General features: G+C 66.2%; 46 protein-coding genes (1 of these 46 running past the window's edge). 23 read left to right on the top strand and 23 right to left on the bottom strand.

The genetic code is table 11. From position 1 onward, the window contains the following. Positions 1 to 742 precede the first annotated feature (742 nt). The 7 genes from rpmH to ACX1NL_RS12110 all read left to right on the top strand — a co-directional run bounded on the left by rpmH (position 743) and on the right by ACX1NL_RS12110 (position 5208). The gene (gene rpmH, locus ACX1NL_RS12140; protein ID WP_034996682.1) at positions 743 to 880 is read left to right on the top strand and encodes a 50S ribosomal protein L34; all 138 of its coding nucleotides are present in this window, start codon (positions 743 to 745) and stop codon (positions 878 to 880) included. A 14-nt stretch (positions 881 to 894) separates the two neighbouring features. Then, positions 895 to 1251: a ribonuclease P protein component gene (rnpA, locus tag ACX1NL_RS12135; RefSeq protein ID WP_301614117.1), complete on the top strand. Its 357-nt coding sequence runs from the start codon at positions 895 to 897 to the stop codon at positions 1249 to 1251. After that, positions 1251 to 1538, top strand: a complete 288-nt coding sequence (gene yidD / locus ACX1NL_RS12130) for a membrane protein insertion efficiency factor YidD (RefSeq protein ID WP_239356576.1) — start codon at positions 1251 to 1253, stop codon at positions 1536 to 1538. The genes rnpA and yidD overlap by 1 nt, the downstream gene beginning before the upstream one ends. A gap of 9 nt (positions 1539 to 1547) precedes the next feature. Beyond that, complete coding sequence (gene yidC, locus ACX1NL_RS12125) at positions 1548 to 2513, top strand: membrane protein insertase YidC (RefSeq protein WP_239307366.1); 966 nt, start codon at positions 1548 to 1550, stop codon at positions 2511 to 2513. A gap of 82 nt (positions 2514 to 2595) precedes the next feature. Continuing rightward, positions 2596 to 3228 (top strand): 16S rRNA (guanine(527)-N(7))-methyltransferase RsmG, encoded by a 633-nt coding sequence (gene rsmG / locus ACX1NL_RS12120; protein WP_269508791.1) that lies wholly within the window; start codon positions 2596 to 2598, stop codon positions 3226 to 3228. Continuing rightward, on the top strand, positions 3229 to 4164 hold the full coding sequence (locus ACX1NL_RS12115; RefSeq protein ID WP_269952735.1) for a ParA family protein: 936 nt from the start codon (positions 3229 to 3231) through the stop codon (positions 4162 to 4164). It begins immediately after the preceding gene. 3 nt (positions 4165 to 4167) lie between these two features. After that, on the top strand, positions 4168 to 5208 hold the full coding sequence (locus tag ACX1NL_RS12110; protein ID WP_239307369.1) for a ParB/RepB/Spo0J family partition protein: 1041 nt from the start codon (positions 4168 to 4170) through the stop codon (positions 5206 to 5208). Here the strand turns inward: ACX1NL_RS12110 and ACX1NL_RS12105 are convergent, their stop codons facing one another. The 7 genes from ACX1NL_RS12105 to ACX1NL_RS12075 form a co-directional block, all read right to left on the bottom strand. After that, positions 5209 to 6387, bottom strand: a complete 1179-nt coding sequence (locus tag ACX1NL_RS12105) for an N-acetylmuramoyl-L-alanine amidase (protein ID WP_392398661.1) — start codon at positions 6385 to 6387, stop codon at positions 5209 to 5211. It lies immediately after the preceding gene. A 43-nt stretch (positions 6388 to 6430) separates the two neighbouring features. Then, positions 6431 to 6754 carry a thioredoxin gene (gene trxA / locus ACX1NL_RS12100; RefSeq protein WP_239356571.1) on the bottom strand — a complete coding sequence of 108 codons (324 nt, stop codon included), beginning with the start codon at positions 6752 to 6754 and terminating at the stop codon, positions 6431 to 6433. A 9-nt stretch (positions 6755 to 6763) separates the two neighbouring features. Further along, positions 6764 to 7765, bottom strand: a complete 1002-nt coding sequence (gene trxB, locus ACX1NL_RS12095) for a thioredoxin-disulfide reductase (RefSeq protein ID WP_392398662.1) — start codon at positions 7763 to 7765, stop codon at positions 6764 to 6766. An 11-nt stretch (positions 7766 to 7776) separates the two neighbouring features. Further along, entirely contained in the window at positions 7777 to 8340 is a 564-nt protein-coding gene (locus ACX1NL_RS12090) for an RNA polymerase sigma factor (protein WP_181889395.1), read from the bottom strand. A 72-nt stretch (positions 8341 to 8412) separates the two neighbouring features. Further along, entirely contained in the window at positions 8413 to 11721 is a 3309-nt protein-coding gene (murJ, locus tag ACX1NL_RS12085; RefSeq protein WP_458898278.1) for a murein biosynthesis integral membrane protein MurJ, read from the bottom strand. Continuing rightward, positions 11718 to 14138, bottom strand: a complete 2421-nt coding sequence (locus ACX1NL_RS12080) for a DUF6049 family protein (RefSeq protein WP_458898277.1) — start codon at positions 14136 to 14138, stop codon at positions 11718 to 11720. The genes murJ and ACX1NL_RS12080 overlap by 4 nt, the downstream gene beginning before the upstream one ends. Continuing rightward, entirely contained in the window at positions 14135 to 14866 is a 732-nt protein-coding gene (locus ACX1NL_RS12075; protein ID WP_392398666.1) for an NUDIX hydrolase, read from the bottom strand. Before ACX1NL_RS12075 ends, ACX1NL_RS12080 begins: the two co-directional genes overlap by 4 nt. Before the next feature lie 132 nt (positions 14867 to 14998). Between ACX1NL_RS12075 and ACX1NL_RS12070 the strand changes: the two genes are divergently transcribed. From ACX1NL_RS12070 to ACX1NL_RS12050, 5 genes are all read left to right on the top strand, one after another. Further along, on the top strand, positions 14999 to 16420 hold the full coding sequence (locus tag ACX1NL_RS12070; RefSeq protein WP_392399147.1) for a CCA tRNA nucleotidyltransferase: 1422 nt from the start codon (positions 14999 to 15001) through the stop codon (positions 16418 to 16420). Further along, on the top strand, positions 16413 to 17018 hold the full coding sequence (locus ACX1NL_RS12065) for a YqgE/AlgH family protein (RefSeq protein ID WP_392398667.1): 606 nt from the start codon (positions 16413 to 16415) through the stop codon (positions 17016 to 17018). The genes ACX1NL_RS12070 and ACX1NL_RS12065 overlap by 8 nt, the downstream gene beginning before the upstream one ends. Beyond that, positions 17018 to 17728, top strand: a complete 711-nt coding sequence (locus ACX1NL_RS12060) for an AzlC family ABC transporter permease (RefSeq protein ID WP_458898276.1) — start codon at positions 17018 to 17020, stop codon at positions 17726 to 17728. The genes ACX1NL_RS12065 and ACX1NL_RS12060 overlap by 1 nt, the downstream gene beginning before the upstream one ends. After that, the gene (locus tag ACX1NL_RS12055) at positions 17725 to 18072 is read left to right on the top strand and encodes a branched-chain amino acid transporter permease (RefSeq protein ID WP_458898275.1); all 348 of its coding nucleotides are present in this window, start codon (positions 17725 to 17727) and stop codon (positions 18070 to 18072) included. Before ACX1NL_RS12060 ends, ACX1NL_RS12055 begins: the two co-directional genes overlap by 4 nt. A gap of 168 nt (positions 18073 to 18240) precedes the next feature. Further along, entirely contained in the window at positions 18241 to 18669 is a 429-nt protein-coding gene (locus ACX1NL_RS12050) for a hypothetical protein (protein ID WP_269952743.1), read from the top strand. Positions 18670 to 18675: 6 nt separating this feature from the next. Here the strand turns inward: ACX1NL_RS12050 and ACX1NL_RS12045 are convergent, their stop codons facing one another. The 12 genes from ACX1NL_RS12045 to ACX1NL_RS11990 all read right to left on the bottom strand — a co-directional run bounded on the left by ACX1NL_RS12045 (position 18676) and on the right by ACX1NL_RS11990 (position 29355). Continuing rightward, positions 18676 to 19833 carry an HNH endonuclease signature motif containing protein gene (locus ACX1NL_RS12045; protein WP_458898274.1) on the bottom strand — a complete coding sequence of 386 codons (1158 nt, stop codon included), beginning with the start codon at positions 19831 to 19833 and terminating at the stop codon, positions 18676 to 18678. A gap of 553 nt (positions 19834 to 20386) precedes the next feature. After that, positions 20387 to 20689, bottom strand: a complete 303-nt coding sequence (locus ACX1NL_RS12040; RefSeq protein WP_458898273.1) for a hypothetical protein — start codon at positions 20687 to 20689, stop codon at positions 20387 to 20389. 9 nt (positions 20690 to 20698) lie between these two features. Further along, positions 20699 to 21640, bottom strand: coding sequence for a bile acid:sodium symporter family protein (locus tag ACX1NL_RS12035; protein WP_458898272.1), 942 nt, complete (start codon positions 21638 to 21640; stop codon positions 20699 to 20701). Then, positions 21641 to 22006 (bottom strand): Rieske (2Fe-2S) protein, encoded by a 366-nt coding sequence (locus ACX1NL_RS12030; protein WP_194559906.1) that lies wholly within the window; start codon positions 22004 to 22006, stop codon positions 21641 to 21643. Continuing rightward, the gene (gene trpA, locus ACX1NL_RS12025; RefSeq protein ID WP_458898271.1) at positions 22003 to 22818 is read right to left on the bottom strand and encodes a tryptophan synthase subunit alpha; all 816 of its coding nucleotides are present in this window, start codon (positions 22816 to 22818) and stop codon (positions 22003 to 22005) included. Before trpA ends, ACX1NL_RS12030 begins: the two co-directional genes overlap by 4 nt. Further along, positions 22819 to 24015: a tryptophan synthase subunit beta gene (gene trpB, locus ACX1NL_RS12020; RefSeq protein WP_458898270.1), complete on the bottom strand. Its 1197-nt coding sequence runs from the start codon at positions 24013 to 24015 to the stop codon at positions 22819 to 22821. It abuts the gene before it with no gap. A gap of 11 nt (positions 24016 to 24026) precedes the next feature. Then, positions 24027 to 25457, bottom strand: coding sequence for a bifunctional indole-3-glycerol-phosphate synthase TrpC/phosphoribosylanthranilate isomerase TrpF (trpCF, locus tag ACX1NL_RS12015; RefSeq protein WP_458898269.1), 1431 nt, complete (start codon positions 25455 to 25457; stop codon positions 24027 to 24029). Beyond that, a complete protein-coding gene (trpD, locus tag ACX1NL_RS12010; RefSeq protein ID WP_458898268.1) occupies positions 25381 to 26400 on the bottom strand; it encodes an anthranilate phosphoribosyltransferase in 1020 nt (339 codons plus the stop codon). Before trpD ends, trpCF begins: the two co-directional genes overlap by 77 nt. Further along, complete coding sequence (locus tag ACX1NL_RS12005) at positions 26393 to 27004, bottom strand: glutamine amidotransferase-related protein (RefSeq protein WP_458898267.1); 612 nt, start codon at positions 27002 to 27004, stop codon at positions 26393 to 26395. The genes trpD and ACX1NL_RS12005 overlap by 8 nt, the downstream gene beginning before the upstream one ends. Beyond that, positions 27001 to 28503 carry an anthranilate synthase component 1 gene (locus ACX1NL_RS12000; protein WP_458898266.1) on the bottom strand — a complete coding sequence of 501 codons (1503 nt, stop codon included), beginning with the start codon at positions 28501 to 28503 and terminating at the stop codon, positions 27001 to 27003. Before ACX1NL_RS12000 ends, ACX1NL_RS12005 begins: the two co-directional genes overlap by 4 nt. A gap of 186 nt (positions 28504 to 28689) precedes the next feature. Further along, positions 28690 to 28899 (bottom strand): winged helix-turn-helix domain-containing protein, encoded by a 210-nt coding sequence (locus ACX1NL_RS11995; RefSeq protein WP_239307386.1) that lies wholly within the window; start codon positions 28897 to 28899, stop codon positions 28690 to 28692. A gap of 6 nt (positions 28900 to 28905) precedes the next feature. Beyond that, positions 28906 to 29355 (bottom strand): SdpI family protein, encoded by a 450-nt coding sequence (locus ACX1NL_RS11990; RefSeq protein ID WP_239307387.1) that lies wholly within the window; start codon positions 29353 to 29355, stop codon positions 28906 to 28908. A gap of 87 nt (positions 29356 to 29442) precedes the next feature. Between ACX1NL_RS11990 and ACX1NL_RS11985 the strand changes: the two genes are divergently transcribed. Both ACX1NL_RS11985 and ACX1NL_RS11980 read left to right on the top strand, forming a co-directional pair. Continuing rightward, positions 29443 to 30675, top strand: a complete 1233-nt coding sequence (locus tag ACX1NL_RS11985) for a dicarboxylate/amino acid:cation symporter (protein WP_458898265.1) — start codon at positions 29443 to 29445, stop codon at positions 30673 to 30675. Positions 30676 to 30959: 284 nt separating this feature from the next. After that, positions 30960 to 31667: a hypothetical protein gene (locus ACX1NL_RS11980; RefSeq protein WP_269952756.1), complete on the top strand. Its 708-nt coding sequence runs from the start codon at positions 30960 to 30962 to the stop codon at positions 31665 to 31667. A 64-nt stretch (positions 31668 to 31731) separates the two neighbouring features. Here ACX1NL_RS11980 and ACX1NL_RS11975 read toward each other — a convergent pair whose 3' ends face one another. The 4 genes from ACX1NL_RS11975 to ACX1NL_RS11960 all read right to left on the bottom strand — a co-directional run bounded on the left by ACX1NL_RS11975 (position 31732) and on the right by ACX1NL_RS11960 (position 33851). Beyond that, positions 31732 to 32136, bottom strand: a complete 405-nt coding sequence (locus ACX1NL_RS11975) for a hypothetical protein (RefSeq protein ID WP_181889377.1) — start codon at positions 32134 to 32136, stop codon at positions 31732 to 31734. A 173-nt stretch (positions 32137 to 32309) separates the two neighbouring features. Beyond that, the gene (locus ACX1NL_RS11970) at positions 32310 to 32726 is read right to left on the bottom strand and encodes a hypothetical protein (RefSeq protein ID WP_311389730.1); all 417 of its coding nucleotides are present in this window, start codon (positions 32724 to 32726) and stop codon (positions 32310 to 32312) included. A gap of 144 nt (positions 32727 to 32870) precedes the next feature. Then, positions 32871 to 33227 (bottom strand): hypothetical protein, encoded by a 357-nt coding sequence (locus tag ACX1NL_RS11965; RefSeq protein WP_311389729.1) that lies wholly within the window; start codon positions 33225 to 33227, stop codon positions 32871 to 32873. A 156-nt stretch (positions 33228 to 33383) separates the two neighbouring features. After that, entirely contained in the window at positions 33384 to 33851 is a 468-nt protein-coding gene (locus tag ACX1NL_RS11960; RefSeq protein WP_311389728.1) for a hypothetical protein, read from the bottom strand. A 103-nt stretch (positions 33852 to 33954) separates the two neighbouring features. Here ACX1NL_RS11960 and ACX1NL_RS11955 point away from each other — a divergent pair, with 103 nt between their 5' ends. The 9 genes from ACX1NL_RS11955 to ACX1NL_RS11915 all read left to right on the top strand — a co-directional run. Further along, complete coding sequence (locus ACX1NL_RS11955) at positions 33955 to 35394, top strand: DUF5129 domain-containing protein (protein WP_458898264.1); 1440 nt, start codon at positions 33955 to 33957, stop codon at positions 35392 to 35394. Between the two features lie 291 nt (positions 35395 to 35685). Next, positions 35686 to 36864, top strand: a complete 1179-nt coding sequence (locus ACX1NL_RS11950; RefSeq protein ID WP_458898263.1) for an IS1249 family transposase — start codon at positions 35686 to 35688, stop codon at positions 36862 to 36864. Between the two features lie 272 nt (positions 36865 to 37136). Then, positions 37137 to 38603, top strand: coding sequence for a DUF3375 domain-containing protein (locus ACX1NL_RS11945; protein ID WP_239307243.1), 1467 nt, complete (start codon positions 37137 to 37139; stop codon positions 38601 to 38603). Beyond that, positions 38600 to 39199: a DUF4194 domain-containing protein gene (locus ACX1NL_RS11940; RefSeq protein WP_070843844.1), complete on the top strand. Its 600-nt coding sequence runs from the start codon at positions 38600 to 38602 to the stop codon at positions 39197 to 39199. Before ACX1NL_RS11945 ends, ACX1NL_RS11940 begins: the two co-directional genes overlap by 4 nt. Next, positions 39196 to 42483, top strand: a complete 3288-nt coding sequence (locus tag ACX1NL_RS11935; RefSeq protein WP_458898262.1) for an ATP-binding protein — start codon at positions 39196 to 39198, stop codon at positions 42481 to 42483. The genes ACX1NL_RS11940 and ACX1NL_RS11935 overlap by 4 nt, the downstream gene beginning before the upstream one ends. After that, a complete protein-coding gene (locus ACX1NL_RS11930; protein ID WP_458898261.1) occupies positions 42470 to 43600 on the top strand; it encodes a DUF3322 domain-containing protein in 1131 nt (376 codons plus the stop codon). Before ACX1NL_RS11935 ends, ACX1NL_RS11930 begins: the two co-directional genes overlap by 14 nt. Before the next feature lie 15 nt (positions 43601 to 43615). Then, complete coding sequence (locus ACX1NL_RS11925) at positions 43616 to 44749, top strand: ImmA/IrrE family metallo-endopeptidase (RefSeq protein WP_239356541.1); 1134 nt, start codon at positions 43616 to 43618, stop codon at positions 44747 to 44749. Between the two features lie 3 nt (positions 44750 to 44752). Beyond that, entirely contained in the window at positions 44753 to 45238 is a 486-nt protein-coding gene (locus ACX1NL_RS11920; protein WP_239356540.1) for a DUF4411 family protein, read from the top strand. A gap of 160 nt (positions 45239 to 45398) precedes the next feature. Continuing rightward, a protein-coding gene (locus tag ACX1NL_RS11915; protein WP_239356539.1) for a DUF2075 domain-containing protein crosses the window boundary here: on the top strand, positions 45399 to 45672 show its start. The gene runs 1574 nt beyond the window's last position; the window shows 274 of its 1848 coding nt (coding positions 1-274); its start codon is at positions 45399 to 45401; the stop codon falls past the right edge of the window.

Below are 45672 nucleotides of genomic sequence, written 5' to 3'. Positions count from 1 at the left end.
CGTCGTCTCCAGTCTGTTCCTGTCTACATGTGCAATCCACAACTTCGCTCGCCCGCTCGGCGCGCTGCCACCTGCTGTTCCACAGTGTTATCCACAGGTGTGGATACTTTAGCAGCGAGGGTTGTCCACAAGGTCCGCGCGGCCTGTGGATAACTGAGTGTGAAGATTTGCACCGCCTTGACCTGCGCAGACAACGCGTTTTGGGCGAAAGTCTCAACCGGTACTTCACAGTTATCCACAGCCCTGTGCATCCCCGGGCTGTGCGATTGTGGTGATTGCTTTATTGTTACCCGCTCCGACCTTGGGCTGTCGAAACTTCGCCAGGGCCGGTTTCTGTGGATAACTCGGCGCGTCGAACGGCTGTCCACATACTGTCAGCTCTCTCGCAGGGTGCGGGGAGGATTTCCCGCCCCACCTGCGAAAAAACACACCGTTGTAATTACGGGGGTACCCGATCGCCCCAGGAAAAAGTGTGCGTGTTGATTTGGCCGGGGCGCACAAATTCGCGTAGTCTTAAGCCCGTCTTTACGTCGGGTGCACCGGCGTACATCTGAGAGCACCGCCCCCGCCGGGCACCGGGCCGCTTGACCAAGGCGAGCTGGCGAAGGCGCTGCACGCGAACTGCGCTCCAGTTTCGGAGCCGAACCGCAATCTCAACGCAACGTTTCACATTTGGAACGGCCACTTCCCCGGGAGGCTTTGACGAGCCGTCGGCTGTTCATGACCGCACAAGGAGTCCACCGTGTCTAAGCGGACTTTCCAGCCGAACAACCGTCGCCGCGCACGCAAGCACGGCTTCCGTGCCCGCATGCAGACCCGCGCCGGCCGCGCCATCGTTTCCGCGCGCCGCAAGAAGGGCCGCGCAAAGCTGACGGCATAGCTTAAAACCCGCGCGTGTTACCCCGCCCGCACAAACTTTCTTCCTCCGCAGACTTCAAAGCTGCGATGAGGAAGGGTGTGCGCGCGGGGTCTCGCACGTTAATGGTGCATCTGCACCAGCGGAAAGACCCCGTCATCCAGGGCGGGCCGCGCTTCGGGCTGGTGGTGTCCAAGCAGGTGGGCAACGCCGTGACGCGCCATGCCGTGTCGAGGAAGTTGCGGCATGTGGTGGTGGAGCGGGAGCTCGTCGATAAGCTTGAGCGCTCCTTCGACGTGGTGATCCGCGCCCTGCCACCCGCCGCCGCCGCAACGAGCGACGAGCTCGCGCGCGACCTAGAAAAAGCCCTGGACAAAGCGCAGAAGAAGCGCTAATGGCCTACTTCAACTTCGCCGGTGGCGAAATCCCCGCCGCGAAGGGGCCCGCGGCGAAACTGCTGGTGGCGCTGATTCGCGGTTACCAAAAGTACATCTCACCCCTTAAGATGGGCGGGACGTGCCGTTTTATGCCAGTATGCAGTGCGTATGCGCTCGAAGCCGTGTCACGCCACGGAGCGGTGCGCGGCGGCGCAATGGCCGCGGCCAGGCTGTGCAAATGCGGGCCCTGGCACCCCGGCGGCTACGACCCAGTGCCGGGCAGCATTGAAATGAGTGAGGAGTAACACCGAAACGTGCTGAATTTCATCTATTGGCCGATTTCCTGGGTGCTGAGGTTCTGGCACGAGGTTCTCGGCTTTGTCATCCCCAAGGATTCGGGCATCTCCTGGATCTTGGCCATCGTCCTGCTCACCTGCACGGTGCGCCTGCTGCTGCTCAAGCCGATGGTCAACCAGATGCGCTCCACGCGCAAAATGCAGGAGATGCAGCCGCGGATGCAGGAAATCCGCGAGAAGTACAAGGGCGACCAGCAGAAGATCGCCGAAGAGACGCAGAAGCTTTACCGCGAAAACGGCACCAACCCGCTGTCGTCTTGCATCGTGCCGATCGTGCAGCTGCCCATCTTCATCGGCCTGTTGCACGTGCTGCGCTCCTTCAACCGCACCAGTGAGCTGGGTATGTCCGTGGAGGAGAACCGCTCCACCGCGAACTACGCCTTCCCGGCGGAAGACGTGCAGTCCTTCCTGGACGCGGACTTTTTCGGCGTGCCGCTGTCCGCATACATGTCCATGCCGCAGGAGGCCTTCGCGGCGTTCGGTAACGCGGATCTGACCCGCGCGCAGATCATCGCCGTGTGCCTGCCGCTGGTTCTGCTGTGTGCGGCGTTCACGCACCTCAATGCCCGCATTATGGTCAAGCGCCAGGAGGCCCGCAAGGCCGCCGGCAAGGGCCCGAAGCCGCAGGGCGAGATGGCCGAGATGATGCAGTCCCAGATGGGTCTGATGAACAAGATGATGATGTGGTTCTTCCCCGTCATGATCCTTGCCACCGGCGTGATCTGGCACATCGGCCTGCTGTTCTACATGCTCACCAACAACCTGTGGACGTTCTTCCAGACCATGTGGCTGAACAACAAGATGGACAAAGAAGAGGCCGCCGAGGAGGCGCGCAAGGTGGAGCTCAAGCGCACCACCGCCCCCGCCCCGGGCGCGCGCACCAAGGACCGCCGCACCAAGAAGCAGCGGAAGCAAGGTAAGTAACTTTCTGCTTATCGACGAACAAGTCCCGGCCCGTTTTCGGCCGGGACTTTTTCATGTCGGCGGGCCGACTACAGTGTTGTGCATGTCGGATACCTCCCCTGCAGCCGCAGCCCAAGTTTTCGGAGAACGCCTCGGATTGGCCGAGGCCTACCACCGCTCTTTGGCCACCACGGCCGCCGAGCGCGGCTTCATCGGGCCCAAAGAGGTGGACCGCCTGTGGGAGCGCCACATCCTCAACTGCGCCGTGATCGCGGAGGCGTTCGAGCCCGGTCTGAAGGTGGCGGACATCGGCTCCGGCGCGGGCCTTCCCGGCATCCCGCTGGCGATCGCGCGGCCGGACCTGTCCATCACGTTGATTGAGCCGCTGCTGAAGCGCTCCACCTACCTGGGCGAGGTCGTTTCCGAACTGGGCCTAGACAACGTGACCGTGGTGCGCGGGCGTGCCGAGGAGCAGCCCAAGGCGGCTTTCGATGCCGTCACCTCCCGCGCCGTCGCCCCGCTGGGTAAGCTCGCCGGGTGGTCCATTCCGCTGCTGCAGGGCGGCGGGCACATGATTGCGATGAAGGGCGAATCCGTGGCCGAGGAACTCGAGCGCGACGCCAAGGCCATTGCGAAGGCCGGCGGCGTTGAGGCGGAGATCTTCACCGTGGGCGAGTCCGTGCTGGACCAGCCCACCACGTTGATCCGTATCCAGCGCAGAAAGAAGGGGGCGTAGATGGAAAACTACGACGAGACTCCTGTGATGGAGGCGGCGATGCGCGCGGCGCGGGTGACGTCGAGAAGCGAAGCGCTGCCGAAGCCGGACCAGCCGCGCGTGATCACCGTGGCCAACCAGAAGGGCGGCGTGGGCAAGACCACCACCAGCGTGAATCTGGCGGCCGGGCTGAGCAAGCAGGGCCTGAAAGTGTTGGTGATCGACCTGGACCCGCAGGGCAACGCGTCGACCGCGCTGGGTGCGGAGCACACCTCCGGCACCACGTCGAGCTACGAGCTGCTCATCGGCGAGGCCGAGGCCTCCGACGCCGTGCAGCCGCACCCGGACAACCCGAACCTGTTCTGCATCCCCGCCACCATCGACCTGGCCGGCGCGGAGATCGAGCTGGTGTCCATGGTGCGGCGCGAGTACCGCCTGCACGACCAGATCCGCCGCGGCTTTTTGGACGAGCACGGCTTCGACTACGTGTTCATCGACTGCCCGCCGTCGCTCGGGCTTTTGACCATCAACGCGATGACCGCGGTGGACGAGGTGCTCATCCCCATCCAGTGCGAGTACTACGCGCTCGAGGGCGTGGGCCAGCTGCTGGGCAACATCGGCATGATCCGCGAGCACCTGAACAACAACCTGCACATCTCCGCGATCGTGCTGACCATGTACGACGCCCGCACCCGCCTGGCCGCCGACGTTGCGGACGAGGTGCGCGGCCAGTTCGGCCAAGTGGTGCTGAACAACGTCATCCCCCGTTCCGTGAAGGTCTCCGAGGCGCCCGGCTACGGCCAGACCGTCATCGACTACGACCCCGGATCCCGCGGCGCCCTGGCCTACTTTGACGCGGCGAAGGAGCTGGCCACCCGCGGCGACTACCAGCCGCACCCCACCACCGGCCCGATCGGCGTGAGCCCCGAGGTCTACAACCAGCTCGAGGAGGAGTAATCAATGGCAGAACGCAAGGGCGGCCTCGGCCGCGGACTGGCGGCGCTCATCCCGTCGGCGCCGTCGGACATCGACAAAAACGGCAAGACCCCGGGCATCGGCGGCGGCGCCTCCGACGTGATTTTTGGCAAGCAAGCACCCAAGCCTGACGACGCACCAAAGGGTGCCCCCAAGAAAGTCCAGGGTGCCCCGACAGTGTCCGCCAAGCGCGACAAGGTGATCCAGCCCGTGCCGGTCGGCGCGCGCTACCAGGAGATCCCGGTCGGGCAGATCATCCCCAACCCGAAGCAGCCGCGCCAGGTCTTCGACGAGGACGAGCTGGCCGAGCTGGTCCACTCCATCCGCGAGTTCGGCCTGCTGCAGCCCATCGTCGTGCGCGACACGCCCGAGGGCTTCGAGCTCATCATGGGCGAGCGCCGCTGGCGCGCGTCCTCCAAGGCCGGCCTGAAGCACATCCCGGCGATCGTGCGCGAGACGTCCGACGAGGACATGCTGCGCGACGCGCTTTTGGAGAACATTCACCGCGTCCAGCTCAACCCGCTCGAGGAGGCCGCCGCCTACCAGCAGCTCCTCGACGAGTTCGGCGTGACCCAGGAGCAGCTCGCCGACCGCCTGGGCCGCTCGCGCCCCGTGATCACCAACGCGATCCGCCTGCTCAACCTGCCCGTGGGCGTGCAGCGCCGCGTCGCCGCCGGGGTGCTTTCCGCGGGCCACGCCCGTGCGCTGTTGGGCATCAAGCTTGGCGACGGCACCGCCGACGCCCAGGCCCAGCTTGCCGACCGCATTGTCGCCGAGGGCCTTTCCGTCCGCGCGACGGAAGAGGCCGTGTCTTTGATCAATTCGAACGGCAAGGTGCCGGATAAGCCGAAGCGCCAGCCCGCCCCGCAGCCGGAGTACCTCACCCGCGCCGCCGATTCGCTCGCGGACATCTGGGACACCAAGGTGTCGGTGACCATGGGCAAGCGCAAGGGCAAGATCGTGGTCGAGTTCGGCGACAAGGACGACTTCGAGCGCATCATGGGGCTCATCCAGGGCACCGACTAGCTAGGCGTGCTTTTCCTCCCGCAGCAGCTCCTTGAAGGAGTAGGTGCCGGTGGGCCGGTTGTCGTGGTCGAGCAGGTAGAGGCGCTTGACGGCCACCACGACCGCTTCGGCGATGGCGTCGCGCTCGTTGGGGTCGGTGAGCACGGCTAGGTCCCCCGGGTTGGTCAGGTAGCCGGCCACCAGCTCCACCGACGGCATCCGGGTCATGCGCAGCATCTCCCAGGTGCGGGCGTGGTTGCGGCAGTTCTGCAGCTGGGTGCGGGCGGCGACCTCGCGCTGGATGTAGCCGGATAGCGTCTCCCCGGTCAGCGAGGAGCTGCCCTTCTCGGAGCCGAAGTAGAAGGTGGCCACGCCGTTGGCCTTCTCGTTCTGGTAGGAGTCCAGGCGCAGGGAAATGAGCAGGTCCGCCTTGAAGCCGTTGGCCAAGTCGGCGCGCTGCTTGTTGGAGGGGTTGTCGCCGCGGGGTCGCGACAGGATGGTTTCCATGCCGGCGGCGACCATGCGGCCCTCGATGCGCTGGGCCAAATCCCAGAGGATCTCTTCTTCCGTGATGGGGCCGTACGGGCCGTCGACGACCAGGCCGCGGTCGGCGCCGCCGAGGTCCGGGTCGATGACCACGCGCTTGCCGGTCAGGTTCGGGCCGGCCTGGCGCACGGTCTCACGCTCGCGGATGGCCTGCGCGGACCCGCCGGTGATGCGGCGGCCCAGAAGCGACAGGGCGTGGAGGGTGTCGGGGCCGCACACGCCGTCGTCCTCCAGCCCGGAGTTGAGCTGGTAGTTCATCAGCGACTCGTAGGTGCGCGGCCCGAAGCGGCCGTCCACCCGGTGCGGGTAAAAGCCCAGCTCGTGCAGCTGGGACTGCAGCTGCCCGACGTCGTCGCCGACCATTTCCTGGCCGGGCTGGTAGCTCAGCACGCGCGCGCCGAGGGTGTAGGACGCCTCGCGCAGCTCGCGCAGCGTCGCCGCGTCGATGGTCCCGGTGGGCACGATGCCGCGGGATTGTTGGAAGGCTTTGACGGCTTCGCACAGGATGTCGTCGTAAAGCATCTCGCTCTCGGAGAAGCGCCGGGTGGAGTCGATGTCGCCCTCGTAGCCGTCTATCAGGCCCAGGCGGGCTAAGGACATCCGGACCTCGGCGACCCGTGTGCTGGAGTCGCCAACGCGCAAAATGTCTTGCATGCGGGCCTTTCTAGTTGGATGGACAGGGTCAGTCTACGCGCCGCTAGAGCTGCGCCTGAATCTTGGAAACGATCTCGGATTTCGGGCGCACGCCCACGAACTCGTCGACCTTCTTGCCGTCTTTGAACAGCATGACGGCGGGGATGGACATGACCTGGAACATGGCGCCGAGCGCGCGCTCGTTGTCCACGTTGACCTTGGCTACCTTGACTTGGCCGTCCATTTCCTGGGCGATCTCGTCGAGCAGCGGGGAGAGCTTGCGGCACGGCCCGCACCACTCAGCCCAGAAGTCCACGAGCACCGGGGTGTCCGCCTCGATGACCTCGTTTTTGAAGGTTGCTTGGGTCACATCAACTGGTGCGTTCATGCGGACAGTCTACAGCGCCGCCAGGTAGTGCTGTGCGTCCAGCGCGGCGCGGCAGCCGGCGCCAGCGGCGGTGATGGCTTGGCGGTAGGTCTTGTCCACCAGGTCGCCGCATGCGAACACGCCTTGAACGCTCGTGCTTGTCGACGGCTCCGCCACCTCAACGTAGCCCCCCTCGTCAACGGCGACCTGGCCGTCCAGGAACGCGGAGCGCGGGTCGTGGCCGATGGCGACGAACAGCGCGGTGGCGTCCAGCACGCTCTCCTCGCCGGTGACAACGTTGCGGATGTTCAGCCCGCCGACCTTGCCGTCCGCCTCCACCACGGAGTCCACCACGGTGTCGGTGAGGAACTCGATCTTGTCGTTCTCGCGGGCGCGCTCGAGCATGATCTTGGAGGCGCGGAAGTTCTCCGAGCGGTGGATCAGGGTGACCTTGGAGCCGAACTTGGTCAGGAAGGTGGCCTCCTCCATGGCGGAGTCGCCGCCGCCGACGACGGCGATGTGCTGGTCCTTGAAGAAGAAGCCGTCGCAGGTGGCGCAGGTGGACACGCCGCGGCCGGTCAGCTCCGTTTCCCCCGGGATGCCCAGGTGGCGCGGGGCGGCGCCGGTGGCGAGGATGACGGCGCGGGCTTGGAAGACCTCGCCGTCGACCACGACCTTCTTGATGTCGCCGGAGAAGTCCACGGAGTCCACCAGCTCCTGGCGCAGATCCGCGCCGAACTTCTCCGCCTGGGCGCGCATGTTGGCCATGAGGTCCGGGCCCATGATGCCGTCTTCGAAGCCGGGGAAGTTCTCCACCTCGGTGGTGTTCATCAGCTCGCCGCCGTACTCGTAGCCCTCGAACACGAGCGGCTTCAGCTCCGCGCGTGCGGCGTAAAGGGCGGCGGTGTAGCCGGAGGGGCCGGAGCCGACGATGATCAGGTCGTGCACCTCGTCGGTGCTGGTGGTGGCGGCTTTGGGCGCCGGTGCCGCATCGGTTTGCGGGGTAACAAAGTTGAAGCCGGGGGAAGTCATGGTTGCAGATCTTAGCGCGCCGGCGCCGCCTCCCCTATCGCCGCGGCGACGGCCTCGCGCGCCCGGTAGCGGCGCGACTTCACGGTGCCCGGCTGCACCCCGAGTTCGGCCGCGGCGTCGCCGACGCTCATGCCCGCGACATCGATGAGCCACAGTGCTTTGCGCTGCGCCTGCGGCAGCACCGCCAGGGCCTGGCGCATGGCCATGGTGCGCTCCATGTTCTCCATGGGGTTGTAGGCGAGGTACTTGTTCGCGTCGATGTCCACGTGGTCGTTGTCGTCCAGGCTGTACTGGGCGCCGGCGCGGCCGTCCTTGCGCTGGTGGTCTATCGCCGCGTTGATGGTCATGCGGTGCAGCCACGTGGACAGCTTCGCCTCCCCGCGGTAGGTGTGCAGGCTGCGCGCCGCCTTGAACAGGGCGTCCTGGACGATGTCCTGCGCGTCCTGCTCGTTGCGCGCGAAGTTGCGGGCGGCGAAGTACATGCGCTTGCGGTGCCGCCGCACGATGAGCGTGAAGGCCTGCCGGTCCCCTCCCAGGTAGTTCGCCACCAGCTGCCGGTCGTTGATGTAGTCCATTGTCCCCCCAAATTTCAGTTGCCCCCACTATGCCCCGGCCCTAGTCCCCCTGACTAGGGCCGGGTGCGCATTTCAGTGGACAACCACGCGACCCACCAGCGAGACGTTCTTCACATCCGTCTCGCCGTCCACCTTCAGCACCACGCGCAACAGCGGTTCGTTGGTTTCCACGTCGGCGCTGATCTGGCCGTTCCGCAGCTTGCCCTCCGCGATCACGGGCGGGTGCGCGGTCTCCTGCTCTGCCGGCACGCCGTAGAGGGTGTAGTTGGCGGAACCGGAGGCGTCGATAAGCACTTGCTCGAGCGTGAACGCGGAGCCGTCCTCGGGGGCGAACTGCATGGAGCTGTCGTCCAGGACCTCCATGTCGAGCGGGCCGATGACCACCGGCATGCGCGCGTCGCGCGTCGTGGTGGTCGGCGCGGCGGACGGGCGGTCCACCACGTCCTCGCCGGAGACGAAGTCCACCAGGTAGGTGGTCAGCACGCCCACCAGCACCGCCGCGATCACCGCGGCGAAGGTGAGCAGGCCAATCGTCGCCGGGCCCATGGTGCGTCCGCCGAAGCCGCCGCGCAGCTCGTCAGGGTCCTCCACGTGCTCGGCCACCGGCTCGACCGGCTCGTAGATCTCCACCACCGGGATCTCGTCCGTCGGCGCGTCCTCGTTGGGCACCGGCAGGTTCGCCGCCTCGTAGAGCGCGCGCTCGATGTCGCGGAAGGCGGCCTGGTCCACCGCGTCCGCGTCCACGAGCGCGCGGGTGCGGGCGGTGACGTCGTCCAGGTCGTCGGAGCTGACGTTGCTGGTCAGAAGCGTCAGCGCGGAGGCGAAGGACTCCGCGTCCGTGGCCGGGCTGGCGTCCGGAAGCACCACCGGGAACGCCAGGCGGACGTGCCCCTCGTGGTCGATGCGCAGCTGCTGGCGGTTGTCCAGGCCCAGCGGCACGTCCGCCTCGTGCGCCGCCGCCATCGCGCCGGCCAAAGGCGCCAGCGCGTTTGCCACGGCCTCGGTGTGCAGCGTCTGGCCGGATTCCGCCACGGCCTTGACCGAGGAGCCCTCCACCCAGTCCGCCACCACCAGGGCGCCGGAGCGGTAGGACAGGATCTCAATGCTCTCGGCCACCGCGGGCAGGTGCAGCTTGGCCATCTTGCGGGTGCGCCGCGCCACGCCGGCGGCCTTCAGCGCCGCCTCGCGCGGGGTGGCCGGGGCCATCGGGGCGGCGCCGGTGGTGTCCACGAACGTCAGCGCCACATCTCTGCCGGTGGCCACCTCGCGCGCCTGCCAGAAGCGCGCGCCGGTGGAGGCGCCGTGGTCGCGGATCAGGCGGAAGCGCCCGTCGGACACGCCCGCACCCGGCACCAGGCGCGGCCCACGGACCACACCGGCGGACATCGGCGGCGGCACCGGGGAGGCGTTGAAGGTGTCGGAGGCGAGGAACTGGTTGGACACGTCGCGCGGGTCCGCCTCGCCCACCTCGAGCGCGCGGTCCTCGTCCGGGCGGATGATGCGGCTCATGCCCGGGATGCGCTGCAGCGCGCGGCCCAGGTTCTGCACCTCGGGCAGCTTGGAGCGCGACAGCACCAGGCCGGTGACCACCAAAAACAGCACGCCGAGCATGACGACCTCGATGAGGTTGCCCAGGCTGGGGGCGCCGATTAGGCGTCCGAGGGCCTCGGGCAGGTGCAGGCCGGCGACGTCGCGAAGCAGCCAGCGCACACCGAAGATCACCGCAACGCCGACAAGCGCCGCTGCCACCGCCCAGATGGAGGTGCGCAGCACGTCGCCGGCGCGCAGGGTGCCCAGCTTGCGGCGCAGAAGCAGCGCGCCGATGAGCGCGCCGGCGACGAAGCCGAAGCCGTTGGCCGCGCCGAGCAGCACCACCACGTGGCTGGGGTCTTGCGCGATGTACGGCGCGAGGGCGGACAGCAGGATCTTCGTGCCGGTGATGCCGGCGATGATGAACGTGGGCGTCCACGCTTCCTCGCGGGCGTAGAACACGCGCAGGTGCAGCATCACCAGCGCGTACGGGATCAGGGTGAACGAGGACGCGGAGATGGTCATGCCGAGCAGGTGCGCGGCCTCGGGGCTGAACGAGCCGTAGGCGAACAGGGCGTGGGCGATGTCGGGGCCCAGCGCCGTCATGAAGATGATGATGGGGATCAGCGCGATGAACGTCAGCTTTGTGCCCATGGTCAGGTCCGCCACCACGGCGGCGTCGTCGCCGTCTGCGGCGTTGCGGGACATGCGCGGCATGATCGCGGTGAGCAGCGTGACGCCGATGATGCCGTACGGCATCTGCAGCAGCATCCAGTGCTGCTGGTAGATGAATTGCGCCGCCGCGTCCGCGTTGAACGCGATGCGGGAGGTAATGACGTAGCCGAACTGGCTGATCGCCACGTAGGTGATGATCGCCAGCGCCATGCCGCCGAACTGCTTCAGGCGCTCGTCGATGCCCCACAGCGGCCGCAGGTCAATGCCCAGCTTGCGCAGCGCGGGCAGCATGATCAGGCACTGCACCACCACACCCGCCGTGGTGCCAAGGCCCAGCAGCAGCACGTGCGGATTGCTTATCGACGTCGGCGCGGCCGGGTTCAGCTGCCCCGGCAGCGCCATATACGCCACGAGCACGGCGATGGAGACGATGTTGTTCGCCACCGGGGCCCAGGCGCCGGGCCGGAAGTGCTCCTTCGTGTTCAGGATGGCCATGAACAGGGAGAACATGCCGTAGAAGAAGATCTGCGGCAGCACCAAATACGCGAACGAGGTGGTTTGGACGAGGTTGCCCTGCGAGTCTTCGTCCATCATCATCCTGGTCAACAGCGGCGCGGCCGCCACGGCGACGACGGTGACCACCGTCATCAACGTCAGGGTGAGCGTGAACAGGCGGCGGATGAAGGCCGCGCCGTTGTCGGCGTCTTCCTTCTCCGCGCGCACCAGCACCGGCACCACTAGGGCGGTGAGCACGGAGCCCAGCACGATCTCCGTGATCAGGTTAGGCAGGGTGTTGGCGGTGTTGAAGGACGCCGCCACCACTTCGCCGAGCGCCGCGCCGATGAGCACGGTGCGGATAAACCCGGTGATGCGCGAGATCAGGGTGGCGACGGCCATGGAGCCGGTGGCGCGCACGACCTTCTCCCCGCCCTCGGCGGCGGGTTCTTCCTCGGCTGCCTGGGGCTCGGCTACAGCGACTGCCGCCGTGCCTGCGGCTACCGTGTCGGCGGTCTGCGGCGGCGCGATGGTCTCGCCCTTGGGGCTGGTGGTCAGCAGCGACTTATCCGGCGCGCCGTCCTCGAGCTCCTCGCGCGCCGGTTTGGTTTCGCGCGGCGCCGGCACCGGCGCTGGCGGCGCTGGCGTGACAATGCGCCGGCGCAGTCCCTGTTCCGTCACTTGGTTCTCCGATTCTTACGTCTGCTGGCTTCTGGTTCTGTGTCGCTGTCTTTCGGCGGGCTGCCCCGCGCGCCGCGCAGCGCGATCACCACCAGCAGCCCGGCCAGCACCAGCGCCGCGACGGCCAACCAGCGGCCCACCGTGAACCGCGTGGTGCGCACGGCGATGTCCACCGGCTGCGAGATCGGCTGCCCGTTCGAGCTGGCCAGGTACAGGTTCAGATCCGTGCTGCGGGACGTCTCCGGCAGGTCCGCGGTCATCTGCACCGTGACCGATCCGCGCGCCGGGATGCGCAGCACCCCGGGCACGTGCAGGCGGGCGTCCGCGGGCCCGGAGAAGTTGATGGAGGTCTCCACCGGCAGCGGCAGCCCGTTGCGGGCAACGATGAGCAGCGGGCTGGAGTTGGAGGTGCGCGTGTAGACGTTGCCCGGCGGGATCAGGTCCACCGCCGAGCGCAGGTCCCCCAGCGCCGCGCGGGAGGCGCCGAGGCGTTCGCTGGTGGCCTCCACCGCGTCGCTGTAGCGCGACATGGAGCGGCGCTGGCCCACCGAGAGCGCCTGCAGCAGGTCCCGGCGCAGCGGCAGGGTGAACCCGTACCGCGTCAGCGCAATGCCGGGATCCGGCACCATCAGCCCGGTCAGGTCGTTGATGAACCCGGCCTGCTGGGTCACCTGCAGCACCTCCGCGTCGGTGAACGCGGTGGGGTCCGTGTGCTCCCCTGGCTGGCCAGCGGGCGCAACATCAGCTGGCGCGTCCAGGTAGGTGCCGAACGCCATCGGGTGCGCGCCGGCGCCGGTGACCAGCTCCGCCACGGTGCCCAGCACGGCGGCGGCGGTGTCCGCGTCCCAGTTCGCGGGCGGGGCGACCAGGATCGGCTCCGGTTGCTCCTCGGACTCCCCCGCCACCCAGGCGGATTGGGCGGCCAGGCGCACCGCGGCGGCGGCGTTGGTGTCGCGGGCGGCCTTGGAGTCCACGGCGTAGTTGTAGCGCAGGTTCTCCTCTGAAAAGCCGGTGGTTTCGGGGTCCACGCCGGTGGCGGCCAGCACGGTGGCCAGGGAGGACTGGTAGCCCACCGTCATCACGCCCGGCGCGATCCAGCCGTAGTCCCTGCCTGGCGCGGCGGCCAGCACCCGCACGGGTTGCTCCGGCGCGGGCGCGGCCGTCCCGGAGAGGTCCGCCATGTCCGCGCGCTCCAGGGCACTTTCAGCCCCGTCGTGCTCTTCCTGCACGCCTGCCGCCTCCGCGCGCTCCCACGCGGCCTGCATGCCTTCGTCCATGACGGTGGAGCGCAAGTGGTCCGCCCAGCCCAACGCCGGCGCGGTGCCGTCCTCGACGTAGCCCGTGCCTGTGACCACGGTGTTTAGCGTGCCGGCGGTGCCCAGCACGCGCTGCAGCACAAACGGTCCGCGTTCCACGGCCTCGCGCATGAGCCACTTGTCGCCGGTGCGCGCCACGGCGTTCAAGTCCGCGTTCGCCCATGGCAGGGACACCACGCAGCCTGTGGCGGCGATGTGGCGCACCTTGTCCAGCCACACCTTCGCGTCGTCCGCGCCGGCGCCGGGTTCGCCGTCGGGGTCGTCCTCGCCTCCCCAGGAGTCGCGCAGGCGTTTCGGCTCCTCCACCACGGCGGGGCGTTCGTCGTCGACGGTGTAGCCGTGCTGCATGCGGTCCACGGTGTCCACCAGCGCGGGGTCCAGCGCTACACAGGTGGCGTAGCCGACCTCGGGCGTCTGCGCGGCCTCGATGTACTGGTCCACCAGCTTGCTCAGCCGCCCCTCGGGCGCGAGTTGGCCGGCCAGCGAGTCGTTCGCCAGCACCAACGGCTGCGTCTCGGGCGCCTCGCCGGTCTCGCCGGGCAGGATGTCCACGGGTGCGGTCACCGGGTACAGCGCGGTCAGCTCCGCGGCCCGGATGTTGTCGCGCACGCCTCTGACACCCATATGGAAGCGGTCGGTGTCGAGGGGGGCACCGGAGGCGTCGAGAAGCTGCAGCATGATGGGGTACGTGCCCACATCCGGCAGGTCGAGGCCCAGGTCCATCTCGATCTCCAGCGAGTCGCCGGGGGCCAATTGCCTATCGACGTCACGCGCGTCCCCCACCACCTGATACTCCTGCGGGCCAGCGATGGTGGCGTAGCGCTGCTCCATGACAGATGCCACCGCCGAGGCGCGGCGCGGGACCACGCTGAGGCCCTCGAGCGTCTCGTCGGAGTGGTTGGTCACGCGAAGTTTCACGTGAAACGGATCGTGCGCGGAGATGGCGCGCGGGGCCTCAACGACCTCCACGCTCGCCTGCTCGCCCTCGGACGGGCGCACGGTCAGGTTCGCCCACTGCTCCGTCACCTCCGGGTTGTCCGGCGCCAGCGGCACGGCGGGGGCGGCGAGCACGACGGCAGCCAGCGCGGCGTACCGGTTCATCGCGGAGTTGCCCTTCCGGCCTTCTTTTCCTTCCTGGCCAGATCCGGCATCCGGTCGTAGGCGATGCGGGCGAGCTTGCGCTCATCGGCGTAGGCGAGGTGCTCCATTAGGTCGCTCATGGGCACCCACGCCACCTCGGTCACCTCCGGGTCCTCGTCGTTGAACACGCCGTCGACGTAGCGCAGCAGGTTGTGGTGCACCGTCTTGTGGATGCGCACGCCGTCGGAGACGAACCAGTAGTCGATCGTGCCCAGGGTGTCGAAGGCTTCGCCGGTGATCCCGGTTTCCTCCCACACCTCGCGCTCGGCGGTGACCCACTGGTGCTCGCCGTTTTCCACGTGGCCTTTCGGCATGGACCACAGCAGCCGCCCGCGGCGGTCCAGGCGGCCGATGAGCGCGACGTAGATGCGGCTCATGTCCACCTTGCCGTCCTTGCTCACGGCCTCCGCCATGCCGGAGACCACCAGGCCGCCGGCCGAGGTCTCGTCGCGCGTCTCTATCGACGAGTCGTGCTGCTGGTACTGCGACCTGCGACGATTGTGCTGCTTGCGCCCGCCGCGGGAGTTCTTCCCGCGGCGGTTATTCCGCTTCCGCTTCGGCTTGTCTCCCTGCTGCTGTTGCTGCTCGGCGGGTTTGCCCCCGCGCCGGCGCCGCGGCCGGCGCTTACCGCCGCCGGAGCCCCCCTTGCCGTTGGAGGGCCCCGGAACCGGGCGCTGGTTGTCACTCATTCGTGTCATGCTATCGGTCTTTCGGCCGGTTGTGGTACTTCCCGCGCGGGGGTGGCGGGTATCGTGTCCCGGGTGACGCAGAAGCTCTTCGATATGCCAGACCCGACCGACCCCTTGGCCGCCCCTGCGCTGATGGCGCGGGCGCAGGATGTCGTCGCCAAGCATGCTGCTCTGCTTGAGCCCCTCGCGCAACTGTTTTCCGGCCGCGGCGAGACCTTATATATGGTCGGCGGCTCGGTGCGCGACGCGATGCTCGGCCGCGGGGTGCACGACCTCGACTTCACCACCTCCGCGCGCCCCGAGGTGATCCAGGAGATCCTGGACGAGTGGGGCGAAAAAGTGTGGGACACCGGCATCGAGTTCGGCACCGTCTCCGCCATCCGCCACGGCGAAACCGTCGAAATCACCACGTTCCGCTCCGACCTCTACGACGGCGTGACGCGCAACCCCGAGGTCACCTTCGGCGACACACTCGAGGGCGACCTCGTGCGCCGCGACTTCGCCTGCAACGCCATGGCCATTGAGCTTTCGCTTAACGACGAGCTCCGCCTCTCCCCCACCTTCCACGACCCCGTCGACGGGTTGAGCGACCTTGTGGAGCAGGTCTTAGACACCCCGCAGGAACCCGAGGTGTCGTTCCGCGACGATCCCTTGCGCATGCTTCGCGCCGCCCGTTTCGTCTCCCAGCTGGGCTTTACCGTGGCGGACCGGGTATTCGACGCGATGTGCGACATGGCCGGCGAGATCGGGCGGATTACCGCCGAGCGCGTGCAGGCTGAGCTGGACAAACTCATGCTCGGCGCCCGTCCCTGGGAGGGCATCGACCTGCTGGTGTCCACCGGCGTGGCTTCGTATATTTTGCCTGAGATTCCCGCGCTGCAGCTGGAGACCGACGAGCACATGCAGCACAAGGATGTCTACCGCCATTCCCTGACCGTGCTGCGCCAGGCCACCGAACTCGAGGACGAGGGCCCGGACCTGAAGCTGCGCTGGGCGGCGCTGATGCACGACATCGGCAAACCCGCCACCCGCGCGCCCAAGGAGGGCGGCGGCGTGACCTTCCACCACCACGAGGTGGTCGGCGCGAAGATGACCCGCAAGCGCCTGAAGGCCCTGAAGTACCCGAAGCACGTCATTTCGGACGTGGGCCAGCTGGTGTTCCTGCACATGCGCTTCCACGGCTTCGGCGAGGGCCAGTGGACAGACTCCGCCGTGCGCCGCTACGTCACCGACGCCGGCGAACTGCTGCCCAAGCTGCACAAACTCGTCCGCGCCGACTCCACCACCCGCAACGCCAAGAAAGCCGCGCGCCTGCAGCGCACCTACGACCACCTGGAGGAGCGCATCGCCGACATCGCCGCCAAGGAGGACCTCGCGCGCGTGCGCCCGGACCTGGACGGCAACGAGATCATGCAGATCCTCGGGCTCAAACCCGGCCCGGAGGTGGGCAAGGCGTGGAAGTATCTCAAGGAGCTGCGCCTCGAGCGCGGCGAGCTGGACCACGACGAAGCCGTCGCCGAGCTGAAAGCCTGGTGGGAGAGGGAAAATGCCTGAGTATTTCTACGCAGACCGCCTGTTCAACGCGCTCGAACGCGTGGAGCCTGAGCCGGGCATGCTGCTCGTTTCCGCCCCCGGCATGTTCTCCCCCGAGTTCGCCCGCACCGTGGTGCTGGTGCTCGAGCACGACGCGGACCACACCCTCGGCGTGGTGCTCAACCGCCGCAGCGAAGTTGCCGTCGCCAACGTGATGGACGCGGGCTGGGCCGAGCTGGCCGCCAAGCCGCAGGCCGTGCACATCGGCGGGCCGGTCAGCCCCGAGTCCGCGGTGGGCCTGGGCGTGACCGCGGCCGGCGCGCCCGAGAACCCCTACCTCAACCGCCTGGCCAACCGCCTCGTGCTCGTGGACCTGAACGCCTCTCCCGCCGAGGTGAGCGAGCTTCTCGACGGCATCCGCATCTTCGCCGGCTACGCCGAGTGGGCGCCGGGCCAGCTCGACGACGAGATCCTTCGCGGCGACTGGTTTGTCACCCCCGCCCTGCCCAGCGACGTCGTCGCTCCCGCGGGTGCGGATCTGTGGGGTGACGTGATGCGTCGGCAAGCAATGCCTTTGCCCCTGTTCGCTACCTTCCCCGCGAACGTCGAGGACAACTAGTGGCCGTTTCACGTGAAACATCGACGGAGATTCGGCTGGGGCTTCGCGACACCTGGCTGGTCGCCCTCGGGTTGGTGCCGCTCGGGCTGGCGTTCGGCCTGCTCATGACTCAATCCGGCTTCGCGTGGTGGTGGACCCCGATCTTCTCCACCGTGATCTACGCGGGGTCCATGGAGTTTCTGGCCATCGACATGGTCCTCACCGGCGTCGGCCCCGTGACCAGCGCGATCCCCGGCTTCATGGTGAACTTCCGCCACCTGTTCTACGGGCTGACGTACCCGCGTTCGGAGATCCGCCGCGGTGTGCCATCCGCGTACGCCACCTACGCGCTCACCGACGAGGTCTACGCCATCACCTCCACCCTGCGCGACCGCCCCTCGGGCACTCGCTTGATGACGATCACCGTGGTCTGCCAGATCGCGTGGGTGGCCTCCGGCATCGTCGGTGCTTTGGCCGGCGCGGTGATCCCCGCGGGCGTGGAGGGCTTCGACTTCGCCTTGACCGCGCTGTTCGCCGTGCTGGCGTTCGAGGCGTTCCAGGCCAGCCGCGACCTGTCCGCGCCCCTGATCGCCGGCGGCCTCGCTTTGGCGGCGGCCGTCGTGCTGCCCGGCCAGGTGATCCTCGTGGCGCTCGTGTCCTACTTCCTCGTCCTCGTGCTGCGCTTCTGGGCCCCGCGCGTCGACGACCGGCTTACCTGGCAGCTGCCATGAGTAACTACGGACTTCCCGACGGCGTCACCCTCGGCATGGTGGCCGCGGTGCTTATCCCCGTCGGCATCGTCACCGTGCTGCTGCGCGCACTCCCCTTCTCCATGCTGCGTGTGCTCAAAGGCAGCCCGTTCATCGACTTCCTCGCCGTGCTCATGCCCGTCGGCGTGATGACAGTGCTGGTCGCCTACACCCTCGTCGGCTACGCCGGCTCCCCCACCAACCTCGCCTCCGCGCTCATCGCCCTCGCGGCCACCCTGCTTCTGCACTGGTGGAAGCGCCGCGCCGACCTGTCGATCTTCGCCGGCACCGCGCTGTACATGCTGTTGGTCAACGTCGTTTTCTAGCCCCTGCTAGGGAGGGGAGTTTTTGCGTCTCGGGGCCTTGTATATCGTCACTGGACGCCTCTGCGTTACACCGCCAGACGAGCTTGAATACCTGCGGAAACGTGTGTTTTACTTGCGCCACCCCGATCCCGGGTGATTTAACGTCAGATTCGCACAAAGGAGTTTCCAATGAAGCGCATCACCGCAGCTGCCCTCGCCGCAACCACCGCATTGTCCCTGGCGGCCGTCCCGGCACAGGCTGAGGAAGGTAACCAGAAGGACCTTTCCGAAATCGTGAGCCCGAATCGCCCCTCCGACGTCACCGATAAGCACCTCGCTGGCGCCAAGGTGAAGGCCGAGGCCCGTGAGCGTCTGAACCCTGGTACTGGCTACTCCGGCCCGTACAAGAGCTCCTCCGAGAAGAACCTGGTGCCGAAGAGCGCCACCTCCTCCCTGAAGAACGACGTCGCACGTGGCTACAAGCTCGGCACCACCTACGACATCCTCGTGGGCACCGGCATCGCCGCAGGCGTCCTCGCACTGGTCGGCGCCGCCGCGGCCGCAGCGGGCAAGATCCCGGGTGTCCCGGGTGTGCCGGCCGTTGAGCAGTTCTTCTAAGCCTCACTAGTCGTTGAAGGACCAGTTGCACTCCTCCATGGTCCGCATGGTGTCGTTGCGCTTCGGCAGGGAGTAGTTCGTGGACACGAAGCGCGTCCCGTCGCGGTAGACGAAGTGGATGTCTGAGTGTTCCTTCAGCGTCTGCAGATACCCCTCCGTAACCAGGGAGTGGCAGGCGGAGCACAGCGGCAGGAGGTTCTCCAGGTCGGTCAAGCCCCCGGTGGCCCAGTCCTCGATGTGGTGGATCTCGATGAAGCGTGTGTGCGTGCACCCCGGTGCCGCGCACTGCCCACCCCACATCGCCAGTAGCGCGTTGACCTGACCGTTTGTGGCCAGGCGCTGTTTGCGTCCGGTGTTGATGACGAGGCCGTTGGAGTTGACCGTCGATAGGCGTATGTCCGCATTTGCCAGCAAGCTTGCAATGGCTTTCGACGGCGCGCCCACGTTGTTGGGCATATACCCGCGCCCGTCCGGTGTTGCCAGAATGTTCACGTGCGCACCCGGCGTGGTCAGGGTGTTGCGCGGCGTCGTGCGTGCCATGTGGACGATGCCCATGAGCGCCCGCAGCAGCATGCGCCCGATGGGCAGCCCGTAGCCGGAGACCGTCTTCCGCGCGGGTCGGTTCTCCTCCACCTCCTCGGCGCGCTCGAGGGCAATGTTGATTTCCCCTTCTACCTCGGGGTCCAGGTCCTCGAGCACCTCGTCGAGGTTGCAGTACGCGATTTCGCCGATCTTCAACGCTGCGACGAACGCGGCGCCGTCCGCTGCATTCATATTGCCGTGGAACGCGATGTCGCCGTTGTCGCGCTTGTGCAGGCTCAGGTAGTACTGCGGACTGTCCTCGCCCTCCCCGTCCTGCGGCTTCTTCCCCGCCAGTGCGCATTCGAGCTCGTGGTAACCCATCCCGAGGGCGAGATCTACCAGCTCACGCTCGTTTTCCGGAGTCATGTACTTCAGCAGCAGCCGCACCACTGAGTAGCTCAGCGCAGCAGCAGTGAAGTGTTTGTGCAGGTAACGGAAGGGCCGCAGGCGGTGCGCGACGCTGACGTACTCGTGGGCGGTTGAGGAGGACACGCCCAGGCGGCGCATGAGGAAGTGCGCGGTGGTCGATGAGCCACATTCGATAGCAAGTGCGAGTTCATCAAACGTTTGAATTGCGGACAATAGCTCCGCTTTGCTCTGCGTCATTGCGCGGTGAGAGTCTTCAATTTGCTGGCTTAATGCGATGGCGAGTGGGTTGGATTCTGTGGCAACTGCGGCGGTCATTTCGGGCCCCCTTGAGGCGAATGCGAGTTCGATTGCAGACATTATAAAACTCGCCCTCGACATTTCTCTGACCTGCGGTAATGCGGTTTATAGCGATTGCTATAACTTGTCGGCAACTCCGCATTGCGGACAAGTGGGAACTCACCAACTATTGGCAATTGCTTATCGACGTCAGCTCCGCCCATGCCCGCCCCTCAGACCACTCCGCAACTCCGCATTGCGGACAACTCCGGCCCCACCAACTATTGGGGTCCACCAACGAAAAAGGGCCCGCGCCGCTGACAGATCGAGCTAGGGTGCGCGGGTGCGCCACGGTGCCCATGGGTTGGTTGGCCCGGACGTTGACGTGGAACTCCGCATTGCGGACAACCCCGGCCCCGCCAACTATAGGGATCCACCAACGAAAAAGGCCCGCGCCGGAGTCGGGGCGGGCCGGAGGGACGTCGATAGGCTATTGCAACTTTGCTTGAGCCTCGGACCAGAGGCCCTCGAACTCCTCCGCGCTGAGGTGGGTGGCGGTGATGCCCTCCATGGAGTCGTAGGTGCGCGGGTGTGGGACGGTGCCCATGGGCTGGTTTGCCTGGCCGATGACGCGGCCGTCGACGTAGATGCCGGTGATGGTCTCGGCGGGGTCGAGTTCGATCATGCGGACCATGGTGCACTCGTGGGCTGAGATCTCCTCGAGTTCGGCGATGTTGAGCAGCTCGCCGCCGAGTTCGGGGACGTTGTAGTGGATGCGGACGAAATGTTTCACGTGAAACTCCTAAGAAATTCGGGAGGCGTACGCGGAGCAGATGACCAGTTGGCACATGTGGTAGATCATCAGCGGGATGATCAGGACGCCGAGCGAGGCGCCGCCGAAGATGACGGTGGCCATGGGCAGGCCGGTCGCGAGCGACTTCTGGGTGCCGCACATCTGGATGGCGACGCGGTCCTCGCGCGGGAAGCGCAGCGCCTCCGGGAGGATGCGGGTGAGCCACAGCATAGCGACGACCAGCACGCACGAAAACACGGTGAGGAACACGATCTCCCACGCGGAGACATTCGACCAGACGCCGGAAACGACGCCGCGCGAGAACGCGGAGTAGACCACCATCCAGATGGAGCCGCGGTCCACGATCTTGGTCGCCTTCGACTTGGCTAGCTCCCCCACCCGTGGGACGAAGTTGTGCGCGAGCTGGCCCAGGATGAACGGGAGGAGCAGCTGCAGGGCGATGTCGCCGAACACCGAGGCGTCCACGGACACCCCGTCGCCGGCGCCCATCAGCCACATCACAAGCAGCGGCGTGATCACCACGCCGACGAGCGAGGACACCGACGCCGCCACCACCGCGCCCGAGACGTTGCCGCGCGCGACGCCGGTGAGCGCCACCGAGGACTGGACGGTGGACGGCACCAGCGACATGAACAGCAGGCCCTGGTACAGGTCCTCGGACATGAACGCCACCGTCGGGCGGGCGAGGAGGCCGATCACCGGATAGATCACAAACGTGAACGCCAGGATCAGCGCGTGCAGGCGCCAGTTGGTCAGGCCTTTCAGTGCCTCCTGGGTGGACAAGCGCGCGCCGTAGAGGAAGAACAGCAGCGCGATGCCCAGCTTCACCGCGACGGCGAACCCGTCCGCGAACGCGCCCTGGGCGGGCAGCACGAACGCAAGTGCCGCCGCGACAACGATGCCGACGAAAAGCGGGTCGAGCTTCTTCATCTACTCGGAAACGGAGACTTTGTCGCCGGCGTCGGTCACGGGGACCTCGCGCATGCCGGTCACGGCCGGGCCGGAGACGCGGGCGCCGTCGGCGATGCTGAACACCGAGCCGTGGGCGGTGCACTTGACGGTGTCGCCCTCAACCTTGGTGATCTTCTTCTGCTGGTGCGGGCACACGCTGGAGTACGCCACGTAGGTGCCGGCGGTGGGCTGGGCGATGATGAACTTGTCCAGGATCACCGCGGAGCCGACGGGCACATCGGTCTTAGCAACTTCTTCGGGGGCCGCCTCTCCGCAGGCGGCGAGGAACGCACCGGCAAACGTGGTTGCGGTGCCGAGCAGGAACATGCGTCGTGAACAGGTCATGATGCGATCGTAGCGCCCTTCATGGCCGCGACGTACTCGGTTAGCTCCGCTTTCAGCGCGTCCATGTCGGTCACGCGGTTGCCGTCGATGTACTTGTCGATGATGTTGGTGATCGCGGAGCCGGTGATGGCGCCCGCGGCCCCTGCGGCGATTGCGTCGCGCACGTGCTCGGGCTTCGAGATGCCGAAGCCCAGCAGCACCGGTGGCCCACCGAACTTCTGCACATTATCGACGACCTCGCGCAGGCCCTCCACCGTCGCCTCCTTGTCTGCGCCGGTTACGCCGTCGCGGGAGATGGCGTAGATGTAGCCGCGCGAGCTCGCGGCCACCGCCTCGAGTGTGGCCTCCGACGCCTTCGCCGGGGCGATGTAGATCGGGTCGATGCCGGCCGCGGTGGCGGCTGCGCTGAAGGGGGCGGATTCGCGCACGGGGACGTCGGGAAGCAAAATGCTGTCCGCACCCGCCTCCTTGAACTCGCGGTAGAAGCGTTCGAGGCCGCGCGCGTGCGCGACGTTGCCGTACACCAACATGCCGATCGGCAGGTCCGGGTAACGCTCGCGAATGGTGCGGATTTGCGCAAGCGCCTTATCGACGGTCGCTCCGCCCGCCAACGCCCTCACATGCGCACCCTGAATAGCTGGGCCGTCCGCGACGGGGTCGGAGAACGGCACGCCGAGCTCAACGGCATCCGCCCCGGCATCGACGACGGAGGAGACGATCTCCACCGCGTCCTCCGGGGTCGGGTCCGAGAGCATGATGAAGGGCACGAACGCGCCTTCTCCCCTAGCGAAGAGTTTTTCGTAGCGGCTCATTTACTTCTCCTCTCTATCTGCGAGCGAAGCTCGCACGTGGGCGATGTCTTTGTCACCGCGGCCGGACAGGGTGACCAGGATTTGCAGCGGCTCCATGTCGGACGGGTGCTCGGCGGCGCGCTTCAGCGCGTACGCGAGCGCGTGGGAGGACTCGAGCGCGGGGATGATGCCCTCGTGGCGGGACAGGGCCTGGAAGGCGTCGAGCGCCTCGTCGTCGGTAACGGGCACGTAGGAAGCGCGGCCCGACTTGGCCAGGTGGGCGTGCTCCGGGCCCACGCCCGGGTAGTCCAGGCCGGCTGAGATGGAGTAGGACTCCTCCACTTGGCCGTCGCCGTCGCACATCAGGTACGAGTACGTGCCGTGCAGCAGTCCGGTCGTGCCCTGGGCGATGGCGGCGCCGTGGGCGCCGAGGCCGAAGCCCTCTCCCCCGGGCTCGGCGCCGACGAGCTCGACACTGGTGTCATCGATGAAGTCCGCGAAGGTGCCGATCGCGTTGGAGCCGCCGCCGACGCAGGCGACCACCACGTCCGGTAGGCGCCCGGTTCGCTCGAGGATCTGGGCGCGGGCCTCGGTGGAGATGACGCGGTGGAACTCCTTGACAATCTTCGGGAACGGGTGCGGCCCGGCGGCGGTGCCGAGGAGGTAGTGGGACTCGTGGAAGGTGGCGGTCCAGTCGCGCAGCGCCTCGTTCACCGCGTCCTTCAGGGTGCCCGCGCCGGATTCCACGCCGACGACCTCGGCGCCCATCAGCCGCATGCGGTACACGTTCGGCGCCTGGCGTTCCATGTCGGTCTTACCCATGTAGATCACGCACTCCAGGCCGAGCAGCGCGCAGGCGAGCGCGGTGGCGGTGCCGTGCTGGCCGGCGCCGGTCTCCGCGATGATGCGGGTCTTGCCCATCTGCTTGGCCAGCAGCGCCTGGCCGATCACCTGGTTGGTCTTGTGCGCGCCGCCGTGGACGAGGTCCTCGCGCTTGAGGAAGATGCGCGCGTTGCCCTCGAGCGGCAGGTTGCGGCACTCGGTCAGCGGGGTGGGCCGGCCGAGGTAATCGCGGAGCAGGCTACGGTACTCGTCCATGAACGCGTCGTCGTTGAACGCGTCGACGAAGGCTCGCTCGAGCTGGTCGAGCGCCGGGATGAGCGATTCGGGGACGAACTGTCCGCCGAACTCGCCGTAGTACGCAGGGAGCAGGGTCATTGTGTCAGTCCTTAATTGTGGAAGTCGCGGATGGTGGCGAAGCCGCATCGCAATGCGGCGGCGTCCTTGTGTCCGCGGGGGTCTTCGAAGCCGGAGTTGAGGTCGAGTCCGGTGCAGCCGGTGCGCAGCGCGGCGTCGATGTTGTCGGGTGTCAGCCCGCCGGCGAGCAGCGCGTCGGTGGTGGGGATGCTTGACCAGTCGAACCGCTCCCCCGTCCCGCCGGCGCCGGAATCGAGCACTAGCTTGTCGACGAGCTCCGCCACGCCCGCCGCATCATTGGGCCCGGTCATGTCGACAGCGCGCCATACCTGGACGCCCAGTTCCGCGCGGACGCGCTCGATCAACGCGCGCTCCGCCTCGAGCGAGCCCTGGTACGGGGCGTGGACCTGCACGGCGGTGATGCCGTGCTGCACAATTTCGTCGTACCCGGAGGTGCGGCGCGACACCGCGACGTACTCCAGCCCCGGCTCAGCGCCGATGATTTCCGCGGCCGTTTCACGTGAAACATTGCGCGGGGAGGCCTCCTCGAAGATGAGCCCGCCGTACACCGCGCCGGCCGCCTTCGCCGCCTGGGCCGCGGATGCCGAGCGCAGGCCGCAGACCTTGTTCGGGCCGTAGACCAGTTCGCGGCAGGCGCGGTCGATGTCCGGCTGGGAGGACAGCTGCGAGCCGACGAGGAACCCGTCGGAGTGCCCGCCGAGGCGGCGGACGGTCGCGGCGTCGCGGATGCCGGACTCGGCAACCACCACCGCCCCGTCCGACGCGAGTGCGGCCAGGCGTGCGGAGCGGTCGAGGTCGATGGATAGGTCGTGGAGGTTGCGGTGGTTCACGCCGAAGATCTTCGCGCCCAACCGGGTCGCCCGGGCCGCCTCGTCCTCGTCGATGACCTCGGTGAGCACGTCCATGCGCAAAGACTCCGCCACCGAGGCGAGGTGTGCGTACTCCTCGTCGGATAGCACCGACAGCATCAGCAGCACCGCGTCTGCGCCGAAGTAGCGGGCGGCGTAGATCTGCACTTCGTCGACGATGAAGTCCTTGCACAGCACCGGCAGGTGCGTGGTGGCGGCGACGGTGGCGAGGTGGTCGTAGTCCCCGCCGAAGTAGTCGGGCTCGCACAGCACGGAGATCGCCGACGCGTAGCGCGAGTACACGCTCGCGATCTCCCCCGGCTTGTAGTCCCGGCGGATCGTGCCGAGTGAGGGCGAGGCGGACTTGCACTCCATGATGTAGGAGGCGCCGGGGGCGGCCAATGCGTCGTAGAGGGATCGCTCGGAATACCGTAACGTGTCGAAACGAACGTGACCCACACGCGCACGTATTCCGTCAATGTGACGGTTACGATTCGCCACAATTTCGGTCAAAATCTTAGCCACTGTAGTCCGCCTCCTCGTGGGTGCGCAGCCACTGGGACACGGAGCCGTCGGCAAGCAATTGCTTCGCATGTGCGGTGCCCTCGGCGAGCGAGTCCGCCATGCCGTAGAGGTAGAACATCGCGCCGGCGTTCACGGCAACGGCGTCGCGGTGCGCGGCCGGCCCCTCCCCCGCAAACGTCGCGCGCATGGCGGCGGCGTTCTCCTCGCCGTCGCCCCCGCGGAGGGCCTCGAGCGTATGCTTATCGACGCCAAGCTCCGCCGGCGCCACCGTATAGTGCGAGATCTCGCCGTCCTTGAGTTCCCAGACGAGGGTGTCGCCGTGGACGGCGATCTCGTCGGTGCCGGCGCCGTGGACCACAAGCGCGCGGGATCGCCCGAGGGTTTTCATGGTCTCCGCAATAGTTGGTCCCAACCCAGGATTTGCGATACCCATAATTTGGAATTCCGGTCGTGCGGGACTCAATAATGGGCCCATCGTGTTAAAAAGCGTGCTCACGCCGAGTTTCTTGCGCACTGGCTGCACGAAGGCGATAGCGGGATTGTACGCCGGGGCGAACAGGAAGGTGAAGTTCGAGGACTCGAACTGGCGCACCGCGCGGTCCGGGTCCAGATCCAGCGGGATGTTCAGCGCCTCCAGCACGTCGGCCGAGCCGGACTTGGAGGACACCGAGCGGTTGCCGCACTTGATCATCTTCACCCCGCCGGCGGCCGCGACGAGGGAGGCGGCGGTGGTGATGTTGATTGTGTTCGCGCCGTCGCCACCGGTGCCCGCGGTGTCCATGATCCCCTCCCCTGTCACCGGGAACGGGCGGCCCGCCGCGAGAAACGCCTTGGCCGCGCCCGCGATGTCGGCGAAGGTCTCGCCGCGGGTGCGGATGGTGGCAAGCAGCGCCGCGATGTGGACGTCGTCGTAGTCGCCGACGGTCAGCGGGGTGAACGCCTCAACCGCGTCCTCCAAGGTCGGGGCGGGGTTGTTGATGAAGCGGCGGAAGATCTCAACGTGGTCAGCCATTGTCGCGTCCTTTCTGCAGCAGGTGTTCCACGCAGCGCTCCAGAAGCTGGGGCCCTGCGGGGGTGAGGATGGATTCGGGGTGGAATTGGAAGCCGATGGAGTAGCCGTCCTCGGTCTCGGCGGCCATGATCACCTCGCCGATCTGGGTGTCCGTCCAGGCCAGCGGAGTGATTCCGTTGGGCGCTTCGGAAGCGCCTAGGGAGTGGTAGCGGGCAACCGGCACGTCCAGGCCGGGGTGGCCGGGGGCGCCGCCGACCGTGAGGCCGTCGAAAAGCGGGTGCGGTTGAGTCAGCTGCATGGGCACCGAGGTGCCGTGCTCGGGGCCGCACGGTCGCACGCGGCCGCCGAAGTGCTCGATGAGCGCCTGGTAACCCAGGCAAATGCCCAGGATGGGGATGTGGCCCTGCGCGCGCTCGATGACCTCCATCATGCAGCCGGCGGCCGCGGGGTAGCCCGGGCCGGGCGAGAGCACGATGAGCTCCGGGTCCGCGCCGAGCACCGTGTCGGCGGAAACGGTGTTGCGGTAGACCACGGTGTCGAAGCCGGCGAGCGCGTCGACGAGGTTGTAAACGAAAGAGTCCTGGTTATCCAGCAAAACGATCATTTGCGCACCTCCAGTTCGCGGCCCGCGGCGAGTGCCTGGAGCACCGCGTAGGCCTTGTGCAGGGTCTCGTCGGCCTCGGCCTGCGGGATGGAATCGCGAACCACGCCGGCGCCGGCTTGCACTGTGGCCACACCGTCGGCCACGAAGGCGGAGCGGATGACAATGCAGGTGTCGAAGTCGCCGCTACCGTGCAGGTAGCCCACTGCCCCGCCGTAGGAGCCGCGGCGCGTGCCCTCCACCCCGCGCAGCAGCTCGGTCGCGCGCAGCTTCGGGGCGCCGGTGAGCGTGCCCATGTTCATGCAGGCTCGGTAGGCGTCCAGCGCGTCCAGGTCCGAAGCCAGCGTCGCGGTGACGCGGCTGACCAGGTGCATCACGCGGGAGTAGCGGTCCACCTGCAGAAGCTCGCGGACGCGGCGGGTGCGCGGCTCGGCAACGCGGGCCATGTCGTTGCGGGCCAGGTCCACCAGCATGGTGTGCTCGGCGACCTCCTTGGCGTCGGTGCGCAGCTCAAGCTCCATGCGGGTGTCCAGCTCGTGGTTGACCGTCCCGTCCGGATTCAGCCCACGCGGGCGGGTGCCGGCGATCGGGTACAGCTCCACCTGGCGCGTTGTGTGGTCGAACTTCAGGTTGGATTCCGGCGAGGCGCCGAACAGCTCGTAGCCGGGGCCGCGCAGGTAGAACATGTACGGCGAAGGGTTGGACTCGCGCAGCCTGCGGTACGCCCCGAACGCGTCCGCGCACTCCGCGGTGAACGCGCGCGCCGGCACCACCTGGTAGATGTCCCCGTCCGCGATGTGCTCTTTGAGCCCCTCCACGTGCCCGCGGAAGTCGGCGTCGGACACAGTCGCCTTGACGACGGCACGCTCCGCCGCCCCGGTGGAAGGCTGATAGGCGGGCACGGGGCCGTCGATAAGCGATGCGAGCGGCTCGAGGTCGATGCCTTCACCCGCGGCATCCACCCCGGCGAGGTACGCCGTGCCGTTCTCGTGGTTGACGCGCAGGAGCACCTCGGCGAGCACGAACTGGAAGTCCGGGTAGGTGTTCGGGCCCTCTGCCACATCCGGCAGCTGCTCGAAGGAATCGAGGTAGTCGTAGGCGAAGCCGCCGGCGAGGAAGGGGAAGTCCTCGTTGCCGTAGCCGGCGCGGGTGGTCAGCGCGCGGAGCACGTCGGCGGTGGACGGGGCGGTGAGGCGCTCGCGCTCGTCGGCGGCGCGTGATGCGGGGAACTCGTAGACGCCCTCCCCCACCCGGTAGTCCTCCAGGCCCAGATCCGCGGCGATGACCTTGCCCGACGGGGTGAGCGGCTGAACCTCAACGCGGCTACCGGTGCAGGTCACGCGCACCGAGGCGCGTAAGACCGCCACGGACTGCAGGCCGTTGCGGGTGGTGATGTCGGCGGACTCGAGTAGCACGGAATCGTCCGCGTCGAGTCCGCCGATGTGGGCGAAGAGGCTGGCCACGTCCTCGTGGTAGCGCACCTCGCGGTGGGTGTATTGCATCTGGTCCTCGGTTCTTTCGTATTCGTCGCACCGAGGGTGAAAAAAGGGCCCGCGGCGCTTGGGGTGCAAGCTGGCGGGCCGTGACTTCGTAGGTGGCGCGCCAGTTAGGCGAGCCACCACCAGTTCAAAGAAGTCGTGTACGTCACAAGGGACAACTATAGCGGAACCGAAATTCCGCAGGGATTTTTATTCAGGGAGTTGGTACCGTCCGCGCGGGGCGGCGGCGACGAGGCCGTCCACCTTCAGCCCGGTAATCGCGGCGTGGGTGGCAACCTCCGGGTTCGTGTGCGGGGCGTCCACCAGGGCGCGGCGGACGATCTCGGCGGCGATGTCTTTGTACGCCATCGGCTCCCCCGCCTCGCGCAACACATCCAGGATCGCTTCTTGCCAAGTCATGGGCACCTACTTCTGGTCGTCGGCGTGGCCGGCGGCTCGTCGTAAAGCATCAATGTTCACCGCGGGCTTGGGCTCCTCCGCCTGCTGCTCCCGCGCCTGCTCCACGGCCGCGGCCGCACGCGCGCCGAAGTTGCCGCCGAGCGACGCCGCGACGACGGCCGCCACCAGCGCCACCGCCGGCAGCAGCCACATCCAGCCGGACGCGATGAAGGAAAACGCGGCGCCGAACGCCAGCGCCACGCCCGCCAGCACCCAAAACGGGCCAGCGACCTTGTGCGCCTGATCCCAGATCGCGCGGTCTTTGCGCACCGCCGGGACGTGGAGGCCGAACCACTTGTTGCCCGGCAGCTTGCCTCCGGCGGCGAGCGCGCCGGGGATGAGCAGAAGCAGGGTCAGCAGGATGAAGATGATGCCGACAACGACGTTGAGAGTGCTCATATTTTCAAACGGGCTCATGGCTTCCAAGCATACGGCGTGGGCAGACACGAAGGAAAAGGGCAACAAAATGCAGTGTGCTGTATAATTACCGGCTACTCTGGACACATGAAAAGTAAGCTCTTAGGGTCGCTACTCTTCTGGGTAGTTGTCGCCATCTTTCTCGGGTTCCTGTGCAGCCTGTTCTTCCCGGACTGGCTTGCTCGTGTCTTTATCACCTTCAACGGCCTGTTCTCCAACTTCCTCGGCTTCTTCGTGCCGGTGCTGATCTTCTCGCTTATCGCGCCCGCCATCGCGGGTCTGGGCCGCGGCGCCGGCAAGTGGCTGGGCATCACCGCGGGCGTGGCGTTCGGTTCCACCGTCATCTCCGGCCTGATCGCCTGGGGCACCGGTAGCGCGCTGTACCCGAAGCTGTTGTCGGGCAAGGACCTGATCACCAACGTGGCTGACCCCGACGAGGGCGGCCTGACCCCCTACTTCACCGTGGAGATGCCGCCGCCGCTGGCGATTATGTCCTCGCTGCTGCTCGCGTTCGTGGTGGGCCTGGCCATGACCGCGGTGAAGTCCGACAACCTCTACAACGTGCTGGAGGAGCTCAACGACGTCGTGCTCAAGGTCGTGGTCACCTTCGTGATCCCGCTGCTTCCGCTGTACATCTTCGGCACCTTCCTGGGCCTGGGCATGAACGAGAACTTCGGCGACACCATGGCCGCCATGGGCGTGGTGCTGCTGCTGTCCGTGGTCATGACTTTGGTCGTCGTCCTGTTGCAGTACCTCGTGGCCGGTGTGGTTGCGGGCGTGAACCCGTTCAAGGCACTGAAGAACATGCTGCCGGCATACTTCACCGCGCTGGGCACCTCGTCGTCCGCGGCGACCATCCCGGTCACCTACGAGTCCACGCTGAAGAACAACGTGGACGAGGACGTCGCCGGCTTCGTGGTCCCGCTGTGCGCGACGATCCAGCTGTCCGGCTCGATGATGAAGATCATGCTCTACGCCCTGTCCATCGTCTACATGGCCAGCCTGGACATCTCGGGCGGTCAGATCTTCGGCTTCATCCTCCTGCTGGGCATCATGATGATCGCGGCCCCGGGTGTGCCGGGCGGCGCCATCATGGCGGCCGCGGGCCTGCTGCAGTCCAACCTCGGCTTCGACGATTCGATGCTCTCGCTCATGATCGCGTCCTACATCGTCGTCGATTCCTTCGGCACCGCCGCCAACGTCACGGGCGACGGCGCGGTCGCGCTGATCGTGAATAAGTTCGCGTCGGGCAAGCTGCACAAGCAGTCGCCTATCGACGAGCCTTCGGTCGCCCCCGCATCCGGCTCCACCGCCGTGTAGCAGTCCCCTGCTGCCGCGCTGAACCGCCCTCCGGGGCGGTTTTCTTCTGCCCGTGTTTCACGTGAAACTATGGGCTGTCACTGTATTGGGAGGGTCCTCACTGTAAAAAGAGACGGCGTCACTGTAAAAACAGAGGGCGTCACTGTAAAAAGAGAGGGAAAAATGGGCTCTCACTGTAAAAGTGAGCGCGTCACTGTAGAAAGTGAGGCCCAATAGGTTTCACGTGAAACATTGCCAGCTCCCGCACTGCCCCGCGCCCGACGCAATCGACTACCCTCTTGCGCATGCCCTTCGAGATCGTCACCACCCACTTCGTGGCCCACGAGCGCGACCTCGAGGAGGCGTACGAGCTCTACCGCGAGCGCATCGAAACGAGTGGCGCTGTCATCTCGGCGGTCTCCCCTCGCCCGCACCCCATCGAGGACGAATTCACCCTCTGGGACCTGCGCTGCCAGGCGGCCTACGACAACCTCCCCGCCCCGGAGCAGATGCGGCTGTACGAGCTCAACGCGCTCGTGGACTTTGCCACCACCAACCGTGACAACGCCTTCGAGAAATTCTTCTTCGAGGACCACGACGCGCCGACGCACCTCCCCGCCAGCCTCGGCGGCCTGACCGACCTCACACTCCGCGACGAGCCGCACGGCACCTTGTCGCTGACCACCATCGTCTACCTCGGCTCACCCGAGCACATGCTGCTTGCGCAGAAGCTTTTCGACGACACCGTGGCCGACCTCAACGCCGTCGCCTACCAGCCATACGTGGCCCCGCTCGAGGGCACGGAGCACGCGGCGCTGGTCGGTCCCCTGTGGCTTCGAGATGCCACGCTGAACATCATCGGCAAGGGCGACGGGTACTTCTCCCCCGGCAAGGAGGCGTGGGCGGGGTGGTTGTTGACGTCGGATGGACCGGAGGACGTCGATAGGCAGTTGCACGAACGCATTGACGCCGACGCCGTGGTGATCACCCGCGCGGTGCAGGAGCCGTTCTAGCAGCGAAAAGGCACCGGCGCGGAGGAAGGGAAACTCCGGGCCGGTGCCTTTTAGGGTGCCGCGCTTACGGCGTCATCTGCGGGCTCAGCGGATCAACCTGCTCCGGAGCCTCTGCCCCGCCCAACGGGGAGTCGGAGACCTCGGCGCCGCCGAGCGGCGAATCGGTCATCTCGGCGCCGCCTAGGCCGGTGTCGCCGGAGCCGCCAACGGACGAACCGCCCGCGGAAGAGCCGCCGGACATGGAGCCGCCCGCGGAACCGTCAGAAACCGAGCCACCCGCGGAGGAACCGCCTGCAGAGGAGCCAGACTTGGAGCTGCCGGAGGAAGAACCGCCGGAGGTGGCGGCGCTAGAGGAGCTGACCTCCTTGGTGGTGTCGGTGTCACCGTCGCTGTCGTTGCAGGCGGTGAGGCCGGCGGCAGCCAGCACGAGTGCGGTAGCCGATGCGGCAATACGAGTGTTTGCAGACATAATTCTCCTTCTCGTGTCGGATTTATCCCGGGGTGTCTCGCCCGGATCACAAACTTTCTACGGAGCCTGTCTGCGAAACGCTTGTGAGCGGAGGGGGAACTGACGTACTGCTTCGTAGCAGAACAATAACCCGGTCCCTGCGCTGCAGGAACCGGGTTATTTGGGGGCGCGATTTACATCGGCAGGCCCGGGATCGCCGGGAGGGAAACGCCCGGGATGGAGCCGGAGAACGCCGCTGCCGCGCCGAGCAGAGCAACGAGGGCGAGCGGCACGCCGATCAGGACGCCCAGGGCGGAGGAGCGATACTCGCTGTCCTCGTGGGTCAGGCCCTTGATGCAGACACCGGAATCGGTGGAGCTGCCGATGCCCGCTTCTTCGTAGACTCTGTTAACAGCCTTCTCGAGACGCTCCTTCTCTTCTGGAGTTCGGGCTTTGTCGATCTCCTGCTGGATCTCTTTCTGCTCCTTAAGGCACTTCTGGTACCACTCGGAGGAACCCATCTTCTCGCCGCCTTCAGCGGCGAATGCCGGTGCAGCGAGGACGGACACGGACATGGTTGCTGCGAGGGCAGCGGAAGTGATGCGCTTCATAGTGTTCTCCTTGTGTAGGTTTGGTTACCTGTCAAAGAGTTAACACGTGTCTAAAAGACGCTTTCAACCGATTCAGCGAATCGTTTTCAAAATGAGACAAAAAGTGGCACCACCCCAGCAGGGACGGGACAGACACAAGAGCTCCTATACCGGCAGCTTTGGCATATTCGGGAGGGAAACGCCCGGGACCATGGCTGAAGCCGCGGCTGCTGCGCCAAGTAGCGCCACAAGGGCGAGCGGGACACCGACCAAGACAGCGATGACACCGCCGCGATAGTTCGGGCTGTTGAGTATGCTCTTGATGCACACGGCGTCCGGATTGGAGGAGCCGCCGTTCTGTCGCAGTTCTTCCTTCTCCTTCTCATTCGCGGAGCCCACCAGACCACGGCAGTGCTGGTAGACCTCAGACGAGGTCTTCTCGTCCTCCGCCGCATGTGCCGGCGAGGCCAGGACAGACAGGGGCATGGTTGCTGCGATCGCAGCTGCGGCGATGCGCTTCATGGGGTTCTCCTTGTGTTGGTTGGGTTACCTCGAGCAAGAAGAACACGTATCCATGAAGTGCTGCAGGGCAACTCAACAAAATGTGTCCAAACCGAGATATGACAAACGGCCCGCCCCACGATGGGAGCGGACCGTAAGAAGCTCAGGCGAGCCGAATTACATCGGCAGGCCCGGCAGGGCCGGGAGGGAGAAGCCCGGGATAGCGCCGGAGAACGCTGCTGCTGCGCCGATCAGGGCGATGAGGGCAACCGGGACGCCGATGAGCAGGCCCAGGATGCCGGGCTTGGTGTCCGGGTTGTCGATGAGCTGCTGGATGCACTCACCGGTGGCGTTGGTGGAGCCTTTCTCCTTGCCCGGCTCGGCCTTGTCGCCGTCCTTGCCGGTGGCGGCCTTACCAGCGGTGGCTTCCTTGCCCTTCTCGGACTCGGCCTTCTTCTCCTCCTTGCACTTCTTGTACACCTCGGAGGAGCCGACCTTCTCGCCAGCCTGGTCGCCTTCAGCCTGGGCGGAGCTGCCCTGGTTTTCCTTGGCCGGGGCGGTGTCAGCGTCGGCGGCGAATGCCGGAGCGGACAGTGCGGACAGGGACAGGGTTGCTGCGACTGCAGCGGTGGCGATGCGCTTCATGGCAATCTCCTTAAGTAAATCGGGTACCTGCCAGTGATCTGACACGTGTAAAGAGCGTATCGCCCACCAGTCACATTGCGTTACACGGGGTTACCCTGAACACATGGGAATGATGAAAGAGATTGCCGCTATCTTCGGCGTTGCCGCACTTGTGGGCCTTGGTGGTGCGGGTGCCGTCTACAACGCCATCGACGCCCCGGAGCGCGACCACTTCACCGTCCAGGCCGCGGGCGCGCCGAGTGCGACTATCGACGACCCGCAGGACGTCCTCACCCCCGAGGACGAGCAGCGTCTCCAGCGCGATACCGCCAACATCAACGCCGCCGATGTGGTCACGGATTTCCATTACATGGTGTTCGAAACCAACCACGAGAACATCCTCGACGACGTTGAGGAGCTCCTGCGCTCGCAGTACCCCGAGCTGATCGACCAGTCCAAGGGCGAAAACGGCCGCCCCGCCGACGGCGTGCTACTCGTGGGCGTCGGCCTGGATCCGCGACAGGCGTTCATTTACGGCGGCGACGATGTCACGCAAGAGCTCATGCTTGACGACGACTCGTATCGCGAATCCCTGCTGGATGCCATGAAACCCGGCGTGGAGGAAGGCAACATTCCTTCCGGCCTGTTCCGCACGGCGAACCTGGCCATGGATGCGGACGGACTGTCGGACCGGAAGTTCGATCGCGCGAAAAACGACCGCGGCGGGGCGATCGTCGGCGCCGGCATGGGCGGGTTCGGCGCTGCCACCGCGGTTGGTGCGGGTGTGGTGGCGGTGCGGAGCAATCGTCGTAAAGCAATTGCGAAAGCCCGCGAGGACTACGAGCTTGTCACCCACGAGTACACCCGCCTCGCGGGCCGCCTGGACGAGGTGGACGTGCGGGCGAACTCGCTGTCCTCGGCGTTTGCGGACGAGACGCTGCGCCGCCAGTGGGCCGAGGTGCGCGACCGCTTCCTGGGCATGAACGAGCTGGTGCAAGGCGCGCAGGGGCTGAGCTCGATCAACATGGACGACGACAAGGACGTGTACAAGCACCGCAAACAGCTTGCGGACGCCGCCGAGTCCGTGGACCACGTCTCCAACGCCGAGGACAACATCGACCGCCTCTTTGGTGTCGAGCACGGCGACCCGGCCACGCGCCGGGCGGACCTGAGCACCATCCGCGAGGACGTGCTTCGCGCCCGCAGCGAGGTGAAAGATAGCGGGCTGCGCCAGGAGCTAGACCTGCTCATGCAGCGCATCGAGGCGCTGGACGCCAACCCCTCCTCCCCCACCTACGTGGACGACTTCGTGCGCGTGCTCGGCGATTACCGCGTGATCCTGGACCAGGTGAGGAAGAAGCAGTTCAGCGACGTCAAGGAGCGCGAGAAGCTCACCGCGCCGGCGGTCTACGAATCCGGGTTCTGGTACGGCGGGTACGTCCCGTACGTGCACATGCAAGCCTGGCACGAGTCCAACGTGAAGGCGGATCAGGCGGCATCCTCGAGCAGCAGCTCCGTGTCTTCCTCGGGATTCAGCGCCGGGGGTGGCAGCTCCAGCTTCTAAAGGTGTGATTTAACACACTTTTTGAATTTAAACTTTCCTTTAATCAATCCGTGTTTATACTTAGTCACGGAGAAATTCGAAGCGCGGCCCGCCACCTAAGAACACGAGGTGGCGGGCCACTCCTTTGTGGGGTTAAACGACAAAAAGTGTGTCCGGAATCGGCGATTTCTGAGGCTTGACCTGTAGGTTTCAGGGAAATATATGCTCCGGGGGCATATATCTGGGTCTCGAGCGTTCAATCCTCGGTGTGGCTGCCGTGGTGTGCTATGTGCGGCGTGGTGTGGTGTCGCAATGTCAAAGAACCAACCACGCTGCTACTGCGGCGGTGAAATGAAACGCAACGGCACCACCAGCAAAGGCACCACCAGATGGCGCTGCAAACAATGCGGCGCCTCCAGCGTGAAACGCCGAAGCGACATCACCAACGCGGCGGCGTTCACCGCCTTCATCGACCACCTCACCACCGGCGCCAGCCTCGATACTGTTGCCCGCCGCGTGGGGTGCTCGCCGCGCACGCTGCAACGTCGATTCGAACCATTCTGGCTCGTTGATGTGCCAGACCCCACCGCAGGCCACGACAAGCGGGCCTACGACCAGATCTTCCTCGACGGCACCTACACCGCCGGCGGCTGCCTGATCATCGCGGCGACAATCGACCACGTGATCGCCTGGCACTGGTGCAAACACGAAACCACCCGCGACTACCAACTCCTGCTTGAACGCATCGAAGCCCCACTCATCGCCGTCATCGACGGCGGCCAAGGAGCCTACAGCGCAATCAAAAAGTGCTGGCCGACCACGAAAATCCAACGCTGCCTCGTCCACGCCCAACGGGTGGTGCGCCGCTACACCACCAGCAACCCGCGTACGGATGCCGGGCGCACCATCTACCGACTTGCGCTGAAACTGACCCGGATCACCACGCTGGATGAAGCCGCCGCATGGGGTGCGCAGCTGCACGAGTTCTCCACGATCTACCGGTCATGGATGGACGAGAAAACCCTGATCAAGGACCCCAAAACCGGTGCATGGACACGGGTGTGGACACACCACAACGTGCGCAAGGCCTACAACAGCCTCAACCATCTTTGGCGGTCCGAGATGCTGTTTGTCTACCTCAACCCGCCAGCAGGAGTCCTTGCGCCCGAGCGGATCAAATCCACCACCAACAGCCTGGAAGGCGGCATCAACGCCCAGCTCAAACTGCTCGCCAGAACCCACCGCGGCAGATCAGGCGAACGACAACGCCGCATGCTGGATTGGTGGCTCTACTTAAAAACGGAACTGCCTGACGATCCAGTACGAATCGCCAGGCAGTCCAACTGGGGCCAGGGCCAACTCGCCAAAGTATCCACCCTGACCCGAAACGAGAACCAAGCCGACCACGAAACCGGACGACCAGCCCTCTACGACAACGCTATCGACACCGACTACACCCACTCAATCGGCATCCAAAAAGGCCAAATCTAACCCCCACGACACGCCGAGCCAGACACACTTTTTGTCGTTTAACCCCCTTTGTGCGGGTGTCCGCTTAAAAACGCCTAAGAATAGCGGAATCCCCTCCGCCTACTCGCACTCTAAATGGGGGGGTGGGTGAGTGCTCAACCGGTCTCGGGGGGGATGGACCGTGGGCGGAGGGGCCCAAAAGCGAATATAGACTATCGCCCCCAGTGTGTCTACACGTAGCGCGAAAAAGTTTCTCGGTGCAGGTGGGAGGGGGTTATGGGAAGATATCCGGCATGACCATCCAGGCCCGGGCGCTGACGTATAAGCGTGAGAAAGAGCAGTCGGCCGCGATCCGCCTGCTGCACGCGGACAACGCCCCGGTGCTGCTGGCAGTCGTGGCGGAGCACTTCCCACGCGGCGCTGAGGCGAGGCCGGCGGAGCAGCTCTACCAGCTCATGGCGGACGACTTTGCCGTGCTGCGCGGCACCTTCGAGCTCCCGAAGACTCCCCAGGCGTACTGCAACGACTGGGTCAAAGCCGGGTGGCTCGTGCGCAAGTCCGGCACCAAGGAAACGGGCGAGACGCTCGAGCCGAGCGAGCAAGCGCTCACGGCCCTGCACATGATGGACAGGGTCAGTGCGCCGAGGTCGGCGGTGACGGCGAGCCGGGTGGCGTCGATAAGCAATGCCCTGCAAGCCCTCGCGCGGGACACCGACCCGGACATCGACTCGCGCCTGAAGCACCTCGAGGCCGAACGCGAGCGCATCGAGGCGGAGATTGCGCAGGTGGAGCGCGGTGAGTTTGAGCTGCCCTCCCCAGCGACTGTGCGCGAACGGGTGGGCGACATCCTGGGCCAGGCGAGTGCGATCCCCGGCGACTTCGCGCGCGTGCGGCACGAGCTGGAAACGCTGAATTCGCAGCTGCGCCGCCAGCTGTTGGACCCGGAGGGCTCGCGAGGCGACGTGCTGGACGAGATCTTTGCCGGCGTGGACCTGATCGGCGAATCCGACGCGGGCAGAAGTTTCAACGCGTTTTATTCGCTGGTGGTGGACCCGGAGCGCGGCGCGTGGCTGGACACGTGGATCGGGCAGGTGCTCGAGCGCGCCGACAACGCTGCGATGACGGCAGAAGAGCGCGCGCAATTCCGTACCCTGTTCCGCGACATGGAGGACGCCGGCTACGAGGTCAACCGCATGATGACGCGACTGGCCCGCAACCTGCGCAACTACGTGGCCAGCGAGCAGTTCGCCGAGGACCGCCGCATGATCGAGCTGTTGCGCGACACCCGCAAGCTCGCCGCCGACGCCGCGGAGCGCGAGGAGCTTTCGGCCACGCACAAGATGGACACACCCTTGCAGCGCATCGGCATGCAGATCGCCTCGGTGGCGCAGATCAAGCTCGCAGACCCCGGCGCGGAAGTCATCACAACCGAGGTAGAGGCCTTCGAGCCCGGAGAGGGCGACGCGGAGGCGCTCTACCAGGCGGTGCGCGAAAGCGAGATCGATTTGGAGGAGCTGATTGCGGCGGTGGGTGAGACGGTGGGGCGGGCCGGAGGGGCGTCGATAGGCAAGGTGCTCGAGCGCCACCCCGCCACCCAGGGCTTGGGGTCGGTGGTGGGCCTTGTGTACCTGGCCCTCAAGCACGGGGTGCGGCAAGACGGCAGCGAAGAGGTGCGCTTTGAGGAAGAGGATGGGAGCATTCGCTTAGCGACGGTCCCGCGGTGGCACTTCGACCCGGCAGCAGTAAAGGAGATGCAATGACGGAACCGCTGTGGACGGGCGACACAGGCACCCTGTCCGAGGAAACCCGGCGCGCACTGGTGGACCTGCTCAAAGGCCCGCTGATCACCGCTGACCGGAAGAAGGAGACGTGGCACGCCATCACCACCGACACGGAGGCGCTGCGCTCGCGGCTGCACGACGTGTTCTTGGAGCTGGTGGTGGACGAGGACGCCGGCATCGCGTTCACGCGCCACGTCCGCCCGGACAACGAGGACGTGAAGGTGCCGCCGGTGCTGCGCACGGAGGCGCTGACGCACCTGCAAACCGCGATTTTGCTGCAGCTGCGCCACGAGCTGGGCATGTCCACCCCGGGCGAGCGCGTCGTGGTGGGCGAAGACGAGCTGTACGGCGCAATCAGTTACGTCCGCGCGGTGGACAACCGGGACGAGTCCGGGTTTAAGAAGCGGTTCACCGCGGCGGTGAACACCATCCGCAAGTACAGCCTGCTCACCGACACGGAGACCGAGGGCCGCTGGGAGGTCTCCCCCGTGCTGCGCCACATCTTCGACGCGGACACCGTCCACGCGCTGCGCGAGGAGTACCTGCGCCTGGCCCAGGAAGGGGATAAGCAGTGACAGCACAATTCCGTCTGGCGCGCGTGCAGCTGGTCAACTGGGGCACGTTCGACGGCTACTACGACATCCCGGTCGGCGAGCGCGGGTTTTTGATCACCGGCGCGTCCGGCTCGGGCAAGTCAACGCTTATCGACGCCTTCGCCGCCGTGCTCGTCCCTCCCGGCAAACTGCGCTTCAACGCCGCAGCCCAGCAGGAAACGGGCCGCGACAAGGGGCGCAGCCGCGTGTCCTACATCCGCGGCGCGTGGCGGCGCAGCGAGGACCCGGCCACCGGCGAGATCCGCAGCCAGTACCTGCGCTCCGGGGCGACCGCCAGCATCGTCGCGTTGACCTACCGCGCCGGCAGCGAGGTGCTCACGCTCGCCGCGATCTACCGCTTAAACGCCGGCCAGCAGCAGGAAGCGCAGGTGAAAACGCTCTACGGCATCTTCCCCAGCGAGGTGGACGTGGACGGGTTTGTGCCGCTGCTGCAGAACTCCCTGGACAAGCGAAAGCTGGAGGCGAAGTACAAGACCGCCGGCGTGACGTTCACGGAGCAGTACTCCGTGTTTGCCAACCGCTTCCGCTCCAAGCTGGGCATCGGCAGCGAGGAAGCGCAGATGCTGCTGCACCGCACGCAGTCCGCGAAATCCCTGTCCAGCATGGACGAGCTGTTCCGCAACTACATGCTGGACGTACCGGGCACGTTCCAGGTCGCGGAGGACGCCGTGGCCACGCACGAGGACCTGCGCCAGGCGTACGAGCGGCTCGAGGACGTGCACCAGCAGATTGAGACGCTCGCTCCCCTGCCTGGCCTGAACACCAAGCTCAAGGACGCGCAGGCGACGCAGGAGAACACCGCTGCGCTGTCTGCCGCCCTGCCCAACGTGCGGCGTGCGATTGAGGCGAAGCAGCTGCGCGAGCGTATCGACGTCAGCTCCGCCCAACTCGCCGCCCTAGAAGTGCAGGCGCAATCTCTCGAGGCCCGCAAGGAAGCGCAGCAGGCGGCTGTGCAGCGCGCCGTGGTGCAGCGGGAGCAGGTGGCCGGGCAGAGCTTGAGCGAGATCGAGCGCAACATCGCCCGCGAGGAACACCAACTTTCTGTACGGAGCGCGAAGCTGCGCGAACTGGCGGCTCTGGTGCAGTTGGACGGGGCGTTGGACACCGAGCGCTTCGCGGAGCTGAAGGCCCAGGCGTCGGCGGAGCTGGCGGCCGCGCCGGAGCAGGAGGAGCGCCTGCGCGAAGAGTGGTTCAATGCCCGAAGCGAACACGAGAGGCTTGCTGGCGCGGAGGCGTCGGTGGGGGCGGAGTTGGCGTCGTTAGGCAACCGCTCCTCCAACATTGACCAGCGCTACGTGGAGGTGCGCGCGCAGCTGTGCGCGGATACCGGGCTGACGGTGCGCGAGCTGCCGTACGTGGGCGAGCTTATCGACGTGCTGCCCGAGCACGCCGAATGGGAACCCGTGATCCAGCGCCTGCTCGGCGGATTTGCGGCGACACTTTTGGTGCCGGCGGAGCGCGAGCGGGAGGTGAGCAGCTGGGTCAACGGGCGGCACCTGGGGATGCGGCTGGAGTACCGCACCGTGCCCGAGGGCGTGGAGGTGCCGCGCGGCCCGAGGAACCCGCTGAGCCTGTTTCACAAGGTGCGCGTGGTGGAACACCCGATGCGCCCGTGGCTGATGCTTATGCTGAAGACGACCTTCGACTACGCCTTGGTACGCACCGTGGAAGAGTTGGAGCGGCAAGACCAGCGCGCGGCCACCATCGACGGTTTGGAGCGAAACCCGGCGGATAAGACCGGCTCCGCCCGGTACGTGAAGAACGACCGGCTGCGTCTGGGCGAGCGGCGCAACTACCGCCTCGGCTCCTCCAACCACGCGAAGGTGGAGGCGCTGCGCGCTGAGCTTGCGGAGGCGAAACGTGCGACCACTGCGGCGGGCAACCGCCTGGCGGAGGTCAAGCGCAAGCAGGAGGCGCTGGCCAGCGACGTGGACGTGGCTAAGAGGATTGCCGCCATGGAGTGGGCCAGCGTGGACACCGCGAGCGTCGAGGAGCAGTTGGCGGGCCTGCGCGCTGAGCTTGAGCGGCTCACCTCCTCCCCCGAAGCCAAGGAGCTGGAGCGGGCGTTGCGTGAGGCTTCTGAAACGTTGAAGGCCACCGAGCAGGAGCTGCGCGAGGTGCGCGACGAGCTCGCCGTGGCCAAGCGGGTGCTGCAGGACGACCAGGCGCGGCTGAAGCGGATCGAGGCGGAGCACGTGGAGGTGGATCCGGCGCTTGCGGAGCAGCTCGAGGCCATGCTCGCGGCCACCACGCGCCGCCTGACCCCGGAGAACTTGAGCGACAGCGCCTTCAAGGTCACCGCGCAGCTGGACGCGCAGGCGAAGCAGGCGGCGAAGACGATCACGGAGTCCAGCAACGCCGTCGTGAACATCCTGGCCAACTACAAGTCCCAGTGGTCGGCCGAGTCCGCGGAGCTGCAGGCCACGGCCGATTTCGCCGGCGAGGCCATCGCGCGGCTGGAGATGCTGCGCTCGGACCGCCTCCCGGAGTTCCGCGGCCGCTTCCTGGACCTGCTCAACGGCCAATCCGTGATGCACCTGAACACGATTTACAAGGAGCTGCAGCGCGCGAAGGGCGACATTGAGACCAACTTGGGCCCCATCAACGCGTCGCTGCGCCGCTCCCCGTACACCGAGGGGCGCTACCTGCAGATTGAGGTCCGCGACAACCGAGACCGCGTCGTGCGCGATTTCCTGCAGGACCTGCGCGAGGCGACCGCCGGTAGCTTGAGCGAGGCGGACGAGAAGACCGCCATCGAGCGCTACCACCGCCTGGCCAAGATCATGGACCGCCTCGGCTCCTCCGAGCGCGCTGACCGCAGCTGGCGCACCGTTGTGCTGGACACCCGCAGGCATGTGAAGTTCGTGGGCAATGAGGTGGACGCCGAGGGCACGGTGCACAACACCCACGTGGATTCCGCGTCGTTGTCCGGCGGCCAGGCGCAGAAGCTCGTGTTCTTCTGCCTCGCCGCGGCGCTGCGTTACCGCCTGGCGGGCGTGGACGCGGACGTGCCCCGCTACGCCACCGTGGTGCTCGACGAGGCCTTCGACCGCGCCGACCCCGTGTTCACCCGCACCGCGATGGACGTGTTTGAAAGCTTCGGTTTCCACATGGTGCTGGCCACGCCGATGAAGCTGATCAAGACCCTCTCCCCGTACGTCGACGGAACCATCGTGGTCCACTACACCGAGGACCCCGTCGCGCGTTCCACCTTCGAGCTCATTGATACCCATGCGCCTGCCTGACCAGCTGCCCGTCAAGTTCAACATGGAGCTTTTGCTTCTCGACGAACCTTCGGCCACCTCCGTTCCCCTGCATCCCCCAACACGCGCGCAGGTGCTTGCCGACGAAGCCGCCGCCCGCGCATTCGTCCGCGCCTGGCAGGCCTGGGAGCCTGCCGAGGAGGTGGAGTGGGTCACCCGGTCCTGGGCGGGTCTGGGCAAACAGGACGTGCCCGTGAGGGTGACGCTGACCGGGTGGGACCGCGTGGCCGAGGTGGCCGGCCGCGCCGGGGAGGTTGCGCTGGCCCGCGAGCGGTTCGCGGTGTTGGTGGAGTTGTTCCCGGATTGGCCTGAGTTCCGGGAGCGGGCGGCGCATTCGTGGTCGTCCTGGTTGGTGTTGTCCGAGGACGACTTCGCCCGCCTGTGCCTCGCTCTGCGATGGTTTCACGTGAAACCTTCGTCGGGTCTGCGCGCCCGCGCCGTGCCGATCGAAGGGCTGGACACCAAGTGGATCGCCGCCCACCGCGGCCTGCTGCAGCGCCTACTTGGGGTGGCTGACCTGGGCCTTGCCGAGGGCGACCGGCTGATGCGGGTGCGGTTTCTGGATGGCGCGCTTGCGCCCGCGCCGGGGTTGGTCGACGTGGCGGTGCCGTTTGGGTCGTTGGATTTGCCCGACGGTTTGGTGGTGATCGTGGTGGAGAACAAAGAGACCTTCCTGGCGCTGCCCCAAGCCCCCGAAGGCTCGGGCGCGGTGCTGGTGTGGGGCTCCGGGTACACCGCAGGCGCGCTGCCAGAGCTGCCGTGGGTGCGCGGGGCGCGCCGGGTGCTGTACTGGGGCGACGCGGATGCGGACGGCTACGCCATCCTGAACGCGCTGCGCACCCGCTTGGCTTCCGACGGCGCTTCCGTTCCCGTTGTCAGCGTGGCCATGGACGTGGAGACGGTAGAGCGGTTTCTGCACCTCGCGGTGGCCGACCCCGGCGACACGACCCGGGTGCTCCCCCACCTCACCGACGACGAGGAACGCGCCCGCCGGTTCCTGGTCGCCTCCGGTGCGAAGCGATTGGAGCAGGAGCGCGTGTCGTTGGAGTGGGCGTTGGCGATGCCGGAGTTCGCGGCGGTGTGGGGTGTCGACGGCTAGGTTAAACTCCCAGCCATGAGTGCTGTCCGGGTCAATATCCAGCCCCACATGCTTGCGTGGGCGCTGGAAAGCACTGGCCTGCCGGAAGCAGAATTGGAGAAGCGATTCCCCAAGCTTCCACAGTGGCACTCGGGTGAGACTCGCCCAACGCTGAAGCAGGCGAGGGAGCTCGCGAAGCTCGCTCGCATTCCTTTCGGCCGCTTGCTGTTGGATGAGCCGTCGGGTGAGCGAGTGGGAGTGACGGACTTTCGGACCGTCGGGAACAAGGCGATGGGCACCGTGAGTGCCGATTTGCGGGAGACTATCCGCTCGAGTCAGAACAGGCTCGCTTGGTACGCCGATTTTGCTGCTGAGGAGGGTATCGCCCCGCCGACGATGTATGCCTCGGCCACGATCGAGCAGCATCCGGCTGAAACGGCAGAGCGAACCAGGGAGCTTCTTGGTATCGAGAGAGGCAAACCACTCCCGGGAAGCGACAAAGTAGCCGAGCTCGCTGCTGCCATGGAAGAAGACGGAATCCTGGTGGCGAGAAACTCGATCGTCGGGAACACAACTTCGAGGGGGCTCAGCGTCGGCGAGTTCCGAGGTTTCACGATCGAAGACGGCGGCTACGTCTTGGTGTTTGTTAACACCGCGGATGCCAAAACTGCCCAGTTGTTCAGCTTGGCCCACGAATTGGGCCACGTTGTTCTTGGGCGCACCGGTATCTCTGATCACTCTGAGCATGCGGACGTCGAGCGTTGGTGCAACCGGTTCGCTGCTGCGGTGATCGCTCCGGCGGAGGCGGTGGAACGTCTCTACGCTGACGCGGACTTGCTGGATGCAGTAAACCGGCTTTCGCAGCGCTTCGGTCTGAGCCGGGAAGCGATGCTCTGGCGGCTAGTTGAGCTGGACTTCACCTCGCGCGAAGAGGCTGCGAACGTGGTTGGAATACTCAAAGGAAGCTCGTCTGAACAGCGAGAAAGCAGTGGCGCTCCTCCGTTTCACGTATTGGTGCGCTCGCGCGTCGGCGGCCGTTTCTTCGACACGGTTACTCGCGCCTGGAGCCATGGGCAGATTACGGGAAGAGACGCGGCACGGTACCTCGGTGCTAGTAGTTATGCCTCGCTATCTAAGCTCGCAGCGATGCAGCACGGGAAAGCGGTGTGATCCGTGTATCTCGTCGATACAAATTTCCTAGGCCAGATGGCGTCAGTGTATCCGCAGGATGTTTTTCCATCGCTGTGGACGGAGTTGGAGACGAGCCTCTTCTCGCCTGAAATCTATTTCCACGTGGAGGTCCACCAAGAAATGAGAAGGTGGGCCCACCCAACGCTGAATTGGTACCTGAACCATCTGCAGTCATTCCAGATTCTTCACCCGGACGAAGAGGAGGTTGACGCATATACAGAGGTCACTGACTGGGCGGTAAATAAACGAGTGCCTGGTTACAGCCAAGCTGCGACGGACGAGTTCGTTGACATTGCAGATGCTTGGCTTGTGGCCTCCGCTTATCGTCATGGCGCAACGCTAGTTACGAACGAGGTTCCGGCGCCGCAAGGAACGAGAAAGGTAAAGATCCCAGATGCGGCGGCTGCGTTCAATGTGCCTTGCATCAACACGCTCGAGTTTCTTCGAGAGCTCAAGGTCAGCGTGTAGATGCAATGACGCGCCGTTGAAGTCCCTTCGTTTGTAGAAGAGAACTTCGACGGCGCAGATACTGCTACCCTCGCTTACATAACCGCGACCCCGACAGGCTTCTTTCCCGCTGGTCAGATAGGCCTCCACGTCGCACGATTTGTCGTGTACGGAGGCTGCCATGGCGGGTTTGCGCCTGAACGCTCGGGAGTTCATGCGGGTCGCAGACGACCCCGATTCGCTGGTGGAAACAATGCTGCAGCAGTACATGAGCGACTACCAGACCGCCGTCGGGGAATCAGAACAACGCTCGTGGCGCAACAGCTTGCCGGCGCTCGCGGAGGATCTGGCAGCGGCTGGTCTAGACGCGGTCGATGTCCTGCTGGAGTACGCGCTTCCACTCACGTCGCAGCGCGCCGACGTCATCCTGGCCGGCACTCACCCGGAAACAGGGA

This window comes from Corynebacterium sp. CQ3829_602738, from assembly GCF_054478435.1.
Note: the sequence above shows the minus strand (reverse complement) of the source record. Positions and strands in the feature narration are given on the sequence as shown.

What these genes read in the sequence shown, in the direction of transcription:
- trpD (WP_458898268.1), bottom strand. Translation starts at nt 26,400, where the DNA reads ATGGCTGACCACGTTGAGATCTTCCGCCGCTTCATCAACAACCCCGCC.
- trxA (WP_239356571.1), bottom strand. Translation starts at nt 6,754, where the DNA reads ATGAACGCACCAGTTGATGTGACCCAAGCAACCTTCAAAAACGAGGTC.
- ACX1NL_RS11945 (WP_239307243.1), top strand. Translation starts at nt 37,137, where the DNA reads ATGACCATCCAGGCCCGGGCGCTGACGTATAAGCGTGAGAAAGAGCAG.
- yidD (WP_239356576.1), top strand. Translation starts at nt 1,251, where the DNA reads ATGGCCTACTTCAACTTCGCCGGTGGCGAAATCCCCGCCGCGAAGGGG.
- ACX1NL_RS12000 (WP_458898266.1), bottom strand. Translation starts at nt 28,503, where the DNA reads ATGCAATACACCCACCGCGAGGTGCGCTACCACGAGGACGTGGCCAGC.
- ACX1NL_RS11955 (WP_458898264.1), top strand. Translation starts at nt 33,955, where the DNA reads ATGGGAATGATGAAAGAGATTGCCGCTATCTTCGGCGTTGCCGCACTT.
- ACX1NL_RS12075 (WP_392398666.1), bottom strand. Translation starts at nt 14,866, where the DNA reads ATGAGTGACAACCAGCGCCCGGTTCCGGGGCCCTCCAACGGCAAGGGG.
- trpCF (WP_458898269.1), bottom strand. Translation starts at nt 25,457, where the DNA reads ATGCGAAGCAATTGCTTGCCGACGGCTCCGTGTCCCAGTGGCTGCGCA.
- ACX1NL_RS11960 (WP_311389728.1), bottom strand. Translation starts at nt 33,851, where the DNA reads ATGAAGCGCATCGCCACCGCTGCAGTCGCAGCAACCCTGTCCCTGTCC.
- ACX1NL_RS12070 (WP_392399147.1), top strand. Translation starts at nt 14,999, where the DNA reads ATGGCGCGGGCGCAGGATGTCGTCGCCAAGCATGCTGCTCTGCTTGAG.
- trxB (WP_392398662.1), bottom strand. Translation starts at nt 7,765, where the DNA reads ATGACTTCCCCCGGCTTCAACTTTGTTACCCCGCAAACCGATGCGGCA.
- rsmG (WP_269508791.1), top strand. Translation starts at nt 2,596, where the DNA reads ATGTCGGATACCTCCCCTGCAGCCGCAGCCCAAGTTTTCGGAGAACGC.
- ACX1NL_RS11940 (WP_070843844.1), top strand. Translation starts at nt 38,600, where the DNA reads ATGACGGAACCGCTGTGGACGGGCGACACAGGCACCCTGTCCGAGGAA.
- ACX1NL_RS11925 (WP_239356541.1), top strand. Translation starts at nt 43,616, where the DNA reads ATGAGTGCTGTCCGGGTCAATATCCAGCCCCACATGCTTGCGTGGGCG.
- ACX1NL_RS12055 (WP_458898275.1), top strand. Translation starts at nt 17,725, where the DNA reads ATGAGTAACTACGGACTTCCCGACGGCGTCACCCTCGGCATGGTGGCC.
- ACX1NL_RS12065 (WP_392398667.1), top strand. Translation starts at nt 16,413, where the DNA reads ATGCCTGAGTATTTCTACGCAGACCGCCTGTTCAACGCGCTCGAACGC.
- ACX1NL_RS12005 (WP_458898267.1), bottom strand. Translation starts at nt 27,004, where the DNA reads ATGATCGTTTTGCTGGATAACCAGGACTCTTTCGTTTACAACCTCGTC.
- ACX1NL_RS12035 (WP_458898272.1), bottom strand. Translation starts at nt 21,640, where the DNA reads ATGAAGAAGCTCGACCCGCTTTTCGTCGGCATCGTTGTCGCGGCGGCA.
- ACX1NL_RS11985 (WP_458898265.1), top strand. Translation starts at nt 29,443, where the DNA reads ATGAAAAGTAAGCTCTTAGGGTCGCTACTCTTCTGGGTAGTTGTCGCC.
- trpB (WP_458898270.1), bottom strand. Translation starts at nt 24,015, where the DNA reads ATGACCCTGCTCCCTGCGTACTACGGCGAGTTCGGCGGACAGTTCGTC.
- ACX1NL_RS11995 (WP_239307386.1), bottom strand. Translation starts at nt 28,899, where the DNA reads ATGACTTGGCAAGAAGCGATCCTGGATGTGTTGCGCGAGGCGGGGGAG.
- ACX1NL_RS12090 (WP_181889395.1), bottom strand. Translation starts at nt 8,340, where the DNA reads ATGGACTACATCAACGACCGGCAGCTGGTGGCGAACTACCTGGGAGGG.
- ACX1NL_RS11965 (WP_311389729.1), bottom strand. Translation starts at nt 33,227, where the DNA reads ATGAAGCGCATCGCCGCAGCTGCGATCGCAGCAACCATGCCCCTGTCT.
- ACX1NL_RS11970 (WP_311389730.1), bottom strand. Translation starts at nt 32,726, where the DNA reads ATGAAGCGCATCACTTCCGCTGCCCTCGCAGCAACCATGTCCGTGTCC.
- trpA (WP_458898271.1), bottom strand. Translation starts at nt 22,818, where the DNA reads ATGAGCCGCTACGAAAAACTCTTCGCTAGGGGAGAAGGCGCGTTCGTG.
- ACX1NL_RS11980 (WP_269952756.1), top strand. Translation starts at nt 30,960, where the DNA reads ATGCCCTTCGAGATCGTCACCACCCACTTCGTGGCCCACGAGCGCGAC.
- ACX1NL_RS11950 (WP_458898263.1), top strand. Translation starts at nt 35,686, where the DNA reads ATGTCAAAGAACCAACCACGCTGCTACTGCGGCGGTGAAATGAAACGC.
- ACX1NL_RS12105 (WP_392398661.1), bottom strand. Translation starts at nt 6,387, where the DNA reads ATGCAAGACATTTTGCGCGTTGGCGACTCCAGCACACGGGTCGCCGAG.
- ACX1NL_RS12050 (WP_269952743.1), top strand. Translation starts at nt 18,241, where the DNA reads ATGAAGCGCATCACCGCAGCTGCCCTCGCCGCAACCACCGCATTGTCC.
- ACX1NL_RS11990 (WP_239307387.1), bottom strand. Translation starts at nt 29,355, where the DNA reads ATGAGCCCGTTTGAAAATATGAGCACTCTCAACGTCGTTGTCGGCATC.
- ACX1NL_RS12115 (WP_269952735.1), top strand. Translation starts at nt 3,229, where the DNA reads ATGGAAAACTACGACGAGACTCCTGTGATGGAGGCGGCGATGCGCGCG.
- ACX1NL_RS12030 (WP_194559906.1), bottom strand. Translation starts at nt 22,006, where the DNA reads ATGACCTGTTCACGACGCATGTTCCTGCTCGGCACCGCAACCACGTTT.
- ACX1NL_RS11975 (WP_181889377.1), bottom strand. Translation starts at nt 32,136, where the DNA reads ATGTCTGCAAACACTCGTATTGCCGCATCGGCTACCGCACTCGTGCTG.
- ACX1NL_RS11930 (WP_458898261.1), top strand. Translation starts at nt 42,470, where the DNA reads ATGCGCCTGCCTGACCAGCTGCCCGTCAAGTTCAACATGGAGCTTTTG.
- ACX1NL_RS12080 (WP_458898277.1), bottom strand. Translation starts at nt 14,138, where the DNA reads ATGAACCGGTACGCCGCGCTGGCTGCCGTCGTGCTCGCCGCCCCCGCC.
- ACX1NL_RS12110 (WP_239307369.1), top strand. Translation starts at nt 4,168, where the DNA reads ATGGCAGAACGCAAGGGCGGCCTCGGCCGCGGACTGGCGGCGCTCATC.